At 40.2% G+C, this 57,404-nt stretch carries 63 protein-coding genes and 7 pseudogenes (1 of these 70 running past the window's edge); 33 read left to right on the top strand and 37 right to left on the bottom strand.

Going from position 1 to position 57,404, the window contains the following annotated elements; genetic code table 11:
- A protein-coding gene (locus AB5627_RS10645) for an ATP-dependent helicase (RefSeq protein WP_022287814.1) crosses the window boundary here: on the top strand, positions 1-2,021 show its 3' portion. It extends 340 nt beyond the left edge of the window; 2,021 of the gene's 2,361 nt are visible here — the last part of the coding sequence; its start codon lies beyond the left edge, outside the window; its stop codon occupies positions 2,019-2,021.
- Between the two features lie 102 nt (positions 2,022-2,123).
- On the opposite strand, the gene AB5627_RS10640 is transcribed toward AB5627_RS10645, so the two are convergent.
- Both AB5627_RS10640 and AB5627_RS10635 read right to left on the bottom strand, forming a co-directional pair.
- Positions 2,124-2,336: a hypothetical protein gene (locus AB5627_RS10640; protein ID WP_022287813.1), complete on the bottom strand. Its 213-nt coding sequence runs from the start codon at positions 2,334-2,336 to the stop codon at positions 2,124-2,126.
- A gap of 56 nt (positions 2,337-2,392) precedes the next feature.
- A complete protein-coding gene (locus AB5627_RS10635) occupies positions 2,393-3,475 on the bottom strand; it encodes a nucleoside recognition protein (protein WP_302837623.1) in 1,083 nt (360 codons plus the stop codon).
- 91 nt (positions 3,476-3,566) lie between these two features.
- On the opposite strand from AB5627_RS10635, the gene AB5627_RS10630 reads away from it, so the two are divergent.
- The 14 genes from AB5627_RS10630 to gatB all read left to right on the top strand — a co-directional run bounded on the left by AB5627_RS10630 (position 3,567) and on the right by gatB (position 17,564).
- A complete protein-coding gene (locus AB5627_RS10630) occupies positions 3,567-3,848 on the top strand; it encodes a YabP/YqfC family sporulation protein (RefSeq protein WP_022287811.1) in 282 nt (93 codons plus the stop codon).
- Positions 3,848-5,035 (top strand): sporulation protein YqfD, encoded by a 1,188-nt coding sequence (locus AB5627_RS10625; RefSeq protein WP_022287810.1) that lies wholly within the window; start codon positions 3,848-3,850, stop codon positions 5,033-5,035. Before AB5627_RS10630 ends, AB5627_RS10625 begins: the two co-directional genes overlap by 1 nt.
- Positions 5,036-5,164: 129 nt before the next feature.
- Entirely contained in the window at positions 5,165-6,124 is a 960-nt protein-coding gene (locus AB5627_RS10620) for a PhoH family protein (protein WP_022287809.1), read from the top strand.
- A 7-nt stretch (positions 6,125-6,131) separates the two neighbouring features.
- Entirely contained in the window at positions 6,132-6,641 is a 510-nt protein-coding gene (ybeY, locus tag AB5627_RS10615) for an rRNA maturation RNase YbeY (protein ID WP_117864595.1), read from the top strand.
- Positions 6,628-7,131: a diacylglycerol kinase family protein gene (locus AB5627_RS10610; protein ID WP_022287807.1), complete on the top strand. Its 504-nt coding sequence runs from the start codon at positions 6,628-6,630 to the stop codon at positions 7,129-7,131. The genes ybeY and AB5627_RS10610 overlap by 14 nt, the downstream gene beginning before the upstream one ends.
- Positions 7,128-8,042, top strand: a complete 915-nt coding sequence (era, locus tag AB5627_RS10605) for a GTPase Era (RefSeq protein WP_022287806.1) — start codon at positions 7,128-7,130, stop codon at positions 8,040-8,042. The genes AB5627_RS10610 and era overlap by 4 nt, the downstream gene beginning before the upstream one ends.
- A 69-nt stretch (positions 8,043-8,111) precedes the next feature.
- The gene (locus tag AB5627_RS10600; RefSeq protein WP_022287805.1) at positions 8,112-8,234 is read left to right on the top strand and encodes a hypothetical protein; all 123 of its coding nucleotides are present in this window, start codon (positions 8,112-8,114) and stop codon (positions 8,232-8,234) included.
- Positions 8,197-8,949, top strand: coding sequence for a DNA repair protein RecO (gene recO, locus AB5627_RS10595; RefSeq protein ID WP_022287804.1), 753 nt, complete (start codon positions 8,197-8,199; stop codon positions 8,947-8,949). Before AB5627_RS10600 ends, recO begins: the two co-directional genes overlap by 38 nt.
- A 44-nt stretch (positions 8,950-8,993) precedes the next feature.
- Positions 8,994-11,390: an endonuclease MutS2 gene (locus tag AB5627_RS10590; protein ID WP_022287803.1), complete on the top strand. Its 2,397-nt coding sequence runs from the start codon at positions 8,994-8,996 to the stop codon at positions 11,388-11,390.
- 55 nt (positions 11,391-11,445) lie between these two features.
- On the top strand, positions 11,446-12,075 hold the full coding sequence (yunB, locus tag AB5627_RS10585) for a sporulation protein YunB (RefSeq protein WP_022287802.1): 630 nt from the start codon (positions 11,446-11,448) through the stop codon (positions 12,073-12,075).
- A gap of 283 nt (positions 12,076-12,358) precedes the next feature.
- Positions 12,359-14,335, top strand: a complete 1,977-nt coding sequence (ligA, locus tag AB5627_RS10580) for an NAD-dependent DNA ligase LigA (RefSeq protein ID WP_022287801.1) — start codon at positions 12,359-12,361, stop codon at positions 14,333-14,335.
- Between the two features lie 41 nt (positions 14,336-14,376).
- On the top strand, positions 14,377-14,646 hold the full coding sequence (gene gatC, locus AB5627_RS10575; protein WP_022287800.1) for an Asp-tRNA(Asn)/Glu-tRNA(Gln) amidotransferase subunit GatC: 270 nt from the start codon (positions 14,377-14,379) through the stop codon (positions 14,644-14,646).
- Between the two features lie 12 nt (positions 14,647-14,658).
- Positions 14,659-16,110, top strand: a complete 1,452-nt coding sequence (gene gatA / locus AB5627_RS10570) for an Asp-tRNA(Asn)/Glu-tRNA(Gln) amidotransferase subunit GatA (RefSeq protein ID WP_022287799.1) — start codon at positions 14,659-14,661, stop codon at positions 16,108-16,110.
- 17 nt (positions 16,111-16,127) lie between these two features.
- On the top strand, positions 16,128-17,564 hold the full coding sequence (gene gatB / locus AB5627_RS10565; RefSeq protein ID WP_022287798.1) for an Asp-tRNA(Asn)/Glu-tRNA(Gln) amidotransferase subunit GatB: 1,437 nt from the start codon (positions 16,128-16,130) through the stop codon (positions 17,562-17,564).
- A gap of 58 nt (positions 17,565-17,622) precedes the next feature.
- Here the strand turns inward: gatB and mtaB are convergent, their stop codons facing one another.
- Entirely contained in the window at positions 17,623-18,927 is a 1,305-nt protein-coding gene (mtaB, locus tag AB5627_RS10560; RefSeq protein ID WP_022287797.1) for a tRNA (N(6)-L-threonylcarbamoyladenosine(37)-C(2))-methylthiotransferase MtaB, read from the bottom strand.
- Positions 18,928-19,177: 250 nt separating this feature from the next.
- Between mtaB and AB5627_RS10555 the strand changes: the two genes are divergently transcribed.
- The 6 genes from AB5627_RS10555 to AB5627_RS10530 all read left to right on the top strand — a co-directional run bounded on the left by AB5627_RS10555 (position 19,178) and on the right by AB5627_RS10530 (position 26,833).
- Positions 19,178-19,408, top strand: coding sequence for an HPr family phosphocarrier protein (locus tag AB5627_RS10555; protein WP_022287796.1), 231 nt, complete (start codon positions 19,178-19,180; stop codon positions 19,406-19,408).
- A gap of 483 nt (positions 19,409-19,891) precedes the next feature.
- The gene (locus AB5627_RS10550; RefSeq protein WP_046440140.1) at positions 19,892-20,161 is read left to right on the top strand and encodes an HPr family phosphocarrier protein; all 270 of its coding nucleotides are present in this window, start codon (positions 19,892-19,894) and stop codon (positions 20,159-20,161) included.
- A gap of 109 nt (positions 20,162-20,270) precedes the next feature.
- Positions 20,271-21,029, top strand: a complete 759-nt coding sequence (locus tag AB5627_RS10545) for a YdcF family protein (RefSeq protein ID WP_195249462.1) — start codon at positions 20,271-20,273, stop codon at positions 21,027-21,029.
- A 96-nt stretch (positions 21,030-21,125) separates the two neighbouring features.
- Positions 21,126-22,613: an L-fucose/L-arabinose isomerase family protein gene (locus AB5627_RS10540; RefSeq protein ID WP_368369835.1), complete on the top strand. Its 1,488-nt coding sequence runs from the start codon at positions 21,126-21,128 to the stop codon at positions 22,611-22,613.
- A 181-nt stretch (positions 22,614-22,794) separates the two neighbouring features.
- Positions 22,795-26,508, top strand: coding sequence for a phosphoribosylformylglycinamidine synthase (locus AB5627_RS10535; protein WP_022287792.1), 3,714 nt, complete (start codon positions 22,795-22,797; stop codon positions 26,506-26,508).
- Positions 26,509-26,566: 58 nt separating this feature from the next.
- Entirely contained in the window at positions 26,567-26,833 is a 267-nt protein-coding gene (locus tag AB5627_RS10530) for a DUF1294 domain-containing protein (protein WP_117864549.1), read from the top strand.
- 148 nt (positions 26,834-26,981) lie between these two features.
- Here AB5627_RS10530 and AB5627_RS10525 read toward each other — a convergent pair whose 3' ends face one another.
- From AB5627_RS10525 to AB5627_RS10515, 3 genes are all read right to left on the bottom strand, one after another.
- On the bottom strand, positions 26,982-27,317 hold the full coding sequence (locus AB5627_RS10525) for a hypothetical protein (RefSeq protein WP_368369834.1): 336 nt from the start codon (positions 27,315-27,317) through the stop codon (positions 26,982-26,984).
- 66 nt (positions 27,318-27,383) lie between these two features.
- A complete protein-coding gene (locus tag AB5627_RS10520) occupies positions 27,384-27,599 on the bottom strand; it encodes a hypothetical protein (RefSeq protein WP_022287790.1) in 216 nt (71 codons plus the stop codon).
- Between the two features lie 13 nt (positions 27,600-27,612).
- Positions 27,613-28,443: a hypothetical protein gene (locus AB5627_RS10515; protein ID WP_265290673.1), complete on the bottom strand. Its 831-nt coding sequence runs from the start codon at positions 28,441-28,443 to the stop codon at positions 27,613-27,615.
- Between the two features lie 66 nt (positions 28,444-28,509).
- On the opposite strand from AB5627_RS10515, the gene AB5627_RS10510 reads away from it, so the two are divergent.
- Positions 28,510-28,857 (top strand): hypothetical protein, encoded by a 348-nt coding sequence (locus tag AB5627_RS10510; protein WP_265290674.1) that lies wholly within the window; start codon positions 28,510-28,512, stop codon positions 28,855-28,857.
- Positions 28,858-28,925: 68 nt separating this feature from the next.
- Here the strand turns inward: AB5627_RS10510 and AB5627_RS10505 are convergent, their stop codons facing one another.
- From AB5627_RS10505 to AB5627_RS10390, 24 genes and pseudogenes are all read right to left on the bottom strand, one after another.
- Entirely contained in the window at positions 28,926-29,069 is a 144-nt protein-coding gene (locus AB5627_RS10505) for a hypothetical protein (protein WP_022287957.1), read from the bottom strand.
- Positions 29,069-29,503 carry a hypothetical protein gene (locus AB5627_RS10500; RefSeq protein WP_022287958.1) on the bottom strand — a complete coding sequence of 145 codons (435 nt, stop codon included), beginning with the start codon at positions 29,501-29,503 and terminating at the stop codon, positions 29,069-29,071. Before AB5627_RS10500 ends, AB5627_RS10505 begins: the two co-directional genes overlap by 1 nt.
- Positions 29,504-29,886: 383 nt before the next feature.
- A complete protein-coding gene (locus AB5627_RS10495) occupies positions 29,887-30,465 on the bottom strand; it encodes a hypothetical protein (RefSeq protein ID WP_038671452.1) in 579 nt (192 codons plus the stop codon).
- 396 nt (positions 30,466-30,861) lie between these two features.
- Positions 30,862-31,767 carry a DUF5104 domain-containing protein gene (locus AB5627_RS10490; protein ID WP_022287961.1) on the bottom strand — a complete coding sequence of 302 codons (906 nt, stop codon included), beginning with the start codon at positions 31,765-31,767 and terminating at the stop codon, positions 30,862-30,864.
- A gap of 292 nt (positions 31,768-32,059) precedes the next feature.
- Positions 32,060-32,614: a hypothetical protein gene (locus tag AB5627_RS10485; protein WP_022287963.1), complete on the bottom strand. Its 555-nt coding sequence runs from the start codon at positions 32,612-32,614 to the stop codon at positions 32,060-32,062.
- A 3-nt stretch (positions 32,615-32,617) separates the two neighbouring features.
- Positions 32,618-32,866: a hypothetical protein gene (locus AB5627_RS10480; RefSeq protein ID WP_265290675.1), complete on the bottom strand. Its 249-nt coding sequence runs from the start codon at positions 32,864-32,866 to the stop codon at positions 32,618-32,620.
- A gap of 662 nt (positions 32,867-33,528) precedes the next feature.
- Positions 33,529-33,981: a hypothetical protein gene (locus tag AB5627_RS10475; RefSeq protein ID WP_265290676.1), complete on the bottom strand. Its 453-nt coding sequence runs from the start codon at positions 33,979-33,981 to the stop codon at positions 33,529-33,531.
- Positions 33,982-34,589: 608 nt separating this feature from the next.
- A complete protein-coding gene (locus AB5627_RS10470) occupies positions 34,590-34,886 on the bottom strand; it encodes a hypothetical protein (RefSeq protein WP_022287965.1) in 297 nt (98 codons plus the stop codon).
- A 23-nt stretch (positions 34,887-34,909) separates the two neighbouring features.
- On the bottom strand, positions 34,910-35,791 hold the full coding sequence (locus tag AB5627_RS10465; RefSeq protein ID WP_022287966.1) for a leucine-rich repeat domain-containing protein: 882 nt from the start codon (positions 35,789-35,791) through the stop codon (positions 34,910-34,912).
- Between the two features lie 22 nt (positions 35,792-35,813).
- Positions 35,814-36,422: a hypothetical protein gene (locus tag AB5627_RS10460; RefSeq protein WP_022287967.1), complete on the bottom strand. Its 609-nt coding sequence runs from the start codon at positions 36,420-36,422 to the stop codon at positions 35,814-35,816.
- Between the two features lie 150 nt (positions 36,423-36,572).
- On the bottom strand, positions 36,573-36,824 hold the full coding sequence (locus tag AB5627_RS10455) for a hypothetical protein (RefSeq protein ID WP_022287969.1): 252 nt from the start codon (positions 36,822-36,824) through the stop codon (positions 36,573-36,575).
- Positions 36,821-37,777, bottom strand: a complete 957-nt coding sequence (locus AB5627_RS10450) for a hypothetical protein (RefSeq protein WP_265290678.1) — start codon at positions 37,775-37,777, stop codon at positions 36,821-36,823. Before AB5627_RS10450 ends, AB5627_RS10455 begins: the two co-directional genes overlap by 4 nt.
- A gap of 247 nt (positions 37,778-38,024) precedes the next feature.
- Positions 38,025-38,552, bottom strand: a complete 528-nt coding sequence (locus AB5627_RS10445; protein WP_022287971.1) for a hypothetical protein — start codon at positions 38,550-38,552, stop codon at positions 38,025-38,027.
- A gap of 12 nt (positions 38,553-38,564) precedes the next feature.
- Positions 38,565-39,185, bottom strand: a pseudogene (locus AB5627_RS10440) (polymorphic toxin-type HINT domain-containing protein); the annotation flags it as partial.
- Between the two features lie 4 nt (positions 39,186-39,189).
- Positions 39,190-39,399 carry a hypothetical protein gene (locus tag AB5627_RS10435; RefSeq protein WP_022287973.1) on the bottom strand — a complete coding sequence of 70 codons (210 nt, stop codon included), beginning with the start codon at positions 39,397-39,399 and terminating at the stop codon, positions 39,190-39,192.
- Positions 39,392-40,300: pseudogene (locus tag AB5627_RS10430) on the bottom strand (polymorphic toxin-type HINT domain-containing protein); the annotation flags it as partial. The gene AB5627_RS10435 and the pseudogene AB5627_RS10430, both read right to left, overlap by 8 nt.
- A gap of 120 nt (positions 40,301-40,420) precedes the next feature.
- Complete coding sequence (locus tag AB5627_RS10425; protein ID WP_117925365.1) at positions 40,421-40,765, bottom strand: hypothetical protein; 345 nt, start codon at positions 40,763-40,765, stop codon at positions 40,421-40,423.
- Positions 40,766-41,229: 464 nt separating this feature from the next.
- Positions 41,230-41,821: pseudogene (locus AB5627_RS10420) on the bottom strand (polymorphic toxin-type HINT domain-containing protein); the annotation flags it as partial.
- Between the two features lie 25 nt (positions 41,822-41,846).
- Positions 41,847-42,254: an SMI1/KNR4 family protein gene (locus AB5627_RS10415; protein WP_117865556.1), complete on the bottom strand. Its 408-nt coding sequence runs from the start codon at positions 42,252-42,254 to the stop codon at positions 41,847-41,849.
- Between the two features lie 16 nt (positions 42,255-42,270).
- Positions 42,271-42,684: a hypothetical protein gene (locus tag AB5627_RS10410; RefSeq protein ID WP_038671430.1), complete on the bottom strand. Its 414-nt coding sequence runs from the start codon at positions 42,682-42,684 to the stop codon at positions 42,271-42,273.
- 10 nt (positions 42,685-42,694) lie between these two features.
- Entirely contained in the window at positions 42,695-43,111 is a 417-nt protein-coding gene (locus AB5627_RS10405) for an EndoU domain-containing protein (protein ID WP_368369838.1), read from the bottom strand.
- A 36-nt stretch (positions 43,112-43,147) separates the two neighbouring features.
- Positions 43,148-43,207, bottom strand: a pseudogene (locus AB5627_RS10400) (hypothetical protein); the annotation flags it as partial.
- 5 nt (positions 43,208-43,212) lie between these two features.
- Complete coding sequence (locus AB5627_RS10395) at positions 43,213-43,566, bottom strand: Imm1 family immunity protein (protein ID WP_302837619.1); 354 nt, start codon at positions 43,564-43,566, stop codon at positions 43,213-43,215.
- Positions 43,567-43,617: 51 nt separating this feature from the next.
- Complete coding sequence (locus AB5627_RS10390; protein WP_265290685.1) at positions 43,618-43,920, bottom strand: DddA-like double-stranded DNA deaminase toxin; 303 nt, start codon at positions 43,918-43,920, stop codon at positions 43,618-43,620.
- A gap of 209 nt (positions 43,921-44,129) precedes the next feature.
- On the opposite strand from AB5627_RS10390, the gene AB5627_RS10385 reads away from it, so the two are divergent.
- The 8 genes from AB5627_RS10385 to AB5627_RS10350 all read left to right on the top strand — a co-directional run bounded on the left by AB5627_RS10385 (position 44,130) and on the right by AB5627_RS10350 (position 48,889).
- Positions 44,130-44,825: a LytTR family DNA-binding domain-containing protein gene (locus tag AB5627_RS10385; RefSeq protein WP_015558963.1), complete on the top strand. Its 696-nt coding sequence runs from the start codon at positions 44,130-44,132 to the stop codon at positions 44,823-44,825.
- 5 nt (positions 44,826-44,830) lie between these two features.
- Positions 44,831-45,769 (top strand): hypothetical protein, encoded by a 939-nt coding sequence (locus AB5627_RS10380; RefSeq protein ID WP_368369833.1) that lies wholly within the window; start codon positions 44,831-44,833, stop codon positions 45,767-45,769.
- 36 nt (positions 45,770-45,805) lie between these two features.
- Entirely contained in the window at positions 45,806-46,120 is a 315-nt protein-coding gene (locus tag AB5627_RS10375; protein ID WP_195552247.1) for a GHKL domain-containing protein, read from the top strand.
- Positions 46,121-46,238: 118 nt separating this feature from the next.
- Positions 46,239-46,829 (top strand): accessory gene regulator ArgB-like protein, encoded by a 591-nt coding sequence (locus AB5627_RS10370; RefSeq protein ID WP_022127259.1) that lies wholly within the window; start codon positions 46,239-46,241, stop codon positions 46,827-46,829.
- Positions 46,810-46,983 carry a cyclic lactone autoinducer peptide gene (locus AB5627_RS10365; protein WP_227220844.1) on the top strand — a complete coding sequence of 58 codons (174 nt, stop codon included), beginning with the start codon at positions 46,810-46,812 and terminating at the stop codon, positions 46,981-46,983. The genes AB5627_RS10370 and AB5627_RS10365 overlap by 20 nt, the downstream gene beginning before the upstream one ends.
- A complete protein-coding gene (locus tag AB5627_RS10360) occupies positions 46,983-47,138 on the top strand; it encodes an AgrD family cyclic lactone autoinducer peptide (protein ID WP_022127260.1) in 156 nt (51 codons plus the stop codon). Before AB5627_RS10365 ends, AB5627_RS10360 begins: the two co-directional genes overlap by 1 nt.
- Positions 47,139-47,172: 34 nt before the next feature.
- Positions 47,173-48,009 carry a cellulose binding domain-containing protein gene (locus AB5627_RS10355; protein ID WP_265290680.1) on the top strand — a complete coding sequence of 279 codons (837 nt, stop codon included), beginning with the start codon at positions 47,173-47,175 and terminating at the stop codon, positions 48,007-48,009.
- Between the two features lie 16 nt (positions 48,010-48,025).
- A complete protein-coding gene (locus AB5627_RS10350; protein ID WP_022127262.1) occupies positions 48,026-48,889 on the top strand; it encodes a hypothetical protein in 864 nt (287 codons plus the stop codon).
- Positions 48,890-48,927: 38 nt separating this feature from the next.
- Here AB5627_RS10350 and AB5627_RS10345 read toward each other — a convergent pair whose 3' ends face one another.
- The 4 genes and pseudogenes from AB5627_RS10345 to mobC form a co-directional block, all read right to left on the bottom strand.
- Entirely contained in the window at positions 48,928-49,167 is a 240-nt protein-coding gene (locus AB5627_RS10345) for a hypothetical protein (protein WP_147337900.1), read from the bottom strand.
- A complete protein-coding gene (locus AB5627_RS10340; protein ID WP_015558960.1) occupies positions 49,127-49,720 on the bottom strand; it encodes a recombinase family protein in 594 nt (197 codons plus the stop codon). Before AB5627_RS10340 ends, AB5627_RS10345 begins: the two co-directional genes overlap by 41 nt.
- Positions 49,721-49,738: 18 nt before the next feature.
- Positions 49,739-51,328: pseudogene (locus AB5627_RS10335) on the bottom strand (relaxase/mobilization nuclease domain-containing protein); the annotation flags it as partial.
- On the bottom strand, positions 51,226-51,897 hold the full coding sequence (gene mobC, locus AB5627_RS10330; protein ID WP_015558958.1) for a plasmid mobilization relaxosome protein MobC: 672 nt from the start codon (positions 51,895-51,897) through the stop codon (positions 51,226-51,228). The pseudogene AB5627_RS10335 and the gene mobC, both read right to left, overlap by 103 nt.
- 947 nt (positions 51,898-52,844) lie before the next feature.
- Here mobC and AB5627_RS10325 point away from each other — a divergent pair.
- The 3 genes from AB5627_RS10325 to AB5627_RS10315 all read left to right on the top strand — a co-directional run bounded on the left by AB5627_RS10325 (position 52,845) and on the right by AB5627_RS10315 (position 55,337).
- Complete coding sequence (locus AB5627_RS10325; protein ID WP_015558956.1) at positions 52,845-53,243, top strand: hypothetical protein; 399 nt, start codon at positions 52,845-52,847, stop codon at positions 53,241-53,243.
- A 138-nt stretch (positions 53,244-53,381) separates the two neighbouring features.
- Positions 53,382-53,579, top strand: coding sequence for a hypothetical protein (locus tag AB5627_RS10320; protein ID WP_265290682.1), 198 nt, complete (start codon positions 53,382-53,384; stop codon positions 53,577-53,579).
- Positions 53,580-53,672: 93 nt separating this feature from the next.
- The gene (locus AB5627_RS10315; protein WP_015558955.1) at positions 53,673-55,337 is read left to right on the top strand and encodes a recombinase family protein; all 1,665 of its coding nucleotides are present in this window, start codon (positions 53,673-53,675) and stop codon (positions 55,335-55,337) included.
- Here AB5627_RS10315 and AB5627_RS10310 read toward each other — a convergent pair.
- The 3 genes and pseudogenes from AB5627_RS10310 to AB5627_RS10300 form a co-directional block, all read right to left on the bottom strand.
- A pseudogene (locus AB5627_RS10310) lies at positions 55,271-55,814 on the bottom strand (polymorphic toxin-type HINT domain-containing protein); the annotation flags it as partial. The gene AB5627_RS10315 and the pseudogene AB5627_RS10310 sit on opposite strands and share 67 nt — an antisense overlap.
- 88 nt (positions 55,815-55,902) lie before the next feature.
- The gene (locus tag AB5627_RS10305) at positions 55,903-56,949 is read right to left on the bottom strand and encodes a Fic family protein (protein ID WP_265290683.1); all 1,047 of its coding nucleotides are present in this window, start codon (positions 56,947-56,949) and stop codon (positions 55,903-55,905) included.
- Positions 56,950-57,305: 356 nt separating this feature from the next.
- A pseudogene (locus AB5627_RS10300) lies at positions 57,306-57,404 on the bottom strand (multidrug ABC transporter ATP-binding protein); the annotation flags it as partial.

Raw genomic sequence — 57,404 nt, 5'->3', positions numbered from 1 at the left:
ACAAGGCGGCAGGCGAGCTTAAAGAACGTCTTGCAGGAATGTTGGGAGAGGCAGGTCAAGGCATAACGGCGGCGACTTTCCACTCCGCCTGCGCAAGGATACTCAGGCGAGAATGTGACAAGCTTGGATTTTCAAGCAGTTTCACCATTTATGATTCTGACGATTCTCAGAGAACTGTAAAAAGCATATTGAGAGAGCTTGGCATATCCGAGAAGATGTTTCCACCGAGAACGATACTCAGCGAGATATCCCACGCTAAAGACCTGCTCCAAGAGCCTGATGAATACATCGCCTCAGCCGCAGGAGATTATCGTAATCTGACCATAGGCAAGGTATACAAGCACTATCAGAAGAAGCTCAAAGCCGCAAACGCTATGGACTTTGACGACATGATCTGCCACACAGTCAAGCTTTTTGAGCAGTTTCCTGACGTCCTCGACCACTATCAGAACTTGTATAAATATATAATGGTAGACGAGTATCAGGACACCAACAAGGCTCAGTTCAGACTTGTTTCGCTGCTGTCACAGAAGTATAACAACCTGTGCGTTGTGGGTGATGACGACCAGAGTATCTACAAGTTCCGTGGTGCGACTATCGAGAACATCCTCAACTTCGAGGAGCAGTTCGACTGCAATGCTGACACTGATGTTATAAAGCTTGAACAGAATTACCGTTCAACACAGAACATTCTTAACTGCGCAAATCAGCTTATAAGCAACAATCAGGGAAGAAAGGGTAAAAATCTGTGGACAGCTTCGGGTGACGGTGAAAAGGTAACAGTCTACAAGGCTTCAAGCGAACGCAGTGAAGCAAAATTCGTGGCTGACACTATTTTAGAGGACATAAACAAGGGCAGAAAATACAATGACCATGCCATTCTCTACCGAATGAACGCACAATCGAACGCTTTGGAGCAGACGTTCATACAAAGTGGAATACCATATAAAATAATAGGCGGTCTGAAATTCTATGACAGAAAGGAAATAAAGGATATCCTCGCTTATCTTTCTGTTATAAACAACCATTTCGACTTTCTCCGTCTGAGAAGAATAATCAACGAGCCGAAACGTGGTATCGGCGAAGCCACTGTAAACGCTCTTGAGCAGATAACCTCAGACCTTGGGGATTCACCTATCCACATCATGCAGGAAGCCGATATGCTTGCACCCCTTGTGAAGCGTTCAAAACAGCTTATGCCTGTGGGCGATATGCTCTCAGAGCTTACTGAGCTTTCTGACACTCTGCCACTTGCGGAGCTTTTGGACAAGCTTCTTGATATGACAGGCTACAAGCGTCATCTTGAAATGCAGGGCGACGAGGGTCTTACACGTCTTGAAAACATCAACGAGCTTAAATCCACTATGTCAAGCTATGAAGAAAATGCTGACGAGCCGTCGCTGTCGGGATTTTTGGAGGAAATATCACTTTACACTGACGTTGACAATCTCGACTCTGATGCTGACTATGTTGTGCTTATGACAATGCACTCTGCAAAGGGTCTTGAGTTCCCCATAGTTTTTGTTGTGGGCATGGAGGACAATATCTTCCCATCATCAAGAAGTCTTGAATCAGAAGCTGACACGGAAGAGGAACGCAGACTTGCCTATGTTGCGGTGACACGAGCAAAGGAAAAGCTTTATCTTACCCACGCAGAGGAGCGTATGCTCTATGGTCGTACTGACAGAAACAGGATATCACGCTTTATAAAAGAGCTTCCTGCCGATTGCATAGAAAAGCAAGCCGAGGAAACAAAGGCTTCACCTTATCTCAACGGCTATGAAAAGCCTCACAGCATGAGCCTGCAACAGCAATTGGCTCAGCGAAAGGCTGATAAGAGCAATTTTTCTGTTAATACTGAAACTTTTGCACCAGGCGACAGAGTTTTGCACAAGATATTCGGTGAAGGCACTGTTTTAAGTTCAAAACCTATGGCTAACGATACTCTTGTTGAGATAGCATTCGATAATCGTGGTACAAAGAAGATAATGGCAAATTACACGAAGATAAAAAAGATATAAAGATATAAGATAGAAAGATCCGCAGGGCGAAACAAAACGCTCTGCGGATTTTTTGCAATATAAAAGCCGTACACCCAAAAAATGTACGGCACATTTTATGTATCAGATAACATCGTCTTCCTGATTTGGAATGTTAAGCTGTTTCTTTGGAACACGCTTGATAGGATCATAGACCCACTTCTTACAGCTATAATCAGCGTCTACCAGACCCTGCTTCTCACAAAGGACCTTATTTCCTTCTCTTGATCTGTTGCCGAAAAGGCAGTAAGAACATGACGGTGAAATTCTGTTACCAAAATAGCTCTTCTTTGCCATGATTTATACAACTCCTTTAAGATAAGTTAATCTTTTTTCATTTGTTATTAATTATATCATACTGTTTTAGAAAATGCTAGTCTTTTCTTCAAAGTTAGTAATAAAATCATCATAATCAAGCAAAATGAGGGAACAAAATTGTTCACTTTGACGAATTTAACATTATTTGTAACAGAAGTCAAAACTGAATCAGGAATAAAGAAAGGATAGATAAAACGGCATATGACAGCAGACAAAAAGGCTGATGTCAAACGTGAGATAAAAAACGGCACAAGGGAGAAATCCACGCCAAGTGCAGATATTTGTATAATCACACACAAACCACCGAAGGAGCAGACAGCAGCTATAAATGGCAGAAGATAAAATGGACTTCCCGAAAGCTCAGTGAGAGAGGTTATTTCAAGACAGCTTTTCACAAGCACAAGCTCGTTTTCTGACAGTGAAAACGCATTTTTCAGAAAGCTGAACGCTCCGCAGTATTCAAGAGAGGACATAAACGCTCCGAAAAAGACTATCATAACGCAGATAACAAAAAGCGACTTTCCTGCTGAGATAACGCTGTCGGTGAACATTCTGCCGTCAAGTCTGAAAGTCGGCTTTGATGTTTTCTTATCCTCATTTATAGCTCTGCCGAGAACAAGTGCAGTGAGAAAATTTGCCGCTAGTATGGATACGAACACTGCAATGCCTGCTCCTGTACAACCAAACACCGCAAGACCCACTGTACCAGAATAAAAAGCAGGCCCTCCACAGCAGCAAAAGCAGGACATTATCTTTGCAGTACGCTGGGATATTATCTTTCTCTGACACAGATCCGAAAGAAGCTTTACTCCCACAGGATAGCCTGCGGTATTGCCAAGAAGAAATACAAAGAAAAGCTGAGGCGGTATGCCCATTATAAATCTCGATATAGGATAAAAAGGCATTGAAACGCAGTAGTAAAGCCCACTTGAAACAAGTATCTGTGACAATGCCATAAAAACAAACAGCGACGGGATTATGATATTCATACAGCGGTCAACGGCTTCGGAGATACCAAGCTTTACGCTCTCGCCCCCTGATATGGTGATAATGCAGAACCATATGACCACCCCCGCAAGTATGTATACGCAAAGCTCCTTTGCAAGTCTTTTCAACATTTTTATTACCTCCCTACTTTTACTTTTTAAGTATATGTCAGTCTGTCTAATAATATAATTAAGCATAAGACAATGAACGGAGGACGCAAAAATGAAGAAGATACCATTTTTAAGCTTTTTCGGCATGACAAAAGAATTGACCGCACTAAGCTCATACATAAGCATAACTGACGACAGAGCCGCCGTTATCGAAAACTGCAAGCAGATAGTTGAGTGCAGCGAGATAATGGCAAAGGTGCTGACAGGCTCTTTTGAGATAGAGATATGGGGCAGCGGACTAACAATGTCAAATTTCTGCTCCGACAGCGTGGAGATAAGAGGAAAAATAGAGTCGGTCAAGCTTGTGTCAAGAAGTATCAGGGAGAGAGGATAATGATTTTCGGTTATATAGATTATGTTATCACAGGGGACAGCTTCACCAAGTTTTTCCGCAGGATAATGTCAAAAAAGCTTCCCGTTAGCAAAATGTGTGAAAAGAACGGAAAGCTCACTTTGCGTATGCCTGCGGAACACTGTAAGGCACTTGAAAGACTATGCGATGAACTTGGGCTTGAATACACCGCCACAAAACGTCACGGAAGCTTTGTTCTTGCAAAACGTTTTTTCGGAAGAGGAGGACTTGTCATAGGCACTGCGGCTGTCATGCTTTCGTGCTTCTATCTATCAAACGTGGTGGTGAGGTTTGACATACTCAGTGATGATGAAAATATCAGAAAAGGCGTTATGTCGGTGCTTAAAGAGGAGGGCGTTGAAACCGGCACTTATATCCCAAGCATTGATCTTATAGTCACAGAACGTGCCTTAAAGCAAAAAGTGGAGGGCATATCATGGGCAGGCATAACACGCAAGGGTGACACGCTGATAATCGACGTTATCGAAACTGAGGGTGACACAAAGCGTGAGTCAAACCGCTATCCCTCAAATCTTGTTGCCTGCGAAAACGGAGTTATCGAAAAAGTCGAGGTTTATGACGGACAGCTAAAGATACCAGTGGGAAGCGGTGTGACAAAGGGCGATATCGTTGTAGGCGGTGAGATCATCACATCAAAATCAAGCTGGATAGACGGCAAGGAAAACGTTGAAACAAAGACAAGCTATGCACGCTCAAAGGGTAAGATACTAGGCACTTTTGAGCGCACTGTCACATTCACACAACCCTTTGAGGACAAGACAGAAAAGACGACAGGCAAGAGAGATACAAAGCGTTTTTTCACTGTGTTTGACGCTGATATCCCTCTTTTTTTCTCAAAGCCTGAGGGTTACTGGAAAAATGAGCAGAGATATTCTCCTCTGTCGCTTTTCGGGCTTGAAATGCCTTTTGGCATAACCACCTGCGAACTTGAAGAATATAAATTTTCACAAGACACCCTGACAGAACAGCAGGCACTTGACGCCGTTCATGAAAAGGCGTATTTATATGAGGAAAATTTTCTCTCAGACTATGAGATTAAAGACCGGCAAGTGGAGGATAATGTGACAGAAAACGGAGTAACCGCTACTGTAACATACACCCTATATGGCGAGCTTTGCAGAGAGGTGGAATTTTTTATTAAGAAATGATCAAAAAGTGTGAAAAGGTGCATAAAAAAAGTGTTAAATCTTACTGAGATTGTTGCAATCAGAGGAAAAATGTGATATAATAGCTTTGTATAATAGGTATATCAGAACAAAAAAGAGGAAGTTGTGCTAATGGCGGAAAAACTTATCAGCGTGGACAGAATGGAAACTGTACTCAGCCTTTTCGGCAATTATGACGAGAATGTTAATCTTATCCAAAAAGAGTATAATGTTGTGATTCTCAGCAGAGGTGACGATATCAAGATAACAGGCGATGAGGAGAACGTATTTAACGCCTCGGAGGCTATAAACAGTCTTATTGCTCTTATCAACAAGGGCGAGGCTATCACTGAGCAGACTATAAGATATGTTTTCACACTTGTGCGTGAGGGCAAGCAGTATGAGATAAAGCATATGTCTGATGACGGCGTGTGCGTAACAGTGAGCGGAAAGCTCGTCAAGCCGAAAACTCTCGGTCAGAAAAGATATGTTGAAGCAATAAGGAAAAAGACTATCGTCATGGGCATTGGTCCTGCGGGAACGGGCAAGACTTATCTTGCGGTGGCAATGGCGGTAAAGGCTTTCAAGGCGCACGAGGTAGAGAAGATAATCCTCACACGTCCTGCGGTTGAAGCAGGAGAAAAGCTGGGCTTTCTTCCGGGCGACCTGCAATGTAAGGTAGACCCATATCTCAGACCGCTTTATGACGCACTTTTTGAAATGCTCGGTCCTGACACTTTCGCTAAACAGCAGGAGCGTGGCTGTATCGAAGTCGCTCCGCTGGCATACATGAGAGGACGTACTCTTGACGATTCTTTCATTATCCTTGATGAAGCGCAGAACACCACTCACGAGCAGATGAAGATGTTCCTTACACGTCTTGGATTCAACTCAAAGATAGTCATAACAGGCGATATAACGCAGATAGACCTGCCTGACCAGAGAAAGTCAGGACTTATTCAGGCAATGAACGTACTCAAAGGCATTGACGATATATCAATAAACAGATTTACCGACAAGGACGTTGTCCGTCACAAGCTTGTGCAGGACATAATCCTTGCTTATGAAAAATATAACAAAAAAGGAATGTGAAAAAGTAATGGGCAAGGTAAAAGTAATGATAACCAACAACCAGACAGAGGTAAAGATACCTGTTGGCATAAGGCTTCTTGTAAGACGCTGTTGCCATGCTGTTTTGGAATATGAGGGCCACAATGATGATTTTGAAGTTTCTGTATCTTTTGTGAATGACGAGCAGATACATGAGCTTAACAAGGAGCATAGAAACATAGACCGCTCAACAGACGTGCTGAGCTTTCCTCTTGGCGAGAACGGTGATTTTGACATGAACCACGAAACAGGCGCTTACCTGCTGGGAGATATAGTCATAAGCCTTGAAACTGCTTACCGTCAGGCTGAGATATATGGTCACTCTCTTGAAAGAGAGATAGGTTTTTTGACAGTACATTCAATGCTTCATCTCCTTGGCTATGACCATGAAGAAAGCAATCTTCAGGAGAGGATAATGCGTGAAAAGGAAGAAGCTATACTTGGCAATCTGGGCATATCCCGTGACGCCACTTTCTTAGGCGAGCATGAACACAGGTAAAACAGGGATAGGACGTTTCTTCAAGGGCTTTGTTTATGCCTTTGAGGGCGTTGTGAGCTGCATAAAAACAGAGCGCAATATGCGTTTTCACATTGGCGTTGCAGTGCTTGTGATACTGCTTATGCGATTTTACGGACTTAGCGCCGCCGAAACTGCCGCAGTTTATATCTGCATAGGGCTTGTTATTTCACTAGAGCTTGTGAACACGGCTGTTGAAGCCGCTGTGGATATGGCGTGTAAAGATAAAAACCCCCTTGCTAAAAAGGCTAAAGACTGTGCGGCAGGGGCTGTTCTCATTGCGGCGGTAGCTTCTGTGGCTGTGGGAATAAGGATATTCTGGGACTATTATGCTTTTATGGCTATAGCCTCTTATTTTGCAAGAAACATATGGCTAGGGATAGCTTTAGCCGCAGGTGTGATACTGTGGCTCGTATGGGTGTTCAAAACGCCTGCTGACAAAGATAAAAAAGATAAGGAAAAATATATATGAACAAGAAAAATGCAAATTCAAAAAATGCGTTCGTCACCATTGTTGGACGTGCGAACGCAGGCAAATCCTCATTGCTAAACGCACTTGTGGGCGAAAAGATAGCCGCAGTGAGCGACAAGCCGCAGACAACAAGAACAAAGATAACAGGTGTTCTCACAAAGGGAGAAACACAGTTCGTTTTCATGGACACACCTGGTATGCACAAGGCTAAAAACAAGCTTTCCGAGCATATGCTCAACGCTGTGAACGAGTCTGTTGCAGGGGTTGACCTTATTATACTTATGGCTGACTGCACAAAGAAAATATCCGAAAACGAGCGTGAGCTTGTAAAGGGCTTCAAGACAGGCAAGACTAAGGTGATACTTGTGCTGAACAAGATAGATCTTCTTGAAAACAAAGAGGATCTTATCGCAGTGATAGCAGAGTATTCAAAGCTTTTTGATTTTATAGATATCGTACCAGTGAGCGTTCTTGAAAAGGACGGTCTCGATATTATTATGGAAGATCTTGAAAAGAATGCTGTGGAGGGTCCGCACTACTTCCCTGATGATAAATTCACAGACCAGCCTGAAAAGGTCATAATGGCTGAGATAATAAGAGAAAAGGCACTCAATAACCTTAATGACGAAGTTCCTCACGGCATAGCTGTGACTATCGAACAGCTTAACGAGCGTGAAAATAGAAACGGTGAAGCTATACTTGACGTTACCGCTACTATTTACTGTGAGAGAGAGTCACACAAGGGTATCCTTATTGGAAAAGGCGGCTCTATGCTTAGAAAGATAGGTCAGGAAGCAAGAGCTGACCTTGAAGATTTCTTCCAGATAAAAGTAAATCTCCAGTGTTGGGTTAAGGTAAAAGAGGGCTGGAGAAACCGTGAGGGCATGATAAAGAATTTCGGTTTGGAATAAAGGCAACATATTTTTCCGCTTATAATGACCGCCAAAAAAGCTGATAATATCAGTAAGGCGGTGAATATCATGACTTTATGGGACAAGTTCTTTGAAAGCGGCAGGATAGAGGATTATCTCACATATGCCGCACACAGAAAAGAGGATACTGACAATGCTGACCTTTATGGGACTGATACTGAGGGAAAATGACAGGGGCGAAACAAGCAAATCCGTCACTGTTCTCACAGCAGAGCGTGGAGTCATAGATATATTTGTTCGTGGTGGCAGGAAAAGCACGAAAAATGCGTCATCAACGCAGCTTTTTGCATACTCTAAGCTGTGCGTTGATGAAAAGAAGAACGCTAAAGACCAATCAATGTTTTTTCTCAACAGCAGTGAATCAGAGAAGCTTTTTTACAACATCAGGCTCGACCCTAAGAAAACGGCTCTTGCCTCTTACTTTTCTGAGCTTCTCATGTATATACGAACAGAGGAAAGCGGCTGTGACGAGATAATGCGGCTGACTCTGAACACACTTTATTTTCTCGATAAGGGCGACAGAGATAGCGAACTTCTCAAATCTATATTTGAGTTTCGTCTGCTGTGCGAAGCAGGATTAAGACCTGCGCTTCTTGGCTGTTCAGTGTGCATGGCGTATGAAGCTGACATTATGCACTTCAATCTGTCAACAGGTGTCTTGGAGTGTGACAAGTGCTGTTACAATCCTGACAGCATTTACGATATTGAATTAGACAGGACTATGCTATACATAGTCCGATTTATTGCACTGACGGAATATGAGCGGCTTTTTGCTTTCAAGATAAGCGAAAGATATCAGAAAAAGCTGACGGCTTTTACAGAGCGGTTTGTTAGATATAATCTGAAAGGCAAGTTTCCGTCGCTTGATTTTTACAGACTTTTGTAGGCATTGCGTAGCTTTGCCTATTGTCATATTTTGAGGTATATATAATGGACGAAAGATTTTACGATTCATTGGAGCTGAACAAAATTCTTGAAATGCTTTCAAAAGAATGCTCCAACGAAAAAACGAAAAAAATGGCTTTGGGGATAAAGCCTTGTTCTGATCTTTACACGGTCAAGAAAGAAACAGGCAAGACCGCCGAAGCCCTTGAACTCAGCGTAAGATACGGCACGCCGAATTTCTACAACATAAATGACGTATCAACTTACATCAAAAGGGCCGAGGCAGGCGGTGTGCTTTCTTTGGGCGAGCTTATCCAGATAAGACGCTTGCTTGCGCAGACCTATGAGCTTCACCACTGGTATGAGCAGTGTGAGAACAAGGACACTTCCCTTTCATATCTCTTTGAAATGCTCTATCCAAACAAGTATCTGCAGCAGCGACTTGAAACGGCTATCATAGATGAAACAAAGCTTTCTGACGACGCAAGTGCGGAGCTGAGAAGCATAAGACAGAAGATAACACGTTCAGGGCTTAAGATAAGAGAGACACTTGACAAGATGATAAAATCCCCGAGCACTCAGAAATATTTGCAGGAGAGCATTGTCACAATGCGTGACGGACGTTTCGTTCTTCCGGTAAAGACTGAGTTCAAGGGCAATGTCAGCGGTCTTGTTCATGACACCTCCGCAACAGGCTCAACGCTTTTTATCGAGCCTATGTCAGTTGTGGAGGCAAACAATGATATCAGAATTTTGCAGGGTCAGGAACAGGACGAGATACACAGGATAATCGCTGAATTTTCCATGGAATGTGCCGAAATGAAAGACCAGCTCATTTCAAACTACAATGCGGTAACAGAGCTTAACCTTTATTTTGCAAAGGCAAACCTCGGTGCAAAAATGAGAGCAATGCTCCCTGAGATATCCAATGACGGAGTTATTGTGCTGAACAAGGCACGTCACCCTCTTATCGACCCGAAAAAGGTCGTGCCTATAAACTTTTCTATTGGCACTGACTATCACTCCCTGATAATAACAGGTCCTAACACGGGCGGTAAGACAGTTGTGCTTAAAACTGTGGGTCTGCTCACGCTTATGACAATGTGCGGTCTGCTCATTCCTGCGTCAGACGGAAGCAGGATATCTGTATATAAAAACGTGCTTGTTGATATCGGCGACCAGCAGTCTATAGAAAACAATCTGTCTACATTCTCCTCTCACATAAGCAGAGTAAAGACCATACTTGACGAAGCAGACAGCGAAAGCCTTGTGCTTCTTGACGAGCTTGGTTCAGGCACTGACCCTGTGGAGGGTGCTGCGCTGGCGGTAGCTATAATCGAACGCATAAGGATATTCGGTGCGACCCTTGTTACAACTACTCACTATCAGGAGCTTAAAATGTACGCTATCGACACTCCTGACGTTGAGAACGCTTCATGCGAGTTTGACGTGCAGACTTTGCACCCGACATACAGGCTTATCATAGGCTCACCCGGTAAGTCCAACGCTTTTGCTATCTCTGAAAGTCTTGGTATCGACAAGGATATAATCAAGTACGCTGAGTCGCTTATTTCTGAGGATAACAGAAAGTTTGAAACTATCATAGACAATCTTGAACGCACAAGAATACAGCTTGAAGAAAACAACAGGCTTGCGGAGAAATACCGTGCGGAAAGCGAGGCTCTCAGAAAAGAGCTTGCAGAGCAGAAAGAAAAATTCTACGATCAGAAAGAAGCCGAGCTTGAAAAGGCAAGACGTGAGGCTCAGCAGATCGTAAATCGTGTTCAGCGTGAGTCGCAGGCGCTTGTTGACGAACTTGACAAGCTGAGAAAAGAGAAAGAAAATCCAAACTTCACTCAGAAAGCCATTGACGCAAGGCACAAGCAGAAGTCCACAATGAACAAGCTATACAGCGAGGCTAACCCTGTTTCTGAAAGCAGGAACGAGGGATATGTGCTGCCAAGGCCGCTGAAAAAGGGCGACAACGTGCTTATCGTTGACACAAACAGAAAGGGTATCATTATAACGCCCCCTGACAACAGCGGAATGTGCTTCATTCAGGCAGGCATAATGAAAACCAAGATAGATGTAAAGAAGCTTCAGCTTATTGAAAAACAACAGCCGCAAAAGCAAACAAAGAAGCCTGTTAAAAAAGGCGGTGTATCCAAAAGCGGCATTGAGAGCCGTATGACACGAAAGGTATCCACCGAGCTTGATATCAGGGGCTATGCCGCAGACGAAGGCGTTCACGAAATGGAGCAGTTTATTTCTGACGCTATCATGTCAGGAGTGACGATGCTCACCATAATCCACGGCAGAGGCACTGGTATTCTCCGTGACGCCATAAGGCGCGCGCTTAAACACCACCCGTCTGTAAAATCATTCAGAAAAGGCGTTTACGGCGAGGGCGAGGACGGCGTAACTATCGTTGAATTAAAGTAAAATAATCACATATCACCGCATTTTGGTATATAATAAGCCAAAGGCGGTGATTTTTTTGAGCGTTCACAAACGTTCTTTCAAGAACAAAATTTCATACATAATTCTTGCTGTCGTTATTATTCTTGCACTGCTCACGACGGTGTTTTTTGCACAGCTTTCAAGGCACATCAGCGAAATAAGCGAGTTTGAAAGCAAGCAGGCGGCACTTGACGTGATAAATGCGGCCATAAACAGAGAGCTTGAAAAACTGCCCCAGAGCAGTTATATAAAGATATCTGAAACTGACGGCAGGATAACATCTATAAACAGCGACACGAACGCTGTGAACAGGCTTCAAAGCAGTGTTTCAAAAGCTGTGAACGAAAGCCTTTCACAGCTTGAGGGTACAAAACTCAGCGTACCCATCGGCACACTTTCAGGAATAAATATCCTCACAGGCAGAGGTTTTGACATACCACTGCGGCTTCATCAGATAGGTGCGGCAAAAACAGAGCTTAAAAGCGATTTAACGGAAGCAGGGATAAATCAGACAAAATACAGCCTCTATCTCACTGTGACCATAGAAATGACAGCCATTCTTCCTGCACACTCTACGGATATCGTGGTGAGATATGACTATCCCGTAAGCGAAACTGTTATCGTAGGGGAGATACCTGATATGTACTTAAGCAAGGAAAAAGGCTGATTTTTTCGCAGTTTATAGAAAAAAGGCTTGTATTTCACCAGCAATTATGGTATAATATAAAGGGCAATACCGCATAAGGCACGCCTAACGGCTTTGCACGCAATCTGCTTGCAGATTTTCCGTTATCTCGCACAGAAACTCCTTGAAATACGGAAGTATTCCTGCGTCGTTTCTATACAAGCTAACGAAAAATCTGGCTACGCATCTTGCGTACAATCCTTATGTGGTATTGCCCTGCGTATGATATGCCGTAAAAAGTTGGCAGAAATGGAGTTGTGTTATTTTGAACGAACAGGACGCTAAAAAACGTATAGACGAGCTTGTGAAGCTTTTGAATTATCACTCTCAGCTTTACTATGTTGAGGACAGGAACGAGATCACAGACTATGAATACGATATGCTCCAGCAGGAACTAAAGGGTCTTGAGGAGCAGTTTCCGCAGTTTATCAGAAGCGACTCCCCTACTCAGCGTGTAGGCGGCAAGGCGATATCAATATTTGAGAAAGTCACACACCGTGTGCAAATGGGTTCTTTGCAGGACGTTTTTTCCTTTGAACAGGTGAGAAGCTTTATTGAGACAGTTCAGCAGGCTGTGGATAAGCCGCAATTCGTTGTTGAGCCGAAAATAGACGGACTTTCGGTATCCCTTGAATATCACAACGGTGAGCTTGCCATAGGTTCTACCCGTGGTGACGGCTTTGTGGGCGAGGACGTTACTTCTAATCTGAAAACTGTAAAGTCCATTCCTATAAAAATAAACGAGGAACTGCCTTTGATAGAAGTCAGAGGTGAAACATATATGCCGAGAAATGTTTTTCTGAAGCTTGTTAAAGAGCAGGAGGATAATGACGAGCAGCCTTTCAAAAACCCTAGAAACGCTGCCGCAGGTTCTCTTAGACAGAAAGACCCTAAGATAGCGGCAAAAAGAAAGCTTGATATCTTTGTGTTCAATGTTCAGCAGATAGAGGGCAAGGAGCTTACTTCCCACAAGGAGTCTCTGGACTATCTGAAAACACTGGGATTCAAGACTATCCCTGATTACAAGCGTGTGTCTACCGCTGATGAGGTCATAGGCTGCATAAAGGCTATCGGAGAAAAGCGTTTTGACCTGCCATTCGATATTGACGGCGTTGTTATAAAGGTTGACGATTTCAGACAGCGTGAGATACTTGGTGCAACCGCAAAAGTGCCAAAGTGGGCTGTGGCTTACAAGTTTCCGCCTGAGGAAAAGACCTCAAAGCTGCTTGATATAGAGCTTAACGTGGGCAGAACTGGTGCTATAACACCTGTGGCCGTGTTTGAGCCTGTTTTTCTTGCAGGCACTAGCGTTTCAAGGGCGACCCTACACAATCAGGATTTTATAAGAGAGAAAAACATTTCCGTGGGGGATATCATCAAGGTGCGCAAGGCAGGAGATATAATCCCTGAGGTGCTGGGTTCTGTGGAAAAACATGGCGACGGAGTTTTCACGCTCCCTGAGTGCTGTCCTGTATGCGGAACAAAGCTTGTGAAGTCCGAGGAAGAAGCGGCGGTAAGGTGTCCGAACGTTGAATGTCCTGCGCAGATATTCAGAAGCATCGTTCACTTTGCTTCAAAGGGGGCAATGAACATTGACGGTCTTGGTCCGCAGATAGTTCACACCCTTCTTGACAACAAGCTTATCACCTCTGTGGCTGACCTTTACACTCTGAGCGAAAACAAGCTTTTACAGCTTGACAACTTCAAGGAAAAATCAGTGAACAATCTGCTTAGTGCTATAGAAAAGTCAAAGTCCAATTCTTTGGACAGATTGGTGTTTGGTCTGGGCATAAGAAATATCGGACAGGCTTCTGCGAAGCTTCTGTGCGACAAGTTCGGCGACCTTGACAACATCATGAACGCTTCCGCTGAGCAGATATCCGAGATAGACGGCTTTGGCGGCGTAATGGCGCAAAGCGTTTACAACGCTTTCCATGAAGAGCATATGATAGAGCTTATCCAAAGGCTCAAAGAATGTGGGATAAACACTAAGTATGAGAAGATACAGATAGACGACCGCTTTGCAGGAAAGACTTTTGTTCTCACAGGCACTTTGCCGACACTGAAAAGGAGCGAAGCAAAAGCACTCATTGAGAAATACGGTGGCAAGGCAAGCGGCTCAGTGTCCAAAAAAACGGACTATGTTCTTGCAGGTGAGGAAGCAGGAAGCAAGCTTGATAAAGCTCAGCAGCTCGGTATCGAAATAATCACCGAAGAACAGTTCAAGGATATGATAAAATAAGATAATATCTTTTTATATAAATAAAACAGGAGGAATGTAAAATGAACATTGACATTAAACACATTGCCAAGCTGGCAAGACTTCGCATCGAAGACGATCAGCTTGATAAGTTTGAGTCAGAAATGGAAAACATCGTGGGAATGGTTGAAAAGCTCCCCGACATTCAGGACGAAATGACCCTTGACCCTGACAACCCGATGATACTCAGAAAAGACGTGGCTGTTCAGGATAAATTCACAAGACAGGAGCTTATGCAGAACGCTCCTCAGGTAAAGGCAGGCTGTCTTGTCGTGCCTAAAACAGTAGAGTAAGGAGTGTTATAATTGGAACTTTTTGAAAGAAATGCCTGCGACTTGTCAGAAATGATAAAGAACAAGGAAATAAGCTCCGCAGAGCTTACAAAGTCTGTTTTTGACAGAATAAAAGCAGTTGAGGGCAAGGTAGACGCTTATCTGACACTTGACGAAGAAAACGCTATGAAAAAAGCCGCTGAGATAGATGAAAAGCTTGCAAAGGGCGAGGAGCTTTCACCTTTGGCCGGTATACCTGTTGGTATCAAGGACAATATCTCAACAAAGGGCCTGAGAACAACTTGTGCATCAAAAATGCTTGGCAATTATGTTCCGCCTTTCAATGCGACTGTAATGAACAAGCTTGACGATATCGTTGTAACAGGCAAGCTCAACATGGACGAGTTCGCTATGGGTTCATCAACCGAGAACTCACATTTTAAGCCTACTAAAAACCCATTTGATACAGAGAGGATACCTGGCGGTTCATCAGGCGGATCTGCTGCGGCTGTTGCAGCAAGAGAGGCTATCGTTACTCTTGGCTCTGACACTGGCGGATCTATCAGACAGCCTGCTTCATACTGCGGCGTTGTAGGTCTGAAGCCTACATACGGCAGCGTTTCAAGATACGGTCTTGTTGCTTTCGCTTCATCACTGGATCAGATCGGACCTCTTGGCAAGTGCGTAAAGGACGTTGCTATGGTACAGTCCGCTATCGTTGGTCATGACAAGTATGACGCTACTTCTTCCTATAGAGAGTATCCTGATTTTGCGGCTGACCTCAAGGCTGACGTAAAGGGTCTGAGGATAGGTATACCAAAAGAGTATTTTGGCGAGGGTATCGACCCATTCGTTAAGCAGTCTGTAATGAATGCTGTGAAAGAGCTTGAAAAGCAGGGCGCAACTGTAAAGGAGATTTCTCTGCCTTCTACAGATTATGCACTTTCATCATACTACATCATTTCTTCTGCAGAAGCTTCTTCAAACCTTGCAAGATTTGACGGTGTAAGATACGGCTTCAGAGCTGAAGAATATGACGGACTTGTTGATATGTACGAGAGAACACGTTCAGAGGGCTTCGGCGACGAAGTAAAGAGAAGAATAATGCTAGGCACATTCGTGCTTTCATCAGGTTTCTATGACGCTTACTACAAGAAAGCAAAGCTCGTTCAGAAGAGAATAATGCAGGAGTTCGCATCTCAGTTCGCTGACGTTGACGTTATCGCTACTCCGACAGTTCCGTCAACAGCATTCAAGATCGGTGAAAACACTGACGATCCCCTTAAAATGTACGCAAACGATGTCTGCACTGTTACAGTGAACATTGCAGGTCTGCCTGCAATAAGCATTCCTTGTGCATATGACGACAAGGGTCTGCCTGTTGGTATGCAGCTTATCGGTGGAAAGTTTACAGAGCAGCGTCTGCTTAACACAGCTTATGCTTATGAGCAGCTTGTTGGCGGATTCAAAATGCCTGAGCTTTAAGGAAAGGGGTCACAAAAATGGTAAAAGGCTACGAAGTTGTAATCGGTCTTGAAACTCATGCTGAGCTTAATACCGAGTCTAAAATATACTGCGACTGCAAGAACCAGTTCGGTCTTGAAGTCAATTCACAGGTTTGCCCTATCTGCATGGGTATGCCTGGCACACTGCCTACTCTTAACGAAAAGGTAGTTGATTATGCAATAAGAATGGGTCACGCACTCAACTGTGAGATAAACCGTGTCTGCAAGCAGGACAGAAAGAACTATTTCTACCCTGACCTGCCAAAGGCTTATCAGATATCACAGGCAGAAGTTCCTCTCTGCGGCAAGGGTTATGTTGATATCCTTGTTGACGGCGAGGAAAGAAGAATAGGTATCACAAGAATACACATCGAGGAGGACGCAGGTAAGCTTCTCCACTCTGACAAGTTCCATGGTGTATCACTTGTTGACCTTAACCGCTGCGGTGTTCCGCTTATCGAGATAGTTTCTGAGCCTGATATGCGTTCCTCACAGGAAGCAAAGGTTTATCTTGAAACACTGAAATCTATCCTACAGTATCTTGGCATATGCGACTGTAAGATGCAGGAAGGCTCTATCAGATGTGATGTAAACGTATCTGTTCACAAGCCTGGCGAGCCATTCGGCACACGTTCTGAGATGAAGAACGTAAACAGCTTCTCTGCCGCTGTAAGAGGTATCGACTACGAGGTAGAAAGACAGATAGCTGTTCTTGAAGCAGGCGGAAAGGTCGAGCAGGAAACACGCCGTTGGGACGACGAAAAGGGAATGAGCATTCCAATGCGTTCAAAAGAGGACGCACAGGATTATCGTTACTTCCCTGAGCCTGACCTGCTCACTATCGTTGTTGAGCAGGAGCGTGTTGACGAGCTTAAAAAGAGTATCCCAGAGCTTCCAAACGTAAAGATACTCAGATATGTAAAGAAGTTCGGTCTGAACATAAAGGACGCAACATTTATCGCAGAGTCTGTTTCCCTGGCAAAGCTTTTTGACGACTGCATGGCAAAGGACAAGTTCCCTGCAAAGTGCTATACAACATGGATACTTGGCGACCTTGTTAAGTACATGAACGCAACAGGCAAGACTCTCGAAGATACAAAGCTCACTGCTGACAATCTTACTGACCTTGCCGCTGCTATCGAGGCAAAGACCATTTCCAACGCTGGCGGAAAGAAAGTCTTTGCAGTTCTTCTCGAGGAGGACAAAAAGGTAAGCGACATTATCGAGGAGCAGGGTCTTGCACAGGTCTCTGATGACAGCGCACTTGAAAAGATCGCTGACGAAGTTCTTGCCGCAAACGAAAAGTCTGTAAATGACTACAAGGGCGGAAAGACAAATGCTCTGGGCTATCTGGTAGGTCAGTGCATGAAGGCTTCAAAGGGCAAGGCTAACCCTGGAAAAATGAAAGAGATAATTCTTGCAAAGCTTGGATAAGCACAGAAAAATCTGATATAACGAAAGAGGATCGCATTTGCGGTCCTCTTTTTTGTACTCATATAAGTTTTCCGTAACAAAACTCGCCATCTGACGAGGTTATCTCTATCTTTAAAAGCTGTCGCCTTAAGGAAACTTCTTCGTTCGTCCTCGGTATTTTCACAGTCACATAATTTGGCGCATGACCTTGGTGCCACTGAGAGCTTGTTTCCTTTTCAAACAAAACCTCCTGCACTGTGCCAACAAGGCTTTTGAGATACAAAGCCTTTGTTTCGTTGCATACATCTGCCATTTGAGCCGCACGACTGTGCTTGGTCTTGCGGTCGAGCTGACCTTTCATTTTGTCGGCAACAGTGGTAGGTCTGCGTGAATACGGGAAAATATGCGTTTCTGCAAAAGATATCTTCTTTGCAAATGCCAGCGACTTTTCAAATTCCTCGTCAGTTTCCTGTGGAAAGCCCACCATTATGTCGGTGGTTATAGCGCAGTTTGGAAAATGCCTGCGAAGCTTCTCGCAAAGCTCAGCATACTCCACCGTATCATAATGGCGATTCATGCGCTTCAAAGTTTCGTCACAGCCGCTTTGCAGGGAAAGATGAAAATGCGGACAAAGTTTTTCAATCTTTGACATTCGCAGGATATCTTCATCTGAAATAAGCTCAGGCTCAACAGAGCCGATACGCACTCTGTAATCGCCATCACAGCCGCAGGCGGCTTCAACAGCGTCAATGAGCCGTGTGCCGTTTTTGAAGTCTCTGCCGTAACAGCAAAGATTTATGCCCGTGAGGATTATCTCCTTGTGACCTGAGTCAACGAGCTGCTGAACTTCGGGAGCGATATCCTCCAAAGGTTTTGAGCAGATGTGTCCTCTCGCAGTGGGGATAATACAGTAGGTGCAATACTGATCACAGCCGTCTTGAATTTTGATATACGCACGAGTTTTTTGGTCAGCACCTGAGTTTGTCATTTTCTCAAAAGCCTCTCCCCTCTCACGAGGAACTATCCTGATAATACGCTCGCCACTTGTGATATACCTTTTTATAAGGGCAGGTATCTCCTTTTTTGCACCTGTGCCAACTATGATACCGCACTCGTCAAGAGCAGAAGCTTCCTTTTCAAAAGCCTGCGGAAAACAGCCTGCCAAAACTATCAGACACTCAGGATTGGCTTTTTTTATCTTGTGGATAAGCTGTCGGCATTTTGAGTCCGACTGAGCGGTAACAGTGCAGGTATTTACAACACAGACCTCTGCATCAGCATAATCCTCAGTGACCTCATACCCCTCGGACAGCATTGCTTCCTTTATATTTTCTGTTTCATATTGGTTTACCTTGCAGCCGAATGTATAGAAAAAGGCTTTCATATTTGATTTCCTTTCAATAGCCAAATGTTTATAATGCACAATAAATTGCAATTATATATGTGCATATTGTATAAATCTAAACTTTGATTTTTATCACTCTTGACTATTGTACCATATTTTAAATTTTTTTGCAAATATCCATTGACAAATCAGAAAAATCGTTTATAATATAAATTGTAGAGAAAAGATCTACAGAATTTATGTGGGAATCAAGATCGGATATACCGATCATTCTGAAGGAGGAATATTTATGACAAAGGTAAAAATCATGCTCGATTCCATTGCAGCGGTAAAGAAGTTTGTAAGCGTAGTTTCTATGTACGACTTTGATGTGGATCTTGCGTCAGGAAGATATGCAGTTGACGCTAAGTCAATTATGGGTATTTTCAGCCTTGACCTTTCAAATCCTATCCAGCTCGTAGCACACACAGACGACGCTACTAAATTCCTTGACGAGATCAAAGAATTTATTGTTGACTAAACTTTGATATCACGAAAGCACTGAGTTTTAAAAGCTCAGTGCTTTTTTTGTTGCAAAATTTAAACGATTTCGCATTTTTGCAAAATTTCATCATATAGTTTAATATATTTACGAATATACACTTTCTACTTTTGCTGTATTTTCATTCAAAGCGCATATAAAACGTTTGATATTTTCGTAATAAGAAAACTTTTAGCTGATTTGTTATAGCTTTTATATAAGTTCCACATTAACTAAAACGTTTTAATATGATTAATTATCCAAATTTTATATAATAAATTAACATGAAATAAGTAAAATTCATATTAATATCTTCACATATAATATTTTACACAATATCTGTTTACTATTTGTTCACATTGGCATATAATTATATATGGATTAAGATATGTGACATATAAGTATAGAACTGCTGTTGCCAATGTAAAAAGAAACGAAAATCTCAGAAATTTTCGGTTCTTTTTAGTTTTTCAGAGGTTATTATTGCGAAAGGAGGATATGCCAAAGGGCATAATCACGAACATGATCAAAGCTTATATCAGGATAAACGATCTTAATGACATCAAGACTTTGCATGAAGCGGCTTTAAGCTGCAAATACGATCTGGTGGTGCAGTCAGGAACAAAAATACTCAATCCAAAATCACTTATGGGTATTTTCGGTCTTGGCACAAAGAAAACTGTATCGCTGGTAGCTAAATATGACGACAAGCGTGATTTTCTCGAAAAATTCGGTGATCTGATCTCAACTTAGATCATTCCTTATAAAAGCGTTCTGCTGCTGCGGAGCGCTTTTCTCTTTTGCCCTTGTAATCACAAGAGCTATATGTTATAATAGTACAAAAAAGACAAGGAGATAACTAATGAGCGTAAAAATAATATTGCTTGCACTGGAAACTTTGCTGTTGTTTCTGTTTCTTGTACCATTACCTGTTATATGCTCGGGCAACCTGCTTGGCATCATCGTTTCGGTGATGCTAATGCTCATAACGGCAAACTGGACAAAATTCTGCGGTATTATATCAAAAATATGGGGACATGGTGCAGGTAAATTCGGGCTTATCTTTGTAAGCACATTGATACTTGCTGGGATAATATATGTGGGTATTCTTTCCATACTTATGTACAAAGCACAGGAAAACCGCCCTGAAAAAGCCAATGTTATAGTTGTGCTTGGCTGTCAGGTAAAAGGCGAACGCCCCTCACGAATGTTACGCAGACGACTTGACGCTGCAATTACGGCTATGAACGACAATCCCGATACGCTTTGTATAGTTTCAGGTGGCAAGGGTGATGATGAAAAAATAAGCGAAGCCTTGGCAATGAAAAACTATCTGCTTGAAAAAGGCATGGACAGCGACAGGATAATAATGGAGGACAAGTCCACTTCAACTTACGAAAATATCCAAAACTCTCTCAAGATACTCGATGAACTCGGCATGAGCCATGATATGACTATCGTCACAGACGGCTTTCATCAATACCGTGCAAGCCTTATAGCAAAGGCTCAGGGCGTGGAGAATGTCACCGCTTATTCAGCCTACACCGAGCCACGTTACCTGTTCACATATTGGGTGAGAGAGTGGCTTGGGCTAACGCACTTTTTCATGCTGGGCAGCTAACTAAATTTCACGAAAAATTGCACAAAAAGCTATTGAAAACAGCACAAAGGTATGCTAGAATAAAGTCATAAATAAATGAAAATCGGAGGTTAAAACATGAAAAATATACCAGAAGTAAAACTTGGCATCGTTGCAGTTTCAAGAGATTGCTTTCCTATGTCGCTTTCAGAATCAAGACGTATCAAGGTCTGTCAGGAGTACAAAAAGGCTTACGGAGATATCTACGAATGTCCTACAGTTGTGGAGAACGAGAATGATATGCTCAAAGCCCTTGACGAGGTAAACACAGCAGGCTGTAACGCACTTGTTGTATATCTTGGAAACTTCGGACCTGAGTCCTCAGAAACACTTCTAGCAAAGAAGTTTGGCGGTCCTGTTATGTTCGTTGCGGCCGCTGAAGAACCATGCGGTGATGCACTTATCGACAACAGAGGCGACGCTTACTGCGGAATGCTCAACGCAAGCTATAACCTTGCACTGAGAAACATCAAGGCTTATATCCCTGAGTACCCTGTTGGTACACCTGATGAGTGTGCAAAGATGATAAGCGAGTTCGTTCCAGTTGCAAGGGCTATCCTCGGTCTTAAGGATCTGAAGATAATCTCATTCGGACCACGTCCACAGGACTTTCTTGCCTGCAACGCACCTATCAGACAGCTCTACAATATGGGTATCGAGATAGAAGAAAACTCAGAGCTTGACCTCTTCGAGTCATTCAACGCCCATGCCGGCGACGAGAGAATATCTGCTGTTGTGGCTGACATGGAAGCAGAGCTTGGCAAGGGCAATAAAATGGCAGGCATTCTTCCAAGACTTGCGCAGTATGAGCTTACTCTTCTTGACTGGGCAGAAGCTCACAAGGGTTCAAGAAAATATGTTGTATTTGCAAACAAGTGCTGGCCTGCATTCCAGACGCAGTTTGGCTTCGTTCCTTGCTATGTTAATTCAAGACTTACAAAGATAGGCATTCCTGTTGCCTGCGAAGTAGATATCTACGGTGCTGTCAGCGAATACATAGGCGTTTGTGTATCACAAAAGCCTGTTACGCTCCTTGACATCAACAACACTATTCCTGCGGACATATACAATGATGATATCGCAGGAAAGTTCCCTTACACACATAAGGATACATTCATGGGCTTCCACTGCGGAAACACAGCTTCATGCCTTGTAAAAGAGCCTGAGATGAAGTTCCAGCGTATCATGAAGAGAAATCTTGAGCCAGACAGCGAGCCTAATATTTCAAGAGGTACTCTTGAGGGCGATATCGTTGACGGAAATATAACATTCTTCCGCTTCCAGTCAACGGCTGATGCACAGCTCAAAGGATATATTGCAGAGGGCGAAGTTCTTCCTGCTGCAACACGTTCATTCGGCTCTATCGGTATTTTCGCTATCAACGAAATGGGCAGATTTTACCGCCATGTTCTCGTTCAGAAGAACTATCCTCACCACGGTGCTGTTGCTTTTGGTCACTATGGAAAGGCACTCCACAGTGTTATGACATATCTTGGCATGACAGACATAGGCTTCAATCAGCCAAAGGGTATGCTTTATCCAACAGAAAATCCGTTTGCAGATTAATATTTTAGGGATACCGCACTGTAATGGTGCGGTATTTCTGCTTTTATGAACTAAAAAATCAACAAGTGAGCCAATGCTTATTCACACATAATTATATGCCCTGCCGAATAATAAGAATTTTATTGACAAATATGCGAAAAATGTAGTATAATAGTAGTAACTATTATAAGGAGATGTAGCCATGTCTGTTTACCGTATTTATGTAGAAAAAAAGCCTGAATTTGCAGTTGAAGCAAATTCACTTATCGGCGGAATAAAGTCAGCTCTGGGACTTGAAAACCTTACAGGTCTGAGAGTTATAAACCGCTATGACGCAGAGGGTCTTTCAAGAGAGGATTTCGACCTTGCAGCGCCAGTCGTTTTCTCTGAGCCTGCTGTTGACGTTACTTACGATCACCTGCCTGCTGTAAAAGCTGACGAGTTTGTTTTTGCAGTTGAGTATCTGCCAGGTCAGTTCGATCAGAGAGCTGATTCCTGCGCACAGTGTATCTCACTTCTCACTGGAGGAAAAAGACCTACTATCAAGTCAGCGAGAATTTATATCGTTTCTGGCAAACTCACAGAAGCAGAGCTTGACCAGATCAAGCACTATATGATAAACCCTGTTGAGTCAAGAGAAGCTTCCCTTGATTGCTTCGATACACTTGATATCAAGTATACTATCCCTACCACAGTCAAAACTGTTGAGGGCTTTATCTATTCAACAGACGATGACCTTAGATTCATGCTTACAGACTTGGGTCTTGCAATGGACTTTGACGATATCAAGTTCTGTCAGGATTATTTCAAGAACGTTGAAAAGAGAAATCCTACTATCACTGAGATAAGAATGATAGATACATACTGGTCTGATCACTGTCGTCATACTACATTCTCCACTATCGTCGATAACGTTTCTATCGACTCTGACTACATAGCTGCTACCTTTGCAGACTATATCAACACAAGAAAAGACCTTTATGCAGGCAGAACTGACAAGCCTGTTACACTTATGGATCTTGCTTGTATCGGCGCAAAGCAGCTTAAAAAGGCTGGTCTGCTCAAAGACCTTGACGAGAGTGAGGAGATAAACGCTTGCTCGGTTAAGATAACTGTTGACGTTGACGGCAATCCTGAGGACTGGCTGCTCATGTTCAAAAACGAAACACACAACCACCCTACAGAGATCGAGCCTTTCGGCGGTGCGGCAACTTGTCTTGGTGGCGCTATCAGAGACCCTCTGTCAGGACGTTCATATGTATATCAGGCAATGAGAGTAACAGGCGCAGGCAATCCGCTGGTTCCTGTTGAGGACACTATCACAGGTAAGCTTCCACAGAGAAAGATAGTTGTAGGTGCGGCAAATGGTTATTCTTCATACGGCAACCAGATAGGTCTTGCTACCGGTCACGTTCACGAGATATATCACCCTGGCTATGTTGCAAAGAGAATGGAGATAGGTGCTGTAGTAGGTGCTGCTCCTGCTGAGAACGTAAGACGTGAAAGACCTGAGCCTGAGGATATCGTTATCCTCCTTGGCGGAAGAACAGGACGTGACGGCTGCGGCGGAGCAACAGGCTCTTCAAAATCACACAACCTCCACTCACTTGAAAACTGCGGAGCTGAGGTACAGAAGGGTAACGCACCTGAGGAAAGAAAGCTTCAGCGTTTGTTCAGAAACCCTGAAGTTACTTCAATGATAAAGCGTTGTAACGACTTCGGTGCAGGCGGAGTTTCCGTTGCTATCGGCGAGCTTGCTGACGGACTTTCTATCAACCTTGACGCTGTTACAAAGAAGTATGACGGTCTTGACGGCACTGAGCTTGCTATCTCTGAGTCACAGGAGAGAATGGCTGTTGTTATCGCAAAGAGCGACCTTGAAAAGTTCATGGCTGAGGCTGCAAAGGAAAACCTTGAAGCAACAATGGTGGCAAGAGTAACTGCTGAGCCAAGACTTAAAATGAACTGGTGCGGCAACACTATTGTTGACCTTACAAGAGAGTTCCTTAACTCAAACGGAGCTGAAAAGCACACAGATATTTCTATCCCTGCTCCTGTTTTCGCAGCAGAGAGCAACGACGCTGACACTGCTGACCGCTGGGAGTCTATGATATCAAACCTCAACATCTGCTCACAGAAGGGCCTTATTGAGAGATTTGACTCAACAATCGGTGCAAACACAGTTCTTATGCCATTTGGCGGTAAATATCAGAACACACCTACACAGGCAATGGCTGCAAAGCTCCCTGTTCTTCACGGCAATACAAAGACAACGTCCATTATGGGCTGGGGCTATGACCCATATCTCTCATCTGTAAGCCCATACCACGGCGCAATGAGTGCTGTAGTTGAGTCTATCGCAAAGGTCATCGCAACAGGCGGTACATACGAGAAGTGCTGGCTCACATTCCAGGAGTATTTCGAGAGAACACAGAATGATCCTGAGCGTTGGGGCAAGCCTATGTCTGCTCTCCTCGGTGCATACAAGGCACAGATAGAGCTGGGATGCGGTTCTATCGGCGGTAAGGACTCAATGTCCGGTACATTCGAGGAAATAGACGTTCCACCTACACTTGTTTCATTCGCTGTTTCAGTAACAGACGCAGACAAGGTAGTTTCACAGGAATTCAAGAAAGCAGGCTCTAAGGTGATCCTTATCAAGCCTGAATATGACGACAACAAGCTTGTGAACTTCGATTCACTGAAGGCAGTATTTGAAAAGGTAGAAAAGCTTATCGCTGAGGGCAAGGTGCTTTCATGCTGGGCTGTATCCTACGGCGGTGTATCTGAGGCTGTTGCAAAAATGGCATTTGGTAACAAGATAGGCTTTAAGTTCACAGACAAGCTCACAGCAGAAGAGCTTTACAGAGCTTGCTATGGCGCATTTGTTATCGAGCTTGCAGAGGGCGTTGACACTGACGAGAGAGTTATCGGTGAAACAACAGAAAGCTACGAGATAAAGTCAGACAACTACACAATAAGCCTTGACAAGCTCCAGACACTTTGGGAGGGCAAGCTTGAGCCTGTATATCCTGTTCATGTGAAAGAGCCTGCTGAAAAGCCTGAAAAGTACAGCTACAAGGCAGACAAGAGAGTTGCACCTGCTATCAAGGTGGCAAAGCCAAAGGTGCTTATCCCTGTATTCCCTGGCACAAACTGCGAATACGATACAGCAAGAGCCTTTGAAAAGGCAGGCGCTGAGGCTGACATCTTCGTTGTAAGAAACCTTACAGAACAGGCTATCAAGGAGTCTGTTGACGCAATGGAGAAGAAGATAAAAGAGTCACAGATAGTAATGCTCCCAGGCGGATTCAGCGGTGGCGACGAGCCTGACGGCTCAGGCAAGTTCATCGTATCATTCCTGAGAAACCCAAGACTTACAGACGCTATCCATGACCTGCTGAAAAACCGTGACGGTCTTATGCTTGGTATCTGCAACGGCTTCCAGGCACTTATCAAGCTTGGTCTTGTACCATACGGCGAGATAAGAGATATGAGGGACGACTCCCCTACACTGACATTCAACACCATTGCAAGACACCAGTCTAAAATGGTAAACACAAGGATCGCTTCCAACAAGTCACCATGGCTTGCAGGCTGTGAGGTAGGCGATATCCACAGCGTGGCTATCTCACATGGTGAGGGACGTTTCGTTGCAACAGCAGAGGAAATCGCACAGCTTGCAGCAAACGGACAGATCGCTACACAGTATGTTGACTTTGACGGAGAGCCTACATTTGACATTCATTGCAACCCTAACACATCATTCCAGGCTATCGAGGGTATCACCTCACCTGACGGACGTGTTCTTGGTAAAATGGGTCACTCAGAGCGTAAGGGCTGCTGCGTATCAAAGAACGTTCCTGGTGAAAAGGATCAGAAGATATTTGAAAGCGGCGTAGCTTACTTCAAGTAAAAAAACAAAAATACAAGGGCGGAGCTTTTCCGCCCTTTGTTTATACGAGGACAAAGATATGCTGAAATACATTATAATATATCTTTCCGCAATGAGCCTTTTGACGTTCATACTTTTTGGTGCAGATAAGCACAAGGCAAGAGCACACAAATGGCGGATACCTGAGAAAACGCTTCTTGGTCTGAGCCTGCTTGGCGGCTTTGCAGGAGGATTTCTGGGCATGGAATTTTTCCGTCACAAAACAAAACACTGGTATTTTTATATGGTGATGATAATTTCTCTTGCACTATGGGCATTTATCATATACAAGGTCATTGCAGAATAGAATATGTTCTTTAGGTAGTCGGTAACGGCTGCCTAATTTTTTTTTGCAAATTCCGGTAGAAAGCATATAAAGCAGCGTAAACTTATTTGCGAAAAATAAAGTTGATCCTGTATAATAAAACTTGACACATACAAAACAGTGCATAGTATTATACCACAAAAAAAGACTGCTTTCTACCTTTTTTCCGGGGTAGAAAGCAGTCTTCTTTCATTGTGCGTTTTTTTACAGCGGCTTCAGTAAGTTCAGCTTCTGTTAAGATATAGTTGCTGTTGTCATTAGGAGTGATATACACCGTGATAGTTCCCAGCTTGCAATTTTCACTGATAGCACCACCAGTAATACCGAAGTTCATCGTGTCAGACGGAGCGGCTGAGCCTTCATCCAAATTCTTTATAGTGTCAAGCGCAAGTTTGTCAGTTGAGGTGCCGTCTTTAGTGAAACTGCCCTCAATATCACCCTCGGAAGCAAAATTAAACTTCGCCATAATGCCCACATTAGAGTGATTTGTAACTGTGATAGCCTTTGTGTCGCTGGTCCATTTGCCGTCTGCCTAATCGACTTGATGTGTTTCAGGATTCCAAGTCTTTTCGCCCTCGGTGTAATCGAAGGTCATATCTTCCCAAGTAATGTCGGCGGATATAGTTACAGGAGATTCCGCACCTGCCTTATATTTGCCCTGCACGTCGGCAGTGGTGTCCGCAAAGGCAGGGACCGCCATAGAAGCTGTCATTGCCAGCGACAGTATGGATATAATAACTTTTGTCATTTTTCTGCCCTCCTTATTCCGCTGTAACGGTGTAAATGCCGTTCTCATCAGGTCCGCTGACGGTGCATCCTTCTGCTAGTTGAATACCGCCATATCTGCCTGTTTCATATTCATCCGGCTTAAAGTTATATGTACCCACACCGCAGATGATCTTTGCCTCTTCTCTATAAACACTATCAAAGGAGAATTTGCCTATCCGAATATTACCCGACAGTTTTAAGGTCGGCGTACCGGTAGTAACCATAGGAACTTTAAGCGTCCCTAACGTAAAGTCGCCGGAAATAGTGACATCTTTCTTAACTTTCATTGTTCCGATAATATTATTGACTCCCTCGAATTTCCAAATGCCGCCATAGCTGGTAAAGCAATCTTTCATGATGACACAATCTCTCAAGGTCACATCTGAGTAATTATTATTGTCGCCCAACCCATTCAGAGTACAATTGTCAACGATCAGATGTTGTTCAGCTCTTCCATTCATCTGCACATAACAACCGATAGTACCGTTGCTCAGCGTCTTTCTGTTCAGATAAAACTCCAGATCTTTTCCTGACGAAAGCGTCAGCATCTCGTATGCTCCGTTAAGATCGCTGTTTAGCTTTGCCTTGCCACCATTTTCAAATACACCGCGCAGATCCTCCAAATTTTTCACCATAGTGATGTCTGAGGGATCTGACGTGTCTGAGGTGATCTTTACTGTAATAGTTCCGATCTTCTGATCTTTTGTGATCGCACCTCCGGAAATGCCAAAAGCAGTTGTGTCTGTTGGTGCGTTTTCAATTGTTGTATTCTCTGCAGAAGCAAGATCAAACTCGGTCTTGTCAAAGCTCCTTACGCAGCCCATCCACATCGGCTGCGTAAGGAGCTTGGGCTAGAAGTTCCGTCGCCTAAGGAGGAATTCGACCCGCCGTTGGGTTTCTACGAAAAGTGCAGTATTATGGACGAAATGCCTCTGGCTTACTGCGTTATCGAACTTGTATTCGATGAAGATGGTCACGGTGTTGACTTTATTTTCCGCTACTGCAACAAGGAGATGGCGGTAGTTGAGGGTGTGCCCGTGGAAGAAATGCTGAATCGGTCTTTTTATGAAGTATTTCGCAACGGAGATCGAAAATGGCTGGTATCTTACGCAGATGTAGCACTCAACGGCACAAAGCACACGCTGAAGGATTTTAGCCCTGAGATTGGGAAAGACCTCACCACATATTGCTATCAGCCCGAACCCGGTTTCTGCACCTGCATCCTGCTGCCAGAATAAATGCACAACCTAAAATGACATTTCGTTAAAAAGCATAATGTAAAAAAAAGGCTCTGATAAGACCAATTTTAGGTCATCTCAGAGCCTTTAATCGTTAAATGAGGCACAGGTTCGATAGATACTTTTTTAGCAAGTTCTTCAAGATAATCAAGCGTAAGTTCACTTTCTGATTTTGAATTGAGCTCATCTAATGCTTCCAATAACGTCAACATTACAATACACATCCTTGCTCATAGCCATATATTACCTTAGCCTGTCCACTTTCTTCGCCAGGCCATCCGGATATGTTGTAAGCTTTGAACGCGTCAGTTAACAAAATTTGAAGGTGTTCTTTATCGTTTAGCAATCCTTTTGGGAAATCAATACGTGTTATTTTCCAACAAACTTGTTGTTCATGAATACTCTTTATTGCTTGAACAGGTATCGGATTTGATTTATACATAAAGATAAATTCCTCTATATCATTATTCGTGTCATGATGGTTATAGCAATGTGCTAACCATGTTTCAGAATTTTTGTCAATAGTTAAGTACAGGGGCATGATACCTTCTGTCGTGTCCCTAAAGCTCCCGTATGGGTTCTTAATCTTTTTCTTAGCCAGTTCCTCTCTTTGCGTTGGAGTCAGCTTTTCATTAACAAATGCCATAGTCTAAACCTCACAATAATAAAAGTATTTAAGGGTATTTTAAAGAGAACCCTTATAAAACCTCTTGCTGCGCTTGTATAGTAAATACAATGAATGAAACGTAAGCACTCAGAATCTCTTCCTAATGAATTATATAGATTATTTAATTGTTTGGTTGGGATTCCATTTATTGAATTCGTGTTGCCAATTTCTTCTATATTAGGGTTAACATCCGGATTTGGTTTTAATTATAGCTTCATCAATTTCGGCACTTGGTGCAACCAAAACAACAGTATCATCTCCAACAGGACGTCACAATGTAACATCTTTGCCTGAAATATAGTCTTCATAACCTTTTTCAGATATTAAATAAGATGCACCTTTACTAAATATTTCGTCTATATTCATAATATACTCACCCCATAATCTTTAGTTGCAATGTTATTAATTCTTGTAATTTCCTGCCAAAGCCCATTTTCTTCATTCCAACCTTGCCATTCCTTACAAACACGAAGCTCCTTTTCGTGTTTTAATAGCGTTTCCTTCAATTTCTCAATTAACTCTTGATTAATGAATTTAAATGGTGCTTCGTGTCTTTTTTCATTCCTAATTTGATTCCAACATACCATAAACGCTATCCAATTCTTTGCTGGATCGCAATCAAGAAGATACAATATGGCTTCTTCGAATTTGGCAACAATTTTTTCATTTTTAGTTTCCTCATAAAGTTTGTATACTCCAAAATCTATAATTCTACTAAAATCCGTTGGTACATTTGCTGGAACAAAGTGACTTATAGGACAAGCATATCCTTTCTCTCCGCAAAGGAACTCAGCAACCTCATTATTTTCAAATGCTTTTTTTGTAAGTTCAAGCAGCTCTCCATTTGTAATTTGTTTTTCCAATTTCATAACATTTCCTTTCCCACCAAACGACGAATAAACATTTTCTATTTTTACATCAAATATATCTATTTGTATCAATAACGGGGACATCTTCTAAAATATCATCTATCATTGACGTTGTGAATTTGAATGTAACCGTCAAACCCTCCGCATCTACCCCACCGATGACTAAAGAAGTATAATAAACTTCAAGCAACTCGATAGAGTAAATTACCCAATCTCAAAAAGTTTATAGAGCTGCTTAGACCAAATTAGATGTGGAGATAAAGATAATGATAATGAAAACAACGATCGCAACGGTAAAGAACGAATTTCGCCTGACTGAATGGTCAGCCCAGATCCAGGCACAGAAAAGTAGCTGACTTACAGTGCATAAATGGTGTGAAGAAAACGGTGTCAATGTTAATACCGTTCACTTGAATTTTGTTCCGATTATTTCGCTGCTCATTTGTTATTTAATTCCTTGCCTTTAATCTATTCATTCTCTAAAATATATTCATATTTATTATCTTCGCTCCAACGGCTGTCTATATCCTTAACAGACAGCGCATTGATCGAGCCGTCATCTCTGCCAACAGCCACGATCGCATATTTATTGCTATCTGAAATTTCATACATATATACATCGGCTAAAACATGTTCCTTGTCATTGTCAAGAGATTCGGCATACGGAGCGCCGAATTTTTCCTTAAAGCTCAGAAAATCTCTGCTGTTCCATGCGGTTATATCATTATATTTTACAATACTTTGAGGATTGATTATCCTGTAAATATCTATAACTTCGTACTTATTGCCCGTCTGAGCCACTATATAACTGCTGCTGTCGCCATAACCGGAAGCAACGCAGCAGTTATGGTCTGCAATTTCAATAGTATTGGCAGTATTACACTCGATATCACCGGACTCATAATCCAAAGTATTTATGGATATGTTATAAACGCCGACCAGATCTTCCCCATCATCATGCTTTTCATCGATGGGACAAACTGCTATATATACCCCATATTTTTGCTTATCCGTGATAATATAAAATGATCTGGAAAGAAAAGCACTGGTATAATTTTTTCCTGAAGAACTGGCGCTCACAGTATCCTTTTCATACTCTGTCGTGCGAATTATATCGCCTTCAAATCCATCAATCAGCGCTTGTATATCAGCGTCAATACCATCTGAATTTTTCAGACCGTTACACAGTAAGGATTTTACGCCGTCTTTATCCCCATCGTCTATGTATGTCAATAATTGATCTACCGTATCTGCGTAGAACTGATCGTTATATTTATACTCAACACCGTTTATGATAGGCGTTTCTTTAATGGCACAACTACTCAGAGATATCACCAATGCTAAGCTCGAAATAAGGCTGATGACTTTTTTCATTTATTATTTCTCCTTCCAGTCTAATGTTGCTATGTAAGTCTCATCTGAGAATGACCACCCTGCAGTTCTGTCAGTCGCATCTCTGAAAGCCTCATACATGATCTCGCCATTCTCCATCCTCAATATCCGGTTTTAAGTATTCATACTTATCGTAAAAAAAACGTACTTACTCTTATCAGCACTATCAAAACGTAAAATATATTCCGCTATTTTACTGCTTATTTTTTCAATTCCACACTTTTGATTGGAAATATAATTGATCATATATTTTATCGTGTCTAAAGCTATAAACCTATAGTTTTTCCAATCTTCCGTTAAAATTGCCGTCAGGTTCTGTTAAAGCCCAAACACTTCTACATTTTGTACACTTATAATAAAATTTTTTATGTCCATAACCATCATACTTATTAATGGAGTGTTTTTTACAAAGTTTCTTTGCTTTTTTTAATTCAGCAATATATTTTTTTAGATAACAAAAATCGGAAATATCGTTAAACTCATCAACTTCAGCTAGTACTTCACAAACACATGATATTTTTATTGATTTTATAATATTATTTTCTATAACAATTAAAGGAGAACCTTTCCAATCAAACCATATTGCATCATCTGCTATAAAATACAACCGTTTCTCACCCAAAAAGGTTTTGTTTGCTATAGTCATCAATTCTATTTTTTCATTAATTGTTGCTTTTTTATTTGGATACCACTCTATTTTATTAGCAAGCACCAAAAAATAATCTATTCCTATTTCTCCATGAAATGTTGCTATTTTATCATTATATTTTACATGAATTTTATCGCTACTTGCTTTGCCTACTGTTACAAATTCCATATGCATTTTCAATTATCACTTCTCCTTTAACCAATTGATGATGCTTCCATTTAATGAAAATAGACCTGATAAACCTGATGTAAATTCAAAAGTTCTTGGAATGTTAATTAATAATTGATTGCTAGTTCCAAAATTAGCTAGCTTTGAAACACTTGTTACCATTGCTATAGCTAATACTGCTCCTATTACAATTGTTACTGTGATGAGAATCTCTTTCCAATGCTTCTTGCACCACTCACAAGCACTATCCACTTTTTCTTCCAACCAGCTTTTTTCAATATCCGGTTTCAGGTATTCATATTTATCATAAAAATCATTCTTGCTTTTATTGATAGCATCAGCCGTATTTTAGTCAATAGTCACAACATCGGAAATGTATTCATTAATATTTTCTTTCAATGACTCAAGTGATTCAATTTTGTCCTCTTGGGTCTGCGTTGATGATTTTATCGAGCTGATAACATCATCAACATTGCATATGCTGCTGTCAATTTTAAGCACTTTTGATTTCAGTGATTTCAAATCAGCATTATCATTAATAAAGGGTGATAATATTTTACGGCATATTCAGGATCATTTTTTATTATTGATGTAATGTTATTTTTTATTGCTTTGCAATAATCATTTCCAAATTTATGGTATATAGTATTAACAAGGTGCAAAACCATTTTCAATAGTGCCATATGTTTTCTAAGTTCAATTATCTGTTTGCTTTTTATGTGTTTAGTGGTTCGCATCTTCTCATAGTTTAAACCTCGATACAGTATTCCAAATAATAAAAATTCCATCTCACATTAATTGTTTTTCAAAAACGCATACCATTCTGCTTACCAACATACATCCGTCGTTGCCGTTGGATCATTTGTTACCACTTTATGCTCTTATTTAAAATCAAGTGTAACCCAAAATCTTTGTGCGATGTCGACTTAATTAATAGGGTAAAGCCTATAATAATAGCCATTATCAGAATCTTTCTTTATACATTTAAATTCCGCTTCATTCTTTTCAAAACTTGCATATTTTACTTGTGTACTTTCGTTTTGTCTATATGGATAAATAATAAATTCTGGAATTTTATTTGTAAAATCATGATCTGAGACTTTGAAAAATTCTTCATAAGTAACATCGTTATTATTAAGGAAGATAATTCCATAATTCAAATCAAGATATGTATTATAATTTATATCAAATGCATCACATATATCTTTCGTTTGCGTTGACGGTCCATATACAATACACTTATCCCATTCAAAGCCAGTAAAATCAGACATATGTATAATAATCTCGGTATCATCATTACATTTTTTTATAATTTTATCCTTTAACGATTTTGAATGACGATAATTTATTATTGAAAAAATGCTCAGTATAACTCCCATACACAATACTCCAATCAAAATTACTCTAATATATTTCTTGACCAATTCAATCACCTTTTTTATTATAGTATTTATTATCTGGTTGAAATCCGTTTTCATCAAGTGTTTCCAATATAATTAAATCATCTTTGTATCGTTCGTATGAAAGTCGTTCTTTTACAGTCACATAATATCCATCATAGGTTTCCTTCACAATATTTAATCCATTTGTATAATAGTAATCTAATACTTTTTTTGCTATATCTTTGGATGTACTATCAATTGATGTTGTTTTTCAAATTTCCCGTCCAATAACATTGTTTAACAAATCAACTGCTTGATCAGCATCACCTAAAGTTTTAAACCTATGCGAGTATATATCTTTGATTTCATGAATAACGTTTTGATTTTTTTCATGAGCATTACCAGCTTGTAAGCCTATATTCTCTCCCCACTTACTTGTTATAATTGAAATCCAAAAAGTGTGTCGAAAAGCATTTACTTCTGATCCTTCTTGAACATCATTATCTTCAAAACATTTGAATAAAAGTTAAAGCATAATTAAATATTTTATCACGATTGATTATTTCTAAGATTGATATTGATTGTCATAAAGTTTTAAGTTTATATCAATCAGGAACTTCATCCCCATAAGACATACTGAATACCCGCAGCCAGTATGCGTCATCCCCTGAGTATTCTTTAACAGCATCTTCAATCAACTGATTTTGTAATTCTTTAACTATTAAATCAGGTGATCCGCTTGGTAAATGCCTTTCTCCCACATGATCGCTTATCCAATCGATTGTTGCAACAGTAATGCAATATTTATTTCCGTTTTCCAGTTTGACAAAAATATCAATATTATCATTTTTTATGTTACAATTCTTCAACGGAGTTGGATATTCAATTGATATTACTTTCATAACATTATCTTCTATTAAACTTTTTAATCTTTCATCCAAGCTTCATCATAATTTGGATGTTCATTTAAGCATTTCAAATCAATTCCATGAGTATCATGGCCTAAATATGAGAACTCTTCTAATTTTGGTAAGTTTAACACAAAGCTTATGTCTGTAATATTACAATAAGAAACATCTAAAGCTTTTAGATTATAAAGTTTATTTATAATTTCTTTATCAATTGAGTGTATATTCGTAGAATTTATATTGAGGGATACAATATTCTCCCAATTAACACTTTCATCATCCAGCTTGGTAAAATCAGCTCCTGAAATTGAAAGTGATTTCAATTCCGTTAATTCGGATAAATCCGGTAAAGTTTCAATTTGAACATCGTATAATTCCAACGATTTTAAATTCTTGAAGCTTCCCTCTGTTCCGAGCAAGTTAATATCGTCAATTTTAAAACGAGCACCCCCATAAGGATTAGATCTAATGCACAAACTTGATAGACTTCTGATATCTGCCAGCTTTCTTATTGAACCAATAGGTGAATCTACAATATTAACAGAAGTTAATTTTTTTAGTTTAGTTAACTCTTCAAAAAAGTTCTGTGCATCTGAAGCGTCACTGATTCCGACAATAGTAATTGTTTCAAGATTCGTTAATTTGCTGAGCAAATCATAATCGTGTCCCAAAAGTGCAACATCAGAACCCGGATCACAAACCAACTCACGTATCTCATCATAATTCTGACTTGTTTGATTAATACAATCGTTAATGGTTTTTCGTTTCCACTGTAAATCAGCTTCTGTTTCATTATCACTGTTTAAGAACCATATTCCGAAACCTATTACAATAGCCAAAAATATTATAAGAATACAAGTAATAATTATCATCGTAGAAAATATGGTTTTATGTTTCATTATAAACAAATCCCTCATTAAGTTAATCTTGTAAAAATGTTATAAAGGCATCAATATGCTGTTTATATTTATCTGCTCTCTTCTTTTTTTCTCCTACAAGTTCACCATCAATATAAGCACCCAAAGTAGATTTAACATCGTAATTTATATTATTGCGAATTTGATCAATACCACCATTATTTGATATGAACTCCGATTTAGGATCGATTCTGCCATCCATTACAGCCTTATTATATTCCTGTTGAGCTTCCAGAAAATTACTGCTACTGTTCTCAAATTTATACTGTATATTATTCGGATCAATATCAGATAAAAAATCCTGATCGTCATACCTTGTCGAAATAATATCTCCACTATAGGATATCATTCTATCAGTACTTCCATTAGCAAAATCCACAATGTCTAAATTATCGTTAAATTCAACATACTGTAATGCCTCATGAACAAAATCTTTCATAACCTCCGAGCCAAATTCATTTGCTCTCCTTTTAAACTCTTCAACAGTTGGAGAATTTTCCCCATTAAAAAGATTTTCCTCTTCTCGTGAGAATCCAAAATGTAATTCAATATTCTCATAATTAGAACCATGTTGCACATTTAGAGCAATTGCAAAATCAATAGCATCAGCCACATTTTAGTCAATAGTCACAACATCGGAAATATTTTCATTAATGTCCGAAGCCCAAAAAACAATAGAATTTTTATCTATTCTATATTTTACAAATACTTCATTATTGTATCTCATAAACCACTCCTTTACCCGGTAAAAATCCAGCATATATTATTTATATTCGCTTCCATCATCATTTACAAACTCAATTTTGAATGAACTATTCTTATTTTGCTTTCGCACCGCTTTGATAAGTTCAGTCAATTCATTCTTCTCGATATATCCTTGATGTTTTATCCAAGATATACTATTTACTGTTGCATAAAAACCATCTACGCACATTTCCCCACCAAATCTTGCGATATTCTCTTTGTACTCAATATCGACATACCATTTCGTACCTGTAATTTTAATTTCTTTCATTTTTTATTCCAATCATTTAATAATATTCCCGTCTGAGAAGTTCCTATAAACAAACTCCTTATTAGTGAACCAACCTGAGTAGTATGCGTAATCACATTAACCGCAGTAGGCGTATATATTGTGATATTTCCTACATTAGGATTTATTCTTAAAATAGTACGTTCAAAGACATTCCATACACTGGTTGGTCGAACAGTATTTCCGAGTAACGCTTCCACATTCCCTAAAGAATGCATTGCGTAGGAGGAAGAAGCACTATTCCATGCGCTTATTGTAGAAGGATTGGAAACATCCCAATTTGGAAGTTCAACACCCTTCGATGAAAGAGTTGTTTCCAAAGTAGATCTTCCCATTTTATCCGCACAATTTGCCGCTATTTGATCTCCGTTACATATACCCTCATCTCCAATTCCAGACCAGAAAGTTGACGAATCAGATTTAAGTGTGAAATTATATTCACTTGCACCGCTTATGGCTGAACGAAATTGAGGATTAGTAGTCCATTGCTTTCCATAATTTCTTAAATCAGCATTTGAAATTCCTTTTACACTACTATAAATAGAACCAATGGAATAAAAACAATTCGATATTGTACTTGTCCAATTTAATACATTTTGAAATGTATTAAAAACTGAATTATCAATATTTCCCCATGTGTCAATTATATTTAATGTACTTGAACCAAGAGTTGAAAGTATCGCTATTGTAGCAACAGAAAGACTAGTTATCGTTGCAATTGTTGTAGCAAGACCTGCAGAAACTCCAAATGTTGTAAGCACCGTGGTTAATAATGGTACAAGAGCCATTCCGCCAGTGGCAACAACAGCAACTATAACTAATACTGCTCCTATTACAATTGTTACTGTGATAAGAATCTCTTTCCAATGCTCCTTGCACCACTCTCCGACTTTTTTTGCAGCCGTCTTTGAATTTCTCCCAACGGCTTTTTTCACATTCGGGCTTCATGTAGTAGTACTCGTCGTAAAAATCGTCTTTGCTCTCAATAATAGTCAGAGTTTATACAGTTGTATTTTACTACAACTCCTAATAGTATCTAAAAGCTGTGAGACTTTTTCTTGGTTTGTGGGCATTTTATTACCTCCATATTGTTAAAGTAAAATAATTTTAATTGCCAACTATTAGTTTTATTGCTTTTATATTTTTGATTGCGACTAATCCCATTGCTAAATGAATACACTTTTACAATTTGACACAACTAATCTTTGTTGGGAGCTCTTTCCAGAAATTTTCCAACTGTATTCCAGAACTAATGTCTTTTTGTCTTAAGCTTATATAAGTCAAAACATCTTCTAAAGAATCCAATAACCCATATTTATTGACATATATACCTTTTGCATTTAAATCGTCTTTAAAATAGTTATATTCATTTTTTAAATACGAATAATATACATTACCAATGCAATCAAAACCTAATAATTTAGTTGGTAATTTAATTTCAGGAACAACGATTTCTTTGTTAGTTGTTTCATACAAAAGAATATTCGACTTTAGCCCATTGTTTTGACAATATTGAAAATATTTATATACAAACTTAAAATCAGGGACAATATGTTGCATATCATATTGCAGAAACCAAGTGTTATCTGCTTCCTCAGTTAACATCATAGCATTCTTATCATCATCTACATCTTCAAACGGCCATACATTATATGTATAATCATTATCTTTTACCTCGGATACAACATAACCATTTCTATACAACTTCATTCTCTCACTCTCCTAATCAATAATTTCCACATGAGAATTTTTGCCTGAAGGAACACGTAAATGCGGCTTACCTGATATACCTTCAGCCAATTTTGCTGGATCCATTCTATTGAAATGCGGTGGGGCTATACGAACTTTATCCTTGCCAAGTCCAGCTGCTCTACATCTATTTACATAATCTTCTGCCTCTAATCTTGTGACACGATTTATCTTGCTAATATTTTTTCCTTTCTTAACCAGTTTCTGCCGTTCTGGAAAATATTGTTTTCCATATTCTTTGCCAGCATTATGCACCAGTACACCCAATCTACCAACATGATAAGTATGAAAATCTTCTACCTCAAAATTATAAACCTTAACAGGTTCTTCTGTCAACTCAACATCAAAATTTTCAACTAAAAGAATGTTTTTGTTTGGGTCAAGAAGTTCATCACCGATTGCAAGTTCTCCTGCTTTGACAAAGCCACGACTATTTACATAGAACGGGTGGTCAACAGTTGTAACGATTTCTTCACCGTTCACAGTGAGATGAACAAGCGTTGTTACCTCTCTTATGTAGGTTTCAAGAACAGTTTTCGGAGAAGTTTCCATTGTTTCAGGGTCTGTTGAAATGACTTTATTGATTGCAACAATTACTCTACTTTAACCTTTTTATATACTCATCTATACCCATAACAAGCACCTCTTGCAACATTTCTAAATAACTTTTTTCCCCACCACTTTTTTTAATCATAACATCAAACACTTGTTTTAATTTACCATCAATCATAACTGTAACACCAGTTACCTTTTCACCAGTATTTGTATTTTCAAATTCTTCCGACATAATACGCATTTTATTATCCATTACGCACTCTCCTTAGATTTCGCTCTATAATTTTCCCATTAGTGGCAACTTCTTCTATCCATTCAGACCATGGTGCTGGTAATTCATAACTTCGACCAGGTGTAGATATATCAGTTAGCTTTGGAGCAGTTCCCCCTTGATTCAACGGATTTGAGCGATAACCATCTTGGCTTATTGTATTTTCTTGTAATAAGTCATCAAACCACTTTGGTACCTCAAATTCAACTGTATATGCTTCATTTCCTCGAACTTCATTTTTAAAATAAGTTGAATGTTCTCCGTTATCTATGCTAATATTTAAATTTTTATCCTTGTTAGCAATTGAAATTGACCCGTTTTCATTTACCGTTATTTTTTGTTGACTAGAATTACTGCTGCCATCTCCTCCTTGAACTCTTCGATATTTAACAGTCTCTTCATTTTCACCAAATGAAATCGTGTCATCTTCACCTATTTTGCGATACACGGTTTCACTTAAGTTATAATCTGCATTTGCATTATGAACCCAAACACCAATTTCACCAACATGATATGTATGAAACTCATCTACCTGAAAATTATACACCGTAACAGGTTCTTCTGTCAACTCAACATTAAATTTTTCAACTAAAAGAACATTTCCGTTTACATCAAGAAGTTCATCACCAACTATTAGTTCTCCTGCTTTGATAAAGCCTTGATTTTTTACATAAAACGGGTGGTCAACAGTTGTAACGATTTCTTCACCGTTCACAGTGAGATGAACAAGCGTTGTTACCTCTCTTATGTAGGTTTCAAGAACAGTTTTCGGAGAAGTTTCCATTGTTTCAGGGTCTGTTGAAATGACTTTATCTCCTGACTTTATCTTTTCTATGGCAACCATTCCTGCTACAGCCATGACAAGAGTTCCAGCAACGAAACAAGACGGCTTAACGCCTGCTTTATTTGCCGCACTGTTAAAGCCTTTATTCATTCCGCCTGTAAATACGGCAACACCGGCTATGCTAATCTGTGCAAATTGTAAATTTCTTCATTCAATTAGTTAAAAAGACCAAATTGATTTATCTCTTTCATTAAGCTTTTGCTCTATCTTATTTTCTATTATAAAAAAATATATGTCTTTAATAAAAAGCTCTAAAACTTCTTTTTGTACAATTGCGTAAAGGGTATTATTTTGTCTACTATTCTCACTTTTAACATCAAAATGTATTGAATCTATTTCGCAATCCGCAGAAAACTCACCTAAAAGCATTGTAAATAATGGATTATAACCTTTATAATTAATATATACATTCTTTAATAAATTATTATTAACAATCTTTATCCTTAAATCAATTTCGTCAAAAGCATAAATCTCATAGTTTTCTTTCTTTTCAATTTTGTACATATGATTACTCCTTAATAACTATTAAAATTTTCATCATAAAGTCCTACACATGCATCCATTGCCGGATTTGTTCTCATCGATGAACTGATAATTTGTTCTGGTGTCTTGCCACTAGAAATTAACGCATCATAAGACCTAGTTTGCATACGTTCTAAAGCAGCATTATATCCATTTTCATTTATAATATTTCCATCTAAATCGAGATAGGAATTTAACCTTGTTTGATTACGATAATCACAAATTAAATGTGCTATTTCTTCTGTAGAACATCCTTTATTTTTCATATCAGAAACTAAATCGCATATTGATCTATCATCTTCAATATACTGAATTCTTTTTTGCCTTGCACTTTCAACAAATTCCGGATCTGACCAATCCACATTAGCGAAATTTTTCAAACTGCCATCTTTTTTGGGTTTATAGCCATACACTGCATTGGGATCTTCTTCAGCATCAGCTAATACTTTGGGATTATCACTAGGATTATTATCATAATGACCGTTACCATATTTTTTCTGCATTATGAACTAATACACCTAATTCGCCAACATGATAGGTATGAAAAACCTCCACCTGAAAATTATACACCTTGGTAGGTTCTTCTGTCAACTCGACATCAAAATTTTCAACTAAAAGAACATTTCCATTTACATCAAGGAGTTCATCACCAACTATTAGTTCTCCTGTTTTGATAAAGCCTTGATTTTTTACATAAAACGGGTGGTCAACAGTTGTAACGATTTCTTCACCGTTCACAGTGAGATGAACAAGCGTTGTTACCTCTCTTATGTAGGTTTCAAGAACTGTTTTCTCGGCAGTTTCAAAGGTTTCGGGGTCTGTAGAGATAACTTTATCTCCTGCTTTTATGTTTTCAATAGCAACAAGTCCGCTTGCTGTTAGTATCATTGTTCCTGCAACAAAACAAGTAAGCGTTTCTTGATGCTTTTTCATTGAACTATAAGTGCTTCCGCTGAAAACTGCCAAAGCACTTACAGTAAATTGAAAACCATTATACAACTTGCTGGAGTGAAGTTTCTGGTTGAATTGCACAAAAGCAAACTATGTTTTAATTAATCAATGACTATTCATTATACATCTTTTCTATAAAATCATTGAAACCATATGCGCACAGTTGTGCATCTTCAATATGAATTGATTCAAAAGGAATTTCAATAATTGATATGTTTTCATTTCTAATATCAAATGCGTATGCAATGTCTCCACCATCAGAACCAAAATATAAAATTCCAGGAGTATATTGATTTACTGAATATGCTTCATTTAGTGAAATAATTTCTTCAATTGGCCATATAACCAAATATGAATTTTCTCCTAATTCACCTTCTGCACCATTTGAATACAACATAAATTCTTTATATTGAATAGGTAGCTTAACGCCAATGCGGTTCTCTACCTCCATTATTTCTTTTTCATCAGCGGACTTATTTAAATCCATCTTACTTACTAGATTGATAATATTCTTATTCATTACAAATTTCTCCACATTATTGTGAGGATTGTATTTTGTTTAAAAAATTACGAATAACTTTCTTCTCCATTTCGGAGCAACTTATTAGTACTTTTTTGGCATTTATTGAGACGTTATGCTTTTCTTCAACAGTTAACAAAGAAAAATTTGCATCTCTTAACGAATCAATACAAGTAATTAATAAATTACTATTTTCTGTTTGAGTTAATATTATCAGAATCTTAACACTATATTTATTGTTAACATCTGCCAAACATTCTGCAAGCCGTACTTGACTTTGAATATCATAATTTTGCATTTTAGAAATTAGTAAAGTCCATTCTAAATCTGAAAAATGTTTTAGAAAATCTTCACATAAGAATAATGCGTCATCATACCAATAATCATCTGAAAAATTCCCTTTTATGTATTCTTCAAATTCATTTAACATAAGTTTCCTCCTATTTGGATGTAAACCCAGTTGGCAAGCCAGTTGTTCCGCCACCTGTTGGATATCCTGCGATTACGTTGTTTCCTTGTTTTATAACTTCTATTTGAACTCCATCGATAATATCTCTATATAAATACGAATTGTCGGCTATTCTTTTACCAATAGGAACGCCATCTCCAACTTGTTTTATACTATCAATAATCTTAGCATCAGACCAGATATCCGGGAAAATAGTGCTTGTTTTAATTTTGGATACATTTCCATCTGGAAACTCTGTTATGAATTTAATTTTTTTAGTTCCATCTGGGAATGTTTGTTGTACTTCTACTGAATATTTAGGATTAGCATCATTTATTTTGGGTGAATGTCCACCCTTAATTCTGTTGGAAGAACCTACACGTTCACCTTCAAGTATTTTATTTTCCATATCGGGTGTAACAACTGTGGAGTAATCTGCATTATGAACCAAAATCCCGTTCTTACCAACATAGTAAGTATGAAAATCCTCAACTTGAAAATTATAAACCTTTAATTTTCAGTCCATTCAATATTATCTGGCATTTCACGTTTATAAAAAAATTTTTTGGCTGCCTCGAAAGCTTTATCTACTGAGATAATTGAATCTCTTCTGATTTCAATCTCTTCTTCAGGCGTATTAGTATAAAAAATACAATAGTCATTTTTCTGATTTGTCTGGCAACCAACTGACTGAAAACCGAGTGACTCCTCGTCTGGAAAATAGGTGAGATTCGCCATTTCTTTGTTTACTAATACCACTAAGCAAGGATTCTCTTGAGTATTATTAGTAATCCAAAACTCGTTGACACCATCACCATATTTTTTTTTGTAATATTTCTGAAAATTCAGAAATATTATTTGCATATTCAATTCCTCCAAAATGTTTTATTTTCATTTGATTACCTTATTCCTTTCTTATTTGATTTTCGGAACAGTGCTATTTCCAATGTATGTCTTTGGAACTGGGATAGCACGAACATTATTTGCAACCGAATTACTTGGAGGTACCACGGTTAATTTAGCGCCTTTTGGAAGTAGAGCTGGAACTTGTCTATCGCAGAATCCACAAGTTCCATTAGGGTTATTATGAAATACAGTTGCTTCATTTATACCATTTTCTCTCATGTATAAAGCAGCTTTTCCTTCAACATGACTTGCTGATTGTGCTTTATATTGAGGATATGAAGGTGTCGATCTATTTCCTGATTTAAAAGAAATTTGCTTTCCATCTGTGAAGCACTTATAAGTACACCCACTCTTAAATCAGGCAATAGACCATATTCGATGAATATAAAATAACGCAACATGAGGCTATGTCTCCGAAACTATTAATGGAGGCATAGCTATTTTTTCTCTTGAAATAATCTCTCCGATGTGGTATAATGATAACTGATACATAAAGCATGACCAATTGTGAGGTGATTGCTATGAATATTGCTATCGTTGATGATGAACCTGTATTCTTAAAACAACTTCATAACAGATTAAGAGAAATGAAACTCCCCGACTGCGAAATACACGAATTTACAAGCGGGAGAGACTTATTGAGTTTCTATGTCAAGGGAATGTATGAAGTCATCATACTCGATGTTGAAATGCCCGATCTGACCGGATTGCAGACCGCTGAAAGAATCAGACAGATAGATGGTTCAGTTATTATTTCTTTCCTGACGAATTATGCCGAATTTGCCGTTAAGGGCTACGATGTGGGAGCGTTTCGCTATATATTGAAAAATCAGCCAGACTATGTATATACCAAACAGCTAAATTCTATCATTGCTGAGTGCCAGCAGCGATTTAGAACTTTCACTTTCAATAATAAAAATCTGTCATTCAAGTTCAGGCTGACAGATATTCTTTACTTTGAGGGACATAGAAGAAAGGTATCACTATTCACAGTTAATGGTGAATTGGAGTACGGCGGCGATTTTTCAACTGTGTGTGGCGAGTTGTTAAAGTACAATTTCGCTATTATAAACCGTGGAATACTTGTAAATCTTGACCATATACAGAATATTACCAAGTACGATATTATTCTAAGCAACGGCAGAAAAATCCCCATAGGCAAAACATATAAAGATGAGATAGTTGCTCGCTATCTTAACTATGCAACAGGGAGATGATCGAGTTGCCCGTATTGATTGAAAATATCATTGAGATTGTCAATGTAGCAATTGAAATGATGTTGGTATTCTTATACTTTTCCTTGTTGAGTAAGGCAAAAGTTAATAAAGCAGTTCTTTATCTGTCGTATCTTCTTTCTACTGTAATACTGTCAGCGACAGTTTTGTTGACAGATAATATTTTAGTGTATCTGATTACAACCATTATTCTTATTAGCTCCATGTCCTTTATTTGTTATGATGATTCAATCCGTCATAAAATATTTTGGAACATATTGTTTTTACTGATTATATCTATATCTGAACCTATTGTGATTGGATTACTTTGCATTGCTAATATGGGAACACCAGATGAATTCTTAGAGTCTGGTTTAGGACGTTATCTCGGAATGGTAGGCACAAATATAATTTATTTATGGCTTATAGGATTGATGCACCGCATAATAAACAAAAAAATTCGTGAACTGCCGATAAAATATTGGATATTGATAATAGTTATTCCAATCATAAGTATTTTTCTTTTACAAACAATGCTTGATGGATTTGTTGGCAGCAACACTTATAGTTATGTTTCTTTGGGCGTTTCTCTTGCAGGAATTATCTTTATAAACCTTGCTATGTTTAATTTCTTTGAAAGTTTTGAAGATAAGATAAAGTTAAAATACCTTGAAACAATAAAGCAACAGGAACAGGAAAACTATAAGCTGCTTACCCTGTCATACAAGCAAGTACGAGAGTTTAAACACGATATTGAAAATCAATTTTTAGTTCTGAATGATATGTTGGAAAACAATGATACTGATTCTGCTAAGGAATATCTTGTCAAGCTAAGCTCATTTGTAAGGCTTGCTAACAGACTCTGCTATACTGGTAATAATGCCGTCGATTCTATTGTGAACATCAAGGGTTCTCTTGCTCAGACATACGGTATAGAGTTTATTTGAAAGGTCAATATCATAACAAATATCAAGGCAGACGAATTGGAGTTGTGCCGTATCATCGGAAACGCTCTTGACAATGCAATAGAAGGTTGCCAGAGAGCTGGTGTATCACATAAGCATATTTGGATAAGCCTAATGGAAGAACGAGAGAAGCTATTTATTGTCATTACAAATACATCAGATAAGGTAGATACATCTGTTTTAACATCAACAAAGAAAGAACAAGGGCTTCACGGCATAGGGATAAACAGTATCAAATCCTCCGTTGATAGATTGGGTGGGTTAGTAAGTTTCGATTATGATGACGGAATTTTTAAGCTGAACATTATGGTTCGTAATTGTTTACAAATTTAACTATTTGCATTTCGGGACAAGAAGACGACATTTGGGGACACTTTGAGACCTTTTTTCTCAAAACCTATTGAAAAAATTTGCAACTTGTGTTATGATTTTTGCAGGAAGTGATTCAGAAATGATTTCAAAACTTGCAAAAAGCATAGCACACTTTTTTGTGGTTCAGAACATAACGGAAGAATCCAAAGAGGTGATCTACGCATATGGAATGGAGCTGCTGATCTCTGATGTGCTGAATACCATTATCGTCCTGCTGATTGCTCTGTTTTCCCATACGCTGCCTGCGGTTGTTGTATTCATAGCCGTATTTATGGGGTTGAGACAGTTTGTAGGTGGGTTTCACGCTAACAGTCATCTTAGTTGTATGTTCACGCTTGTCATGGTGATGATGGTTTTCTCTTACGGCATTTGCAATGTAAGCGGACATATTACGCCAATATTCAGCATCAGTTTCATAATGATAGCATTACCAATCATTCTATGTATTGCTCCCGTTCCGCATCCGAATAAACCGATGTCAGAGGAAAAGAGTGTCAAGCTAAGGAAAAGAAGCTGCATCTTAGCTGTTACCCTATCCGTTGTCACGATTGCACTGCTTGTATTCCAATATCAAAAACTAAGCCTTTATGTATCAAGCGGAATGCTGCTGTCAGCAATCATGGCACTGCTCGGTCACTTTTTGAATCGGGGTGATAACAGTAAACGATGATAAGGAAAGAGAAAAACGGAGTATTTTGGCGATTGTAATTCTTGCTCTTGTAAGGCTGGTGCTGTATATCTCAAATGGCAGCGTTTGCGGTATTACGTTTTATCAACCGAAAGAGCCTGACTTATCTGAACTGTTTGAAAGGAGGGATTTGTAATGAAAAAGCTGATGAGCATAGCAAAGAAGGCTTCTACGGCACTGGCGGCTCTTGCGCTGGTGGTAGCTACCACATCAGTTCCGAGTGCTTGCTTCCATTGGTTCGCACAACCTGTAGAGCCAGAAGAGCTGAGAAACTATGTAAACAAGAAATAATTGGCAACTGTGTGTTGCAGAAAGGTGGTATGAAATGGTTAAGAATAAGATTTTGAAACGTATCGTGGCAGGTCTTAGCTGTATTGCGTTATCTACAACTATGCTTACGAGTTTACCTGCTTTTGCCGATGATTATGTTGACGAATATCAATATTACTCAACGTTAGATCCTAATGGTGAAGAGTACCAAGAATGGAAATCAAATCTGGCAAGTTCTGCTGTAAGTGTTCCCCAAAATAGAATGCTTAAAAGTATTCTCAAAAATAATACTTTAATAGCAAATGACTACATTGAGTTCAACACTGCAAGTAATGGTCACTATACTATTGGTACAATTTTTATTAACATTGATCTTGATAATGATGGTGAAATAGATACAACTGTTACGCCAACTATCAATCCAGGGGTAATTCAAGATGATGAGAAATCACCTGAAATAACAGTAGAATCTTGCAATGCAGGTATTAGTAACTCAAATACTATAAATCCCAATATAGTTATAACTAACAACTCTGACAAGCCTTTAAAAATGAGTGATATAACTATAAATTATGTATTTAATGCAGACAATAAAGAAAACCTTGAATACCATTGCGACTGGCTTGCTGTAGATAATCAATACTTAGGTAATACTTCGGTTTGTGAATTTGTTAATGACGATTACGGAAATACATATGCAAAAATCAAATTTAATACCGATGTTGAACTTCAACCTAATAAACAGTTTGTAATCCATTTTAGACTAAATGCAGCAGATTGGTCTAATTGGGATACATCGAATGATTATTCAATGGGAACAGAACAGCTATTGCCAAATGATAAAATAATTGTTTTTTATAATGAACAGCTTATAAGCGGTGTCCAGCCTTGAAGTAGAGGTTGAAGCAATGAAAAAAACAATTATAATTATAATTATATCATTATTAGTTACGGCAGGCACTTTTGTTTTATCTAAGTATCACAACAGAGATAAAATGATGACTCAAATGAATAAAGATATACAAGATTATTATTATATAAGCTGTCCAAATGGAAATGAGCTTGACATCAAGCAAAAGAGCAGTAATGAATATCAATACTCTATTCTTAGTTATCCTTTTAGCACAACAGAATACACTAACAAATTTACATTCAGATTAAAAGTGAGTCTTGATCAGAAATTCATATTTGAAAAAATCGGCTTATTGACAGGCACAAGCGGAGTAAACGCAAATACAGACTTTCCTAATTGTCTTATTAAAGAAAATGATTCTTCTCAATATCAACGTTTTTTTCTCCCCACGCCAGAAGAAGATAATGATGTTTCAACAATCCTTGGCGAAGGCAAAATATATGTATCATTCAAGAATGCAATCAATTCATCAGATATATCATCTGTAATAGATGAATATAGTGAATACGGAACAGTGACATGGCTTTGGGTCGATACTTACAATGATTCTGATTCAACACTACCAACGATTCAAAATCCTCAAAATGACGAAAGAGGAGTGTATGGTATCCCGTTGTTCTATGCTGGCGAAAAGCTCATTTCACCATTAGATAAGTTTGTTAATATAATAAATGATAAACACGCTTATTTGGAAGACGAATTTGAAAACATAAGAAACGGTATTAATACAGGTAAAGATACTATTAAGCAATCTGATATTAATATTATAGGTATTGTTTTATTGTCCCAAAAAGATTTGAACCGTAGTGCCATAATAAACGAAATCGCCATAAAGGGAAATGTCTATGTAGTTAACTAAACTATAAATTTATTGTTATCTTGTTTTATTGCCAAATACTATATTTTTCGTTCCACACAAGTCTGAATAGGCATTGTGGGGCACACCACAACAGGCACAAACTCTATTGGAACTGAATAACCGCAAGCCCTCGGAAATGCTCTTGTAAGCGTTTCTGAGGGCTTTTTCTTTTCAGCGGTTAGAATTCCGCTCCGCAGGCTCGGATAGTGATGTGTGGCATTTCCGTTCGCCTGACGGTCAAGCTGAGGTCGGCTCGGTGATGCCGTGACGGAGTTCATACTCACGCACACGGCGGTAGAAAGTATTTGCTGACATATTCATTCTCCGCATAAAGTCCCTGCCCGTGATGTGCTTGGCTCTCCATTCCCCATAGAGCTGACCGAACCTCGTCCAGTCGGTGGGGATAGGCTTTCGCCCGGTGTACTTGCCCTGAGCCTTAGCGATCTCGATGCCCTCACGCTGTCGCTGTTTGAGCTGCTCACGCTCCAACTGTGAGAGTGCAGCGAACACGGTGAGCATAAATTTGCCCGCAGGAGTGTCGGTGTCAATTTTCTCCTTGTGGCTGATGAGCGTTACTCCCTTGTCTGTGAGGGTGTCGATGATGTTCAGCAAGTCCTTTGTGGAGCGTCCCAGACGGCTGATACTCTCGATGTAGAGGGTGTCACCCTCACGCACATAGTCAAGCATTGCCCTGAGCTGAGGGCGGTCGGTGTTCGCTCCTGACAGCTTCTCGGAGAAGATGCGGTCAACCTGATAACTGCACATGATCTCCTGCTGTCTCGCTGTTTCCTGATGCTCCGTAGAAACACGGATATAACCTATTTTGCTCATAGTTGTTGTTTCCTTTCTTTATTCAAGTGTATTTTTATTTCTATGTTTAGCCTGTGTCCTCTGACGGCTTTTCTCACGCTCACGCTTCATCTGCTGTTCGTTGATGTACTGGCGCACCTGTCGGGTGTACTTCTTCGCCGTTTCACGCTTGGTGAGGAATGCGGTATGCTCGACATTAAGCCTGTTCCACTTCGATTTCAGCTTGTTGGACTTCTCCAAAAGGTCAAGCATCGTCGGCGGTTTGCCGTCAACAGCATACTTCTTGATATGCTCCTTGATGTACTTGACCGTCTGCTCGTAGTCCTCGATAGTGGCGGCATTTTTCTTCTTGAAACGGCTCTGCGACCAGCCCGATTTGCCCTGATACTCCTTGTAAACAGGCTCCAGCTCGTCACGGTGCTTCATCTTTGCAATGAGCGTGTCGATAGCTGTAAACTTCTTTTTCAGATCGGCACGCTCAGTTGTGTGGTCATCGGAGTGAGGTGTATTGAAGAAGAATCCAGACAGCTCGCTGAATGACATAACGCCACCAGCTTCAAGGTCTGCGATGATTTCGTTTGCTCTGCCCATACCTCTGATAGCTTTCCACGGATCTTCTTTCTTTTCAGGTGCTTTACTCTCCGTAGGTGTGGGCTGTGGTGTCCGGGCAGACGGTTCAGGCTTCGGATTGATAGCAGTTGCGTTAAGCATATCAAGCTGTGCCTGCCGTCTTGCTCGTCGGGCTGCAAAGAACTTCTCCACCTGTTCCGCAGCAGCTTTTCTCTTTGCGGTTTCACTTGTTTCGGTGATAGTTTCAGGCTCGGCAGATTGTTTCGGCTTTGTCGGTGCGGTGACTGTCTGTGTCGGCTTCGGCTCGGTCTTTGGAACAACAGGCTTCGGCGCTTCGATAAGCATATCGGGAGTGACATTCGCCGCTGACAGCTTTTCCTGTATCTCCGCTATCTGCTCGGCTATGCGTTCGGGGGTGAAGTCTGCGCCCAGGGTGTCGGCTCTTGTAAACTTCTGTTGACCGTCACCTGATAAACGGAATTTCAGCTTGACCTTATTGCTTGGCTTGTAAACATATTCGATACTGCACTCCGAACATTTTTCAAGAAAATCCTTGAAGTCACGGCTGTAAAGCATGACCTCCGCAATCCTGACACGGAGCTTATCTTTCCACGACTTGCCCTCTTTCTGCATATTCCTCTCAAAGTGAGATACCCCATGTCCCTTTTCAGGCTCGGAGATAACAGATATACCGTGTTCAGCACATATCTCGTCCGAAATCTCACGCAACTCTGCCCACGCTCTTTCAGACTTTCTGCCTTGATTATGCTCGGTGGTAAAGCTCAGACCGTTATACAGATTTGTGTTGTTGAAAATGATGTGGCAATGCAGGTGCGACTTGTCATGATGAACAGCAATGACATACTGATAATCGCCTTTCAGATAACGGTCGCACAGCTCCTCTCCGATCTGCATAGCTTGTTCGGGCGTGACTTCACCGGGGGCAAAGCTCTGTATCATGTGGTAGGCAAGGATTTGGGTGCGTCCTGTTCCTGTGTTTCGGACGGCTCGGAAGTCCTCGCTTGCTCCTGCGCTATCGGCTCGGCAAGCATAAGAGTTGACATATAAACCGTCGATGGTCTTATCATCTCTTGTGATGTAAGCGATCGCTGCGCTGACTGTTGCCCTGATCGTATGGATAGAAGTGTATGCCAAATTTCGTTTACCCCTTTCTTTATCTCGGTAATATCCTCGGCATAGATGTGACCTGTGCTGTAAAGTCGGACAAGTATCTGGTTGATGTTTGCTCCGATGCGTTTCATCAGACGGTTACACTCGGCAATTTCGGAACGGTCGGGCGTGAGATCAACCCTCGCCCGAACACAATCACGGATATACTCGGTCTTGTTCTTGTAACCGTACTGCTCACACTTGGAAAGAATGTCCTGCATTTCCGATTCGGTGAAACGAACATTGAGGGTGTAGGACTTCTTCTCCTTCTTGCGTTTCAGGTACTTGCGTTCATCGTCGGTAAGCTGGCTCTCGTCCTTGTCGGCAAGGCACTTGTCAAGGTCGGCTCTGACCTCTTTGTCAAGTGCGTGATTGATTGCTCCCTCGTAGGTCATACCCTCAAACTCCATAGCCTTGTGTTTGGGCGGTCTTCCACGCTTCTTTTTCTCGGTTTTCATAGTGGTGTCTCCTTTGTTTGTATTTCGGCGTTAGCCGATTTTCTTGACCGCTGTGCGGTCGTTTCGGGGCTTGGGGTGTCCCTAACAAGCATTTGGTATTTTCGCTCGCTGTGCGGCGCAAAATACAATGCTTGTTATTTTTGTTGCGCTGTAGCGCTATTTTCCAGCCTGTGGGATTTTCATATCACTCAGGCTTTCGATGCTCCGTCAGCGAATTTGGAGCTATGCGACTTAAACTCTCCGCCGCTTAGGTCGGCGGTCATACTCGCTCACGCTCCTGCGTGATGCACTCAATATCATCACTCTTGAAATTGTAAACTGGCTCAGCGCAGTTATTGCGCAGTCTGGGCGGCAGTCCTATGAAATATGCTCCCATAAGTTAATACCAAATTATTGACCGCTTCGTTAAGTATACCGCAGAAAAATTTTATGATGAAAATGATATGCAGGGGTGCGTGTGATCGTCACAACGTCAAAGCCCTTCACTTTTCTACCGGTGTTTTTGAGAAAATGGCGTTGTTTTTCAGAAAAGTTTACACTTTGTTCATGACGGTTCTCCCTTGTGCCTAAATTCAACAGCATATTTCTATACAGAATGTGAATAGGTCACGGCGGCACTCGGATAAAACCCCCTCTATATATACAAGCACGTTCAATCAGGAAACGGGCATGATTTTTATAAAAATAGTTGCTCCGTGATAATAATTCTCCGTATTGAATAAATCAGAAATGGTGACCTATGCAGTATGCAGTCAATGTGATATGGCTCGGATTTGCAATGCTCGGTCTGCTTTCTGCAAAATTCCCCATAACAATTTCACGAATGAAGAAGTTTTATGGCGCACTCAACTTCTTGCGCAATGCGAATAGACTTTTGCTGTCCGAGAATGCTATAATATTAGCATAGGGTATTATCCCTAAATCCAATACATTGGGAGGTGATGAGAATGAGTAAGAAAGCTAAGACCGAGGTTGATGAGAAGTCCGCTGTTATCATTACGGATGCTGTTCTTGCGGAGAATCAGGCAAAGCTCGACAGCTACGAAAAGTCTATCAAAGCTGTGCAGGAGCGCAGGCGCAAGGTCATCATTGATAGCAAGCTCTACACCTACGATAAGCTCTCACAGCTTTACGGCGGTGCGGAGGGACAGGCACTTCTCGATGCTGTGACTGCGGAGCATACGCTGATCGGCAAGCTGACAGCAAGCGGTATGACCTATGAGCAGATTGGTGAGCTGGCTGACGATAGTTCTGCCGATGCTGACAACAGCTCGGACGAAAGCTATTCCGAAAAGTACGCTAAGCAGATGAGCTTTTCAGAAACAGATCATTCCTATTCGGAGTAACATATATTCCGACAACAAAACGATTGCTGTGTAAGGGACGGCTCTGCCGTTCCGTACAGCACCTGTGCAGGCGTAACGCCCCTGCAACAAAAAGCCATTGCGTGTAGAGATAGATAATCGCAGGCGGAAAGGAGACACTTGCCAAGAAAAGATACAGGATTTACTTTGGCTGAGCTGAATGAGAGATATAAAGATAAGCCGACCAGCAAAGCCGTGTACGAAGTGGACGGTCAGCGTTATGCTGTGACAAGTCATTTCGTGGGTGAAAAAGACCTTGATAATGTGCTTTATGAACTTGCTTTCAAAAGAGCGTTTCAGAAAACCGAAAAGAACTAAAAAGTTTTGAAAAAAGACTTGCCATATTCGGTTTTCTGCGCTATAATAGTTGTATCATCGAATATGGTTTGCTTTGATTGGAAAGGAGTTATTATGGCAAAGCAAACTACTTACAATGTCGGGATCTATGTGCGTTTGTCGCAGGAGGACGAACGTGCGGGCGAATCCCTTTCGATTGAAAATCAGAAGAAGATGCTGACGGAATATGTCAGCAAGCAGGAGGGGTGGAATCTTATCGAGATATGCGAGGACGATGGCTATTCGGGAACAAGTTTCGATAGACCAGGTATCAAGCAGATTCTTGATGATGCAAAGTCGGGAAAGATAAATCTTATCCTCTGTAAAGACCTTTCACGTTTCGGAAGAAATTATATCGAGGTCGGTCAGTATATAGATTACATTTTTCCTTCATTCAATATCCGCTTCATCGCCCTGAGCGACAATGTAGACACGCTTGACAGAAACAGTTCGGCAATGGATCTTATGCCTGTGATGAATTTATTCAACGAATGGCACGCCGCCAACACGTCAAAGAAGGTACGCAGTGTCATGGCAGCAAATTCTCGGCAGGGCAAGTATCTGGCGGCTTCAGCTTCTTATGGTTACATCAAGGCAGATGATGAAAAGCATACGCCCTTGATTGATGAAGATGCCGCCGTTATCGTAAGACGTATATTTGAGCAGAGGGCAAGAGGGTTAAGTCCGAAGCAGATCGCTATACAGCTTAACAAGGACGGCATCGCAACTCCCTCGGATCATCGTTATCAGCTTAAAGGCAAAGATAATCCCCTTGTGACTTCACATCTGTGGAATGATTGTATGGTGCGTGGCATTCTTAACAATGAGATTTATATCGGAAATCTCGCACAGCAGAGAGTGACAACGGTATCCTACAAAAATCACAAGCAGATACGCAAGGACAGGTCGGAATGGATAGTGATTGAAAATAATCATGAACCTATCATTTCAAGAGAGCTGTGGGACAAGGTTAGAGAGGTTGACGCATCGGTGAGTATCGGCAAGACAACAAAAGAAGGCGTGATTCTTCCGCTGTCAGGATTTATGTACTGCCCAGACTGCGGTTACAAGATGAAAATGAACAGAACCATGCACACCTCTAAGAAGCGTGGAACATATGAGACTGTCAGCTATCGCTGTGGTACTTATGTTAGAAGCGGAATGGACGGCTGCACTCCTCATTCCATTTTGGAAAGAGTAATTTCACAGATTGTTGTTGACGATATTAGAGCAAAGGCACGACTTGCCGTTGAGGACGAGGACGCACTCCGTGAAGCCGTTAGAAAACGCAGACAGGCTACTGCCGATGCGGAGAGCCAGCATAACAGCAAGGAACTCCATGAGGGTGAGAAAAGGCTTGCACAGCTCGAAACGCTTATCAGTAAGACCTATGAAGAAAAGCTCCTCGGTACTGTACCCGAAGAACTCTGCGTGAAAATGCTGAATCAGTATCTTGATGAGCAGAAGATGCTGAGAGAGAAAGTCGCTGTACTGAAAGAAAAGTGCGAAACCGCTGAACAGGCTGAAAAGGATATTGACAGATACATTGAAAATATCAAGAAGTATGTCGATATTCAGGAGCTTACCCGTGAGACTTGTTTGGAGCTTATCGAGTACATCGTGATTGGTGATCGTCCCGAAAGCAAGGACGAGGACAGGCAGATTCACATCTTTTACAAGTTCCTTGACAAAGGGCTTACGGAGAAAAGAAACATTCTGCTTCCGCAGAATGTGGAGTAAATAATATTTGGGTGTACTTTTATGGGGTTCTCCTCTGGAGTTACCATAACGCCCTCTGTTGTTTTTCCATCATATTTTGGAAGCACAGGCTTTTCTTGATTACAATTTGCATTATGTACAAGCAGTCTACACTTGCCAACATGATAAGTATGGAAATCTTCCACTTGAAAATTATACACCGTAACAGGTTCGTCTGTCAATTCGACAGAATGATTTTCAACCAAAAGAACATTGCAATTAGAATTAAGAAGTTCATATCCGATTGCAAGTTCTCCTGCTTTGATAAAGCCTTGATTTTTTTACAAAGAACGGGTGGTCAACAGTTGTAACGATTTCTTCGCCGTTCACAGTAAGATGAACGAGAGTAGTCACCTCTCTTATATATGTTTCAAGGACAGTTTTAGGAGAAGTTTTCATTGTTTCAGGGTCTGTTGAAATGACTTTATCTCCTGACTTTATCTTTTCTATAGCAAGCAAACTAACCGCCTTGGCATTACCTAAAAACTCACCTGCCGCTCCAAGTCCGCCAAAAACTAGTCATGCGATGTGTAGAACATCTTCTAATCTAATTTAATCTGAAATAGCAGGTGCTCTTTCCCTTGCCCTCTTTTTTTAGTTCTCCTGCGGCAACAAGTTTTCTTAGTGCACCTTCGATAGAACTGTCACTGAGAGTAGGACAGAGTTCCCTTATATCCTGCTTGTTAAATCGTCCTATTTTGCTTTTGCTTGCCATTCTGACCATCTCAAGTGCAGGCAGTTTTTCTTGAGCAAGGGAGGTACGCTCTTCAAAATCTTTATACGATGCAAGTATTGTGCCTAAAATGTACTTTATAAATGGCAAAGCATCCTCTTTGCCCTCGTGCCAGCCCGTCTGCGACTGACTCAGAGCACTGTAATACAGATCTTTGTTCTTAGAGATCTTTGCCTCGAGCGATATATATTTGCCAATGTAAAAACCATTCTGATACAGCAGAAGAGTGGTAAGCAGACGGCTCATTCTTCCGTTGCCGTAATTCAAAGGGTGTATACATAGAAAATCGTGGATAAATATAGGGATAATTATAAGCGGCTCAACCTCCAAATTACCGATAACACGATTGTACTCTTCACATATCCTGTCAAGTGACTCAGATGTTTCATATGGCGCGAGCGGAGTAAACAGTATTTCTGTATGTCCATCGGGATAAGCCGCACTGATATAATTCTGCACGCTTTTTGTTCTGCCAGCAAGCGGATTGTTCATATGACTATAAAGCATTTTGTGAAACTGCAGAATATAGTTCTGAGTTATCGGAATAGCGTCAAAGCTTTCGTGTATAACGTTCAGCACGTCTCTATACCCTGCGATCTCCTGTTCGTCACGATTTTGAGGAGTAGTCTTTTCTTCGACCAACTGTTTGATCCTCGTGCTTGTTGTTACGATACCCTCTATCGCATTTGAAGCTTCGGTACTTTGAATTTTTGCTATCTCAACAAGCTTCTCCATCTCTTGCGGACGCTGTTTCAAATACTGCTCCTGTTTTCCAGCCTCTTTGTATATGGCCGCTATAAGTCCGAGAATATCAGAATCCCACTTTTGTTCTTTAAAAGCAGAGTAATTAAAACTTCTCATTTCCTTACCTCCATTATTTTCCCTTAAATTATAATATAAAATAAGGGAAATATCAATAGGATAAGCAAATTTGTCCTTAATATTATGTGTGAAATAAGGGAATATATCCAACAGTATCCCTCTACTGTATAAAAGAGCCGGTTTCTCGACTCTTTTGGTATCTATAGCATTGGGGAACATATTCGTAATTTTACATCATAAATTGTTCCCCGCATTTCTTGTTTTGGTTATGAAAAAAAGCACCTATCAGTGATAGATGCTAATGGAATTTGATAAATGTAAACTTTTTTAGAAAGTATGATATAATATAGTATTGCATTAAATAAAAATACGAATCCATACTTACTCAGTCTATGTCATCTTACCCCCTCAATAACACCCTTATCCATTTCATGCACAGTATCGCACAGCACGGAGATGTCCTCCGCAGAGTGTGAGCATATAAGAATAGTCTT

Origin of the sequence: Ruminococcus sp. RTP21198st1_G1_RTP21198_201120, assembly GCF_040924265.1 — a bacterium.
GTDB lineage: Bacteria > Bacillota > Clostridia > Oscillospirales > Ruminococcaceae > Hominimerdicola > Hominimerdicola aceti.
This window is presented reverse-complemented; position numbering and strand designations above follow the sequence as displayed.

What these genes read in the sequence shown, in the direction of transcription:
- AB5627_RS10545 (WP_195249462.1), top strand. Translation starts at nt 20,271, where the DNA reads ATGAGCGTAAAAATAATATTGCTTGCACTGGAAACTTTGCTGTTGTTT.
- AB5627_RS10350 (WP_022127262.1), top strand. Translation starts at nt 48,026, where the DNA reads ATGAAAAAAACAATTATAATTATAATTATATCATTATTAGTTACGGCA.
- AB5627_RS10325 (WP_015558956.1), top strand. Translation starts at nt 52,845, where the DNA reads ATGAGTAAGAAAGCTAAGACCGAGGTTGATGAGAAGTCCGCTGTTATC.
- AB5627_RS10455 (WP_022287969.1), bottom strand. Translation starts at nt 36,824, where the DNA reads ATGAAAGAAATTAAAATTACAGGTACGAAATGGTATGTCGATATTGAG.
- AB5627_RS10345 (WP_147337900.1), bottom strand. Translation starts at nt 49,167, where the DNA reads ATGAACTCCGTCACGGCATCACCGAGCCGACCTCAGCTTGACCGTCAG.
- mobC (WP_015558958.1), bottom strand. Translation starts at nt 51,897, where the DNA reads ATGAAAACCGAGAAAAAGAAGCGTGGAAGACCGCCCAAACACAAGGCT.
- AB5627_RS10470 (WP_022287965.1), bottom strand. Translation starts at nt 34,886, where the DNA reads ATGAAAGTAATATCAATTGAATATCCAACTCCGTTGAAGAATTGTAAC.
- AB5627_RS10535 (WP_022287792.1), top strand. Translation starts at nt 22,795, where the DNA reads ATGTCTGTTTACCGTATTTATGTAGAAAAAAAGCCTGAATTTGCAGTT.
- AB5627_RS10445 (WP_022287971.1), bottom strand. Translation starts at nt 38,552, where the DNA reads ATGAAGTTGTATAGAAATGGTTATGTTGTATCCGAGGTAAAAGATAAT.
- AB5627_RS10340 (WP_015558960.1), bottom strand. Translation starts at nt 49,720, where the DNA reads ATGAGCAAAATAGGTTATATCCGTGTTTCTACGGAGCATCAGGAAACA.
- AB5627_RS10475 (WP_265290676.1), bottom strand. Translation starts at nt 33,981, where the DNA reads ATGGGAGTTATACTGAGCATTTTTTCAATAATAAATTATCGTCATTCA.
- AB5627_RS10520 (WP_022287790.1), bottom strand. Translation starts at nt 27,599, where the DNA reads ATGACAAAAGTTATTATATCCATACTGTCGCTGGCAATGACAGCTTCT.
- AB5627_RS10410 (WP_038671430.1), bottom strand. Translation starts at nt 42,684, where the DNA reads ATGTTAAATGAATTTGAAGAATACATAAAAGGGAATTTTTCAGATGAT.
- AB5627_RS10630 (WP_022287811.1), top strand. Translation starts at nt 3,567, where the DNA reads ATGAAGAAGATACCATTTTTAAGCTTTTTCGGCATGACAAAAGAATTG.
- AB5627_RS10415 (WP_117865556.1), bottom strand. Translation starts at nt 42,254, where the DNA reads ATGAATAAGAATATTATCAATCTAGTAAGTAAGATGGATTTAAATAAG.
- era (WP_022287806.1), top strand. Translation starts at nt 7,128, where the DNA reads ATGAACAAGAAAAATGCAAATTCAAAAAATGCGTTCGTCACCATTGTT.
- AB5627_RS10530 (WP_117864549.1), top strand. Translation starts at nt 26,567, where the DNA reads ATGCTGAAATACATTATAATATATCTTTCCGCAATGAGCCTTTTGACG.
- AB5627_RS10360 (WP_022127260.1), top strand. Translation starts at nt 46,983, where the DNA reads ATGAAAAAGCTGATGAGCATAGCAAAGAAGGCTTCTACGGCACTGGCG.
- AB5627_RS10610 (WP_022287807.1), top strand. Translation starts at nt 6,628, where the DNA reads ATGAACACAGGTAAAACAGGGATAGGACGTTTCTTCAAGGGCTTTGTT.
- AB5627_RS10315 (WP_015558955.1), top strand. Translation starts at nt 53,673, where the DNA reads ATGGCAAAGCAAACTACTTACAATGTCGGGATCTATGTGCGTTTGTCG.
- AB5627_RS10640 (WP_022287813.1), bottom strand. Translation starts at nt 2,336, where the DNA reads ATGGCAAAGAAGAGCTATTTTGGTAACAGAATTTCACCGTCATGTTCT.
- AB5627_RS10590 (WP_022287803.1), top strand. Translation starts at nt 8,994, where the DNA reads ATGGACGAAAGATTTTACGATTCATTGGAGCTGAACAAAATTCTTGAA.
- AB5627_RS10370 (WP_022127259.1), top strand. Translation starts at nt 46,239, where the DNA reads ATGATTTCAAAACTTGCAAAAAGCATAGCACACTTTTTTGTGGTTCAG.
- AB5627_RS10635 (WP_302837623.1), bottom strand. Translation starts at nt 3,475, where the DNA reads ATGTTGAAAAGACTTGCAAAGGAGCTTTGCGTATACATACTTGCGGGG.
- AB5627_RS10405 (WP_368369838.1), bottom strand. Translation starts at nt 43,111, where the DNA reads ATGGAAAATAAAATACTTGAAGGTGAACGTGTAGGTTCTTCCAACAGA.
- AB5627_RS10515 (WP_265290673.1), bottom strand. Translation starts at nt 28,443, where the DNA reads ATGGGCTGCGTAAGGAGCTTTGACAAGACCGAGTTTGATCTTGCTTCT.
- gatB (WP_022287798.1), top strand. Translation starts at nt 16,128, where the DNA reads ATGGTAAAAGGCTACGAAGTTGTAATCGGTCTTGAAACTCATGCTGAG.
- AB5627_RS10490 (WP_022287961.1), bottom strand. Translation starts at nt 31,767, where the DNA reads ATGAAAAAAGTCATCAGCCTTATTTCGAGCTTAGCATTGGTGATATCT.
- AB5627_RS10500 (WP_022287958.1), bottom strand. Translation starts at nt 29,503, where the DNA reads ATGGCATTTGTTAATGAAAAGCTGACTCCAACGCAAAGAGAGGAACTG.
- AB5627_RS10625 (WP_022287810.1), top strand. Translation starts at nt 3,848, where the DNA reads ATGATTTTCGGTTATATAGATTATGTTATCACAGGGGACAGCTTCACC.
- recO (WP_022287804.1), top strand. Translation starts at nt 8,197, where the DNA reads ATGCTGACCTTTATGGGACTGATACTGAGGGAAAATGACAGGGGCGAA.
- AB5627_RS10465 (WP_022287966.1), bottom strand. Translation starts at nt 35,791, where the DNA reads ATGAAACATAAAACCATATTTTCTACGATGATAATTATTACTTGTATT.
- ybeY (WP_117864595.1), top strand. Translation starts at nt 6,132, where the DNA reads ATGGGCAAGGTAAAAGTAATGATAACCAACAACCAGACAGAGGTAAAG.
- AB5627_RS10355 (WP_265290680.1), top strand. Translation starts at nt 47,173, where the DNA reads ATGGTTAAGAATAAGATTTTGAAACGTATCGTGGCAGGTCTTAGCTGT.
- AB5627_RS10540 (WP_368369835.1), top strand. Translation starts at nt 21,126, where the DNA reads ATGAAAAATATACCAGAAGTAAAACTTGGCATCGTTGCAGTTTCAAGA.
- AB5627_RS10600 (WP_022287805.1), top strand. Translation starts at nt 8,112, where the DNA reads ATGACTTTATGGGACAAGTTCTTTGAAAGCGGCAGGATAGAGGATTAT.
- AB5627_RS10395 (WP_302837619.1), bottom strand. Translation starts at nt 43,566, where the DNA reads ATGCAAATAATATTTCTGAATTTTCAGAAATATTACAAAAAAAAATAT.
- AB5627_RS10305 (WP_265290683.1), bottom strand. Translation starts at nt 56,949, where the DNA reads ATGAGAAGTTTTAATTACTCTGCTTTTAAAGAACAAAAGTGGGATTCT.
- AB5627_RS10435 (WP_022287973.1), bottom strand. Translation starts at nt 39,399, where the DNA reads ATGGATAATAAAATGCGTATTATGTCGGAAGAATTTGAAAATACAAAT.
- mtaB (WP_022287797.1), bottom strand. Translation starts at nt 18,927, where the DNA reads ATGAAAGCCTTTTTCTATACATTCGGCTGCAAGGTAAACCAATATGAA.
- AB5627_RS10555 (WP_022287796.1), top strand. Translation starts at nt 19,178, where the DNA reads ATGACAAAGGTAAAAATCATGCTCGATTCCATTGCAGCGGTAAAGAAG.
- AB5627_RS10620 (WP_022287809.1), top strand. Translation starts at nt 5,165, where the DNA reads ATGGCGGAAAAACTTATCAGCGTGGACAGAATGGAAACTGTACTCAGC.
- AB5627_RS10505 (WP_022287957.1), bottom strand. Translation starts at nt 29,069, where the DNA reads ATGTTGACGTTATTGGAAGCATTAGATGAGCTCAATTCAAAATCAGAA.
- AB5627_RS10425 (WP_117925365.1), bottom strand. Translation starts at nt 40,765, where the DNA reads ATGTACAAAATTGAAAAGAAAGAAAACTATGAGATTTATGCTTTTGAC.
- AB5627_RS10525 (WP_368369834.1), bottom strand. Translation starts at nt 27,317, where the DNA reads ATGGCGAAGTTTAATTTTGCTTCCGAGGGTGATATTGAGGGCAGTTTC.
- AB5627_RS10385 (WP_015558963.1), top strand. Translation starts at nt 44,130, where the DNA reads ATGAATATTGCTATCGTTGATGATGAACCTGTATTCTTAAAACAACTT.
- gatC (WP_022287800.1), top strand. Translation starts at nt 14,377, where the DNA reads ATGAACATTGACATTAAACACATTGCCAAGCTGGCAAGACTTCGCATC.